Source organism: Trichococcus sp. ES5, from assembly GCF_900067165.1.
Taxonomy (GTDB): Bacteria; Bacillota; Bacilli; order Lactobacillales; family Aerococcaceae; genus Trichococcus; species Trichococcus flocculiformis.
Genome location: NZ_FJND01000012.1, coordinates 1 through 57,671, shown reverse-complemented (window position 1 = coordinate 57,671; position 57,671 = coordinate 1). Strand labels below are relative to the sequence as shown.

The window sequence follows — 57,671 nt, the reverse complement described above, 5'->3', positions numbered from 1 at the left end:
GATCAGATCGAAAAAAGTCGAATGGATCCTTTCTGAATAGCTGTGGCTCAAATGTTCGCCGAATAATCCGAAAAATTGCATCAGGTTTCACTCCTTTTAGGAAAGTGTAGATTATCGCCATCTAAATTTCAATACCCAGATTAAATTAAAAAAAAATTAAAAAACTCTTGCAATGATTAGAGCGTTTGTTATAATGATGGAAATCAGTCGTTTTCATTATGAGTTCAGCTGGTTAAATGATACACAAGAGAAGAGGTCATCCGATGGGTTCCACGCATGCTATCAATCTTTTACAAACAAACTTTTACTTTACATACTTTACATTCTGGGGCTTCTATTTTAGCGCTGGATATTTTGTTTGGAAAAAATTGCATAGAGCGAATATGAGAAACATCAGGGGATGCGGAAAATAGTTTGCAGGACGGATCGTCAGGCAACAGCATTTTTGGATAACGAAGCTTAACGCGGTGCTCATATCATATGGGCACCGCTTTTTATTTTTTTAAAGCAAAAACATACTAGGAGGAACAAGACATGATCATCATTTTGAAGAAAACGGCTAAAAAAGAGGAAATCGACGAACTGACAAAACGCTTAACAGACAAAGGGGTCATCGTGAGTCCGGTAGTCGGCGAAACAATGACGATATTGGGTTTGGTAGGGGACACTTCGAAAGTATCGATGGATACCATCCAGCAACATCATATCGTCGAACGCGTGTTGAAAGTTCAAGAGCCTTACAAAAAAGCAAACCGTAAATTCCATCCGGACGATACAGTCGTCGAAATTGACGGACAGCGTATCGGTAATGGATACTTTGGAGTGATCGCAGGGCCTTGTTCCGTTGAAGGTGAAGAACAAATCATCAGCATCGCGCAACGCGCAAAAGCGGCAGGCGCTAACTTCCTCCGCGGTGGAGCCTTCAAGCCGCGCACATCCCCATACAGCTTCCAAGGATTGGAATTGGAAGGTCTGCGTTTGTTGAAATTGGCTAAGGAAGCGACTGGCTTGCCGATCGTTACCGAATTGATGTCCACGAAATTCGTTGATGAATTCGAAGCGGATGTCGACCTTATCCAAATCGGGGCCCGCAACATGCAGAATTTCGATCTGTTGAAGGAAGTCGGCAAAACAAAGACGCCTGTCCTGTTGAAGCGCGGTCTGTCCGCAACTTACGAAGAATGGTTGATGTCTGCTGAATACATCATGTCTGAAGGGAACGAAAACGTCATCCTTTGCGAACGCGGCATCCGCACATTTGAAACGGAAACACGCAATACCTTGGATATCCAAGCCGTTCCGGTCATCCAGAAATTATCCCACTTGCCGATCGTCATCGATCCAAGCCACGCGGGCGGCTCTGCTTACCTCGTGCCATCCATGTCCAAATCGGCGGTCATGTCCGGCGCGAACGGCCTGATGGTCGAAATCCATCACGATCCTGAGAACGCATGGAGTGATGGCCAACAGTGCCTGAACCCGAATGAGTTCGATGAGTTGATGACTGTCGTAAAACAGTTGATTGCCATTGAAGGAAAGCATTTGGATGCGGTAAAATAAAGGAAACACTTTCGGCGCATTTTCAATGCGTTGGCTAGCTTCACGGGTAAGCCTGGAAAGAACCCGTTCCGTTTTTCTTTTAACCTAATCTGAATAAGGAGTGATTCAATGGCTGAATTACATGTAGGACTCGGCAAAAGCAGCTATACGATCTTGATTGAGAATGGCTTGCGTCACCGTCTTCCGCAAGAAATCAAGAAGATATACAGCGGTAAGAAGATTGCCGTCATCACGGATCACAACGTCAATGCGCATTACGGAGCACAGTTGGAAGAAGGGCTTCAAGCTGCCGGTTACGAGACGCTTGTGGTTGTCTTGCCAGCTGGTGAGCAGACGAAGGACTTTCAGATGCTGCCGCAGATTTATGACCAATTATTGGATTTTCAACTGAATCGGAGTGAACTGATTATTGCCTTGGGTGGCGGCGTCATCGGGGATCTTGCGGGATTTGCAGCTGCAAGTTTCCTGCGCGGTGTCCCATTCATCCAGATTCCGACTTCCTTATTGGCTCAAGTGGACAGCAGCATCGGAGGCAAGGTCGGCGTAGACTTGGCAAGAGGTAAGAATCTGGTCGGAGCTTTCTATCAACCGAAGAAAGTATTCATCGATCCGGAAATGCTGAACACGTTGTCGGATCACTTTTTCCGTGACGGTCTAGGCGAAGTCATCAAGTACGGCTGCATCAAGGACGCTGAATTCTTCAGTTTCTTGCAGACACTGCATACCCGTGAAGAGTTGATGGCGCACATCGAAAAAATCCTATACACGTGCTGCGACATCAAGCGCAGAGTCGTGGAAGAGGATGAAAAGGATACCGGCGAACGGATGCTGCTGAACTTTGGCCACACAATTGCCCATGCTTTGGAAACGTACACCCATTATTCGAAATACTCGCACGGAGAAGCGGTCGCGATCGGCATGGTCGCCATCACACGTCTTTCCGAGAAAAAAGGCTTCACCAAACCGGGAACGGCAGCTGCCATCAAAGCATTGGCGAAACAAGTCGGATTGCCTACGGAGCTCAACATAGGGGAATTCGACTTGGACAGCTTGTTGGCGATCATGACATTGGACAAAAAGAATTTGGACAACCATCTGAAAGTGATCCTGTTGAAGGAAATCGGAAACAGCTACGTACAGAACGAAACCATCGCCTTCTTTGATGGTCTGGAGAACATGTAGAACGAATACTATAGAAGAAACAGCAGAAATAAAATCGAAACAACAGGAGGATTACCATGGATTTGACGATACAGCCACATAAGCTATCGGGAACAGTGACTGTCCCGCCTTCAAAGAGTTTGGCGCACCGAGCTGTCATCTGTGCCGCACTTTCCGACGGCACCTGCAAAATCGACAACATCGCGCTTTCGGATGACATCATCGCAACTATAGAGGCCATGAAGGCATTCGGGGCAATCATTGAGCAGGAAGGCAGCGCCTTGACGATCACCGGCGCGGGCCAATACGTCACAGAAGCAAAAGCTGCTGAGAGCGCAACGACCGCTGAGCACCTGATCGACTGCAATGAATCCGGTTCGACGCTGCGTTTTGTTGTGCCGATTTCAACGCTTTTCCAAGGCGCGAGCCGCTTCGTCGGCAGAGGGAATCTGGGCAAACGTCCATTGACGATCTTCTACGATATTTTCGAGGAACAAGGCATCACTTACAAACCGACTGAAGGCGAACTTGATTTGGTAGTGGACGGCAACCTGAAACCGGGTCATTTCTCATTTCCTGGGAATGTCAGCTCACAATTCATCACGGGTCTCTTGTTCACCTTACCGTTGTTGGATGGAGACTCGGTCATCACAATCACGACGCCGCTTGAATCAATCGGCTATATCGATTTAACGCTGGAGGTCATGAGCGCTTTCGGTGTGACCATCGAAAACGATGGCCATCAACTCTTCCGGATTTCGGGAGGACAGTCTTACAAAGCGACGGATTACCGCGTCGAAGGGGATTATTCCCAAGCGGCCTTCTTCCTTTGCGCTGATGCATTGGGCAACGACTTGTTGGTGGACGATCTCTCGATGGATTCGCTGCAGGGCGATCGCGCTGTTGTCTCCATTCTGGAAGCGATGGGCGTCTCTTTCGAAAAGCAAAGCAATGGCCTGATCGGCACCGCGACAAATGGGCTGCACGGTACGCTGATCGATGCGTCGCAATGCCCCGACATCATTCCGGTCGTCGCGTTGACAGCATGTCTGAGCGAAGGCAAAACGGAAATCATCAATGCCGGCAGACTGCGCATCAAAGAATGTGATCGTCTGCAAGCAACGGCCAGCGAATTGAAGAAACTGGGCGCTGATATCGAAGAATTGCCTGAAGGCCTGCTGATCCACGGCGTCAAATCGCTGAAGGGCAAAGAGACGGTCTGGAGCTACAAAGACCATCGCATCGCCATGATGTTGGCGATCGCTGCGACAGTGTGCGAACAGCCGATCACGATCACGGATGCCGAATGCGTTTCAAAATCGTATCCGGATTTTTGGGAAGACTATAAAGCAATAGGAGGCAAGATACAATGAGTGGTGTATTTGGGAATAAATTAAAGGTATCCATTTTCGGAGAATCACATGGGTCCGCAATCGGTGTCACCATCGACGGTCTGCCGCCAGGCCATGAAATAGATATTGATAACGTTCTGGAGGAAATGAAACGGAGAGCGCCAGGCCAAGGAGCTTTGACGACGCCAAGGAAAGAAAAAGATCAGCCTGAAATCTTGAGCGGTTACTTCAACGACATGACGACAGGCAGCCCGCTTGCGGCGATCATCCGCAACAGCGATACGCGCTCCAAGGACTACAGCCAGATGAAGAAGTTGATGCGTCCCGGACAGGCCGACTATCCAGGATATGTCCGTTACGACGGCTTCAATGATTACCGCGGCAGCGGCCATTTCTCGGGCCGAATCACGGCACCGTTAGTATTTGCTGGTGCGATTGCGAAGCAATTGCTTGAAAAACAAGGCATCACCATCGGCGGCCACGTCAAGAGCGTTGCCAAAATACAGGACGACAGCTTCCTTAATACGGAAGTCACACCTGAAATGCTGAGGAGCTTTGCCGGTAAAGAACTGCCTTTATTGAACGAGTCGCTTGAAGAAGAGATGCGTAATCTGATCCGTGAAGCGAAAGCCAGCGGCGATTCCGTCGGCGGTACTGCGGAAATCTGCGTATTGGGCATCCCAGCCGGAGTCGGCAACCCATTCTTTGATTCCGTTGAGTCCGTTCTGGCGCACATTCTATTCTCCGTGCCTGCCATCAAAGGATTGGAGTTCGGAAGCGGCTTCGGTATCGCAGAGATGCTGGGATCGGAAGCGAATGATTCCTACTACTATGACGGCGATCAGATCAAGACCCGTACGAACCATAACGGTGGTATTTTGGGGGGCATCACGGACGGCATGCCGATCATCTACAAAGTTGCCATCAAGCCGCCAGCATCCATCACAAAGGTGCAGCAAACCATCAATATCGAAGACAAAACGGCTGCTGAATTATCGGTTGAGGGCAGACACGATCCAATCATCGTACCGCGCGCCATCCCTGTATTGGAGGCCGTGACGGCGATCGCAATCCTGGATCTGCTGTTGGATTCAAAATTCTACAAATACGACTAGGATGAACGGAGTGGAAGGCGAGTATGACGGATTTAGAAGACTATCGTAAAGAGTTGGATGCTCTTGACCGGGAGCTAGTGGCGCTGTTCGAGAAACGGATGCAGCTTTCCCAGTCTATCGGTAATTACAAGCGGGCCCACGATTTGCCCATTTTTGATGAAAGCCGGGAGCAGCGTGTAGTGGAACAGAATCTTACCCATCTGAAGAGTGAGGAGTTTGCGGTGCAGACCCATCATTTCCTGGATACGATCATGGATCTTTCGAAGGAGGTCCAGAAGGATATCCGGGCAGCCGCGAACGATTATGAGCAGATTTTTGCAATCCACGAACCAAAGCAGCAGGCTCAGATCGGTTATTTCGGGGAAACGGGATCCTTCTGCGAAGAAGCGATGCTGGCTTATTTTAAAGAAGCTCCCCGCGATCCGAAAAATTACCATACCTTTGAATCACTGTTTCTGGGTATCCAGAACGGGGAGATCGATTACGGCGTGCTGCCAGTAGAAAACTCTTCCACTGGTGCGATTTCACAAGTGCTCGATCTGTTGTACAAATACGGCCTTTCCATCGTGGGCGAGCAATACGTCAAAATCGAACAGCATCTGATCGGCCTGGAAGAGACCAGCCTTGATCAGATAGAGGAAGTCTATTCGCACCCACAAGGCTTCCAGCAATCAACCGATTATTTCAAGGACCATGAACAGTGGCGTCAGATTCCATTCCACAGCACATCCGACAGCGCCAAAATGGTGAAGGATTCCGGCGATGTGCACAAGGGTGCCATCGCCAGCAGAAGAGCCGCAGCGATCCACGGGCTCTCAATCTTGGCGGAGAGCATCCAGAATCAAAGTGAAAATACAACGCGCTTCATCATCGTCGGCAAAGATCTCGAGTCGAATCCGCGCTGCAATAAAGTCAGTGTAGTATTTTCCTTGGACAATCAGGCCGGCACGCTTTTCAAGCTGCTGCGTCATTTCGCGAGGTATCATATCAATCTGATCAAAATCGAATCCCGCCCGGTCGAAGGGGAAAAGTGGGAATACCTGCTGTACCTGGATTTTGAAGGCAACATCTCCGATGAAAACGTCCACGAAGCCCTGCGCTTCATCCATCGAAGCAGCGTCTATTTCCGTTTATTGGGCTGCTACATCGCCGCAACGGAAAATAAATAAGAAAAGCCAGCAATATCTGCCTTGTGCGGTGCATTGCTGGCTTTTTGTTTTTCGAATCTTGCAGTCCAGATCAAAAATGGGTACTATTAAGAAGAGAAAGCGTAAGGGAAGGGTGAGTTTATTGAAAGCAGCAGAGAGACGGAATGAAATCATCAAATTATTGGAAGCCAGCGATCAACCGGTGAACGCCACCCAACTGGCTGAAAGATTATCGGTCAGCCGTCAGGTCATCGTGGGGGATATCGCACTGATCCGTGCCAAAGGGATTGAAATCCTGGCAACACCGCGAGGCTATCTATCCGCGAGTGCCTTCAAAGGTGAAGGCAGCCTGTTCACGGGGAAAATTGCCTGTCAGCATTCGCAATCCGATACAGTCACTGAACTGAACATTATCGTAGACAACGGTGGCGAGGTCGTTGACGTTCAAGTCGAGCATCCTGTCTATGGCACATTGACAGGAGAACTGCATATTCGATCGCGCCATGATGTCATCGATTTTATGAAAAAAATTGCCTCAAACGAAGCGGCGATGTTGTCTTCGCTGACAGGTGGCGTGCATCTGCATACACTTGCTTGTAACGATGAAGAAACCTTCCTGCGCATCAAAATGGAACTGCAGGAAGCGGGAATCCTGTATTCCGGGTAAGCTACCTGAGAATAAGCTTGACAACTCCTGAAAAGATTATATAATATATTACAACTGTCAAGACAGTTGTAAACATCTTTGGAGGGATTGGCCGAATGAATACACGTACACAAACGAAACACATTACGATAGCTGCTCTACTGATTGCGATAGGGATCCTGATACCGATGATTTCCCCTTTGAAAATTATTCTGGAACCGGCATCCTTCACCTTGGCTAGCCATGTGGCAACGATGATTGCCATGTTCCTTTCGCCAGGCATTGCGGTTGCGGTTGCCTTCGGAACAGCTGTCGGCTTCATGTTAGGAGGCTTTCCGTTGGTCGTGGTCCTGCGTGCGGCAACGCATATGATCTTTTCTTATGTCGGCGCAAAATATATCCAAAAGCATCCGGAAATGGCCCATGACATCAAAAAATCATTGCTGTTCAGCTTCGTTCTTGGTGTACTGCACGCTGGCTGTGAGGTCATTGTCGTAAGCCTGTTCTACTTTGCAGGAAACCTTACGGAAGCGTACTATGATAAAGGTCTGATTTCTTCCGTCATGCTGTTGGTAGGCGTAGGAACCGTCATCCACAGCATGGTCGATTACTGGTTGGCCCAAGTCGTCTGGAAAACAGTCGGGAAAAAAGCCCTGCCTGTACGTTCGGTGTAGATCGGAAAATGAATGAAATAAAAAGGACGCATCCGGCTTCAAGTACCGGATGCGTCCTTTTATTATTTGGGGTGTCTGAAGAGTACAACAGCTGCCGCCCTGGCTGTCGGGCATTCTGAGCATGATTCATCGCGAATAGCCGAGAAAGCAGCCATCTGTCGACTGTTCCGTGTCCACAGCCAGCCAGATAACCGACAGCCAATCATTCAGCCAGTAAGAAAAGCTGAACGGGTTCGTTCAGCCCTGAAAGAAATTTAGGAAATCTGTCCGACTGAGCATCGAAGAGCGCAATAGGACAGATTTATCTAATTTCCGAAGGGCTAACCCGTGAAGCTAGACATCATTTTAGATGCATGACTTAACCATTCGCAAGCAAAAATTCGCATAAGTTGGGATCATAGATGAAAATTTCGCCAGTCTCTATGATATAGTGCCAACCGCTTATCTGTAGCTTGTCGGCCTCCATCCTTTCGGCGATGTAAGGATGGCTAATCAAATGTTTCAGCTGCTCCAAGACATTCCCTTGTTCCATCATCCAGGCACGCGCCTCGGGTTCGGATTCCGGAATTTCTTTTAGTACACGATCGCGGACGGGGTGAATGAGTTCCAGCCACTTGCGCGTATGCGGCAAATCATCCAGTTTACCCTCGGGATACAGGCAAGCAGCACAGCCGCCGCAGTTCGAATGGCCGCAGATGATGATATTCTCAACGCCAAGTGCGAGCACAGCATACTCGATGGCGGATGTCGTCGCCAAATATTCCGAAGAGACCCGGTAAGGCGGAGCGATGTTGGCGATGTTGCGGATGATGAACAATTCGCCTGGCAACGTTCCGGTAATCATGTTCGGATCGATGCGTGAATCGGAACAGGAAATGAAGAGGGTATGAGGTTTTTGGGAACTTTTTAATCCTTTGAACAACTCACGATGAGATTCAAAATCCCTCCTCCTGAAATTGACGATACCTTTTAATAACTTATCCAAGCTCATACCTTCTTTCTGAAATAATTATCCGAACAACACTTGTGCGAATTGCACGGTGATCGGGATGGTGAATAAGGACAATAAAGTGGTCAATACTACGAGACGCGCTCCATATTCGTAGTCGCCGCCGAACAGCCGGCCAAGAATGGCGGTATTCGTTGCAGCCGGTGCACAGGAAGCGATAGTCAGGACGATTTCAACCATATAGTCATCGATAGGCAGCAAATAAATGATGCCGATCGAGATGAGGGCGGTGACGATCAAACGGAGGAAAGTGGTCCAATACGCTTTCGGGAACGCCAATAATTCCGAAAAATTACTGTTGGCGATGTAGCTTCCAAGAATGATCATGGCCAGTGGTGTATTCAACGCTGCCAAGCTGTCGACTGACTTCCAGAGAAACTCAGGTACCGGCAGGCGACTGATGTAGATGTACAAACCGATGGCAGCCCCGATCATGCCGGGATTAAGGATGGTTTGCCGCAGCGTCATCGCTTTTTTGTCGCCGGATATCAGATATTGGCCATAAGTCCACTGGGTGACGTTGTTTGCCATGATGTAGCCGGACATGAAAAAGACGCCCTCATAGCCCACCGTCGCGAGTACCAATGGTATACCGACGAAGCCAGCATTCGGGAAAATTGTGGCATATTTATCGATGCGATCCTCTTTTTTCAGCAGCACATGGGCAATGGCTGCGCGGATGGAAATCGTCAGAAAAGCCGCTAAAGTCGCCCATAACAACAGCTTCAACCGCTTTGCGTCAAAATCGGCGTTAAACGAGGTGATCATAGTCGCAGGCATCACAAACAGGGAAAGAATGGTCGATATCTGACGCGTACCCTCGCTGTTGATGACATTTGATCGGATCAGAAGAAAACCAAAGAACATGATGCTGAACATGGTCAGCAATTGTTGAAAAACGATGCCTATCAAAGTGGTGCGGCACTCCTTTCGTCTACGAGAACTTAGGTTCAGTCTTTTTTCTTTTCTTAACATGATAACACACCACGTGATATAATTTTAAGGAAAATCTCATAAATGTCTAGTATAATGTATTGGTATGCATCGTAAAACAAACAACAGCGAGTTGAGCTGAGGAATGGAGAAATATAAATGGCTAAAGTAGAGAGTTTTGAATTGGATCACGATTTGGTGAAGGCTCCGTATGTCCGCCAAGCAGGCTATGAAGTGCACCAAACGGGAGCGATCGTCACAAAATTCGATCTGCGTTTTGTGCAACCCAACCAGGATGCTTTACCGACAGGGGCTCTGCACACCTTGGAACACCTTTTGGCGATCAATATCCGTGATTATGTGGATGGCGTCATCGATTTGTCACCGATGGGTTGCCGTACCGGGTTTTACATGATCTGTTGGGGTGAACATACTCCGGAAGAAATCGCTTCTGCTTTGGAAAAAGTGCTGCAGATTGTATTGGAAACGACAGTCGTTCCGGCAACGACCGCAAAGGAATGCGGAAATTACCGCGATCATTCCTTGTTCGGCGCACAAGAATACGCGAAGCAAGTGTTGGCAGCCGGTATCAGCCGCGACCCTTTCACGCGCACAGTCTAGATAACGAGAAAGGGGAATCTGCAATGACTAAAGAATTGATCGTAAGGACCGGACCGCAAGAATACGAATGCAGAGAGGGTGTTCTGTCGACTTTACCGAAACGTTTGGAAGAACGCTTCGTAAAAAATATTTTGATTGTGCATGGAGCCGTATCTTGGCAAAAAGCCCGCCCGTACCTTGAAGCTCTCTACAAAACTGACTTTTCGATTTCTGAAGTGGCTTTTTCGGGCGAATGCAGTTATGAAGAAGTCGATCGCATTGTCCGCTTGGCCTCACAAAACGATTGCGATGCAATCATCGGTGTCGGTGGCGGAAAAATCATGGATGCCGTGAAATACGCTGCCGCGAAAGCGGGTTGCATCCTGAGTGTGATGATTCCCACATTGGCGAGCAATTGCGCGCCTTGGACGCCGTTGAGTGTCATGTACACTGAGGAAGGCGTATTTATCCGCTATGATTTCCTGCAGCAACAAGCTTCGCTTTTGTTGTTGGAACCGCGCTTGATCATCGATTCGCCGAAGGATTTCTTTGTGGCCGGATTGGCGGATACGCTGGCCAAATGGTACGAATCGGATGAAATCCTTTCGCTGCCTGAGAATGCGCAGCAGCCGATGCTGATGATGGCGCGCCAAGCAGCTTCTATCTGCAGACAAAGCATTTTGGATCACGCTGAATTGGCGATCGCGAGCCTGGAAGCAGGCGAAGTGACGGAAGCTTTTGTGAAACTGACGGAAGTGATCACTTCCATAAGCGGAATGGTCGGGGGGATGGGTGACGCTTTTGCGCGTACGACAATCGCCCATGAAATCCACGATGCCATCACTAATTTCCCCGAATCGCATCATTTCCTGCACGGCCATAAAGTAGCCTATGGCATCATGGTGCAATTGGCTTATGAGAAGAAATGGGCGGAAATCGACAATCTTATCCCGTTCTATGAACATCTAGATATTCCGAAGAGCCTTTCTGATCTGCATTTGGACAGACTGGATGCAGAAGACATCATGGAAATCGCCCGTCTGTCGACCAAACCTGAAGCACCGGCACACGGACTACCATATGAAGTCACTGCCGAACTGATGGCGGAAGCAATCCGGGCACTCGAAGACTACATGGCGAATTTGCCGGAACTCTGATCCGAACGATTAAAGCTTGAGGAAGAGCCAGGCAACACTGATTGACAACCTTTCCGGTTTGGCAAATTCTGAAATAATCGGTATACTGTAAACACGAACATTTACCGTCAGAAAAATACCCATATATGATAAGCGAGGGAACGTCGATGAACAGTGAAGAATTAGTCTCCAGAGCAAGAGTCGCCATGCAGCATGCATACAGCCCGTATTCGCATTTTCCGGTAGGGGCGGCAGTCCTCTACAAGGACGGGGCAGTGATTGAAGGCGTAAATGTGGAAAATGTTTCCTTCGGCGCCACCAACTGCGCAGAACGGACTGCCTTATTCACAGGTGTGACACGAGGCTACCGTAAAGAGGATGTAGCTGCCATCGCCATAGCGGGCGACACAGATACATTCCTTCCACCGTGCAGTATCTGCCGACAGGTGATGGTGGAGTTGTGCGGCTATGAAACACCAGTCTATCTATCCAACAAGCACGGGAAAATCAAGGATCTGACGATCAAAGAACTGGTTCCGTATGCCTTTACAGAATTAAATATGTAAAAACAACTGCTGCCCACCAGTCCAAGGTGGGCAGCAGTTGTTTTGTTTTGGAGCGGATGCGTCGTTTTGTGATCCTACATTTTCAGAAACAGCAAGTAGGCGAACGTCATCACCAGCAGCAAATGAGCGCTGATGCCGCCGAGGCAAAGGTAAAGGGTATCCCGTTTGGTTTCATTGATTGTTTGGTACAGGCTTGCGATGAATGTCACCAGATAGCTGGATAGATGAACCAAAAACAGTAAAAGCACCGGTATCGCCATCAAAATTGGGGCAATCAGGCTAATCACAAACGCAGCGCTTAACAGCAACAAGCCAAAAGCGTTCATTCCCGCATATTGCGTCATCCAGTTGTGTAAGGAATGGCGTCTGTGCAAAAAGAATGTTTTGATCAGATACGCCAACAGGGGATAGAGATAATAGAACGCCAGGAACAGCAGGAAATTCTTCATGAACCAAACAACTGGTTCGATTTGAAAAGTGACGGACGGCAACAAGGAAATCTGCGAAAGCAGGTCATATTGTTTTGTCAATGCGACTGCAATGCGCGTCACTAATCCGGCCGAAAGCAATGCTGAAAGGACGAAGGTGAAGTAACCGTAAAGGTTGTGACTTTCTCTGCGTGATTTTCTGGTCTCCGCGGGGTCTTTCATTTTTTTCCACAGAAAACGGATGTAGCGGGTGGCTTTATGTTTGGCCTCATTAAAAGTGAAGGATTGTTTTTCAGCGCGCGAAGTCGCTTCTGAGTACGCTTCATCATCAGCCGTAACATCTAAAATATGTTCTGTAGACTCCTCGAACAAAGTGGACTGATAAAACGCATCTTGAGGGATCGCTTCCGAACCGGAAACATCCGACCCGCACATGGGACAGATTAAAGCTTCTTTCGGGATGCGATTATGGCAATAGATACATATCTTCATTGGATTTTCTCCTTCTCGCTAGTAACTAACTTCTAGAATAATTCAGTTTGTGGGATATAGCAAGGTTATTTTTCCGACAAACATTTTGTATTGGAGGCAATAATTCGGTATGATAAAGACAGTATAAATGAGAGGAATGACAGCATAATGAAAATGTTACATACTTGCATTCGCGTGCAGCACTTGGACAAATCGATTGCATTCTACAAAGAGGCTTTTGATTTCCGCGAGAAAAAGAAGCTGGATTACCCTGAGCACAAATTTTCTATCGTCTATTTAGGCTTGGAAGGCGATGATTATGAGTTGGAGCTGACCTACAATTACGATCACGAACCTTACAACATCGGTGACGGTTATGGACATATCGCAATCGGGGTGGACGAATTTGAAGCCCTTCATGACAAACAGGTGGCAGCCGGATTCAATGTGACCGACTATAAAGGTTTGCCTGATTCTTCAGTAAGATATTACTTCATCACCGATCCGGATGGCTATAAGGTCGAAGTCATCCAGAACAATTAGGAGGGCCTTATGGAGAAAACGACCAAGCGGAAATTGCTTTTCATCGGCGACAGCATCACCGACGTCGGCCGCAACCGAAACAATCCTGATTCGTTGGGAAAAGGCTATGTAGCTTTGATAGCAAAGGCTCTTGCGGACAGGGGCGATTCCGAACACTACCAGCTGATCAATCGCGGCATCAGCGGGAACCGAATCTTGGATATAGCGGAAAGATGGCACGCAGACTGTGTTTCGCTCGAACCCGATGTCGTCACTTTGTTGATTGGCATTAATGATACGTGGCACAATGTCGGCGACAAAACGGTGTTCGCGACCGAGGCGGGGGCTGAGCAGTTCGAGATGCATTACCGCCACTTGCTGGCCTCCTTGCGGAAAAAGTCGGATGCACGGCTCATTCTGATGGAGCCGTTTGTCTTCCCTTATCCGGAAGATCGCAAAACTTGGCGGGTTGATTTGGATCCGAAACAGGAAATCGTCAAACGGCTAGCCGAAGAATTCGATGCTGAATGGATTGGGTTGGATGCTTATCTGAATGCAATTGGTGCTATCGATGGCTATGAAACATTATCGAATGACGGCGTCCATCCGACCAAAAAAGGCCACCAGCTCATCGCCGATGCTTGGCTGAAGCAATTTGACCAGGGGGGCAAAAAGTAAGGGCCAGTTCGTCAGGTGTATGCAACTAAAAGAAAAGACTTGCTTTCTTGGTTTCTGCATGATAAGATGTTTTACATGCGATGAGGCGACGAGCAATCAGGTGGGTTCGCCCATTCCGCGCAAGCGGCGAAGTGATTGCAAATCAAACGGGACATACGTGCTTGCACAACCACAGGATGTGGATGTTTGATGGTGACTGCTGTGAACAGTCCCATCCATGGGTTTACCCATGCCGTATCAGAAGAAAGGGTCGGAAAGATGAACACTTAGGTGTTTGCCTTTCCGGCCCTTTCTTTTTGTGGTTTCAGTAGTGACGGCCGCCAAAGAACCGCTCCTTCTGCGAAGATCGCTTCGCCGGGAGAGGGAACGTCAAAGTCTTACCACCTCCGATAAAGGCCGCTTTACCGGAGAAGCGCTCGGTCCTTCGGTTTCTTCAGATGTTCTCCAGCCAAGCCAACTAAATCAACCACAGCCGGACCCCAAACCTGCAAGGGCTTTATTAGGCGGTGCGGCCTCATTGCGGTATAATCTAAGTAGGAAATTCAGGAAAGATTGGAGGCGCCTCAATTGAAAAAACTGAAATTATTGATACTATCGCTGCTGTCATTCTCGCTGGTGGGTTGTTCATTCATAACGACGGAAAAAACGAGTGTTTCGCAACAGGACGCTGCCGGAGTAGACAACGTGACGACCGAAATATCCAAAATGGATGGAGAAGTAGGATCGGGTTTGCTCATCGGCGAAAAGGTAGTGACCACCGTCCACCTTTCCTATGAAACGTTGAAATATGATGATTCCATCGCTTATCTGAAGGAAATTGTCGCTAAGTACGGGGCCTATGTTGAGTACTCCTACGAATCCAGCGGCGGCGACATGTTCTATACTACCTCTTCATTGAGTCAAAGCTATCGCCAAGGCAGTTACACGATAAGGATCCCGAAAGATTCCGTGACGGCCTTCTTGGATGATCTGGAGGGCGGCTTGGGCACAAAAGTCAGCGAGCAGCAGGGCAATGAGGACGTGACGCAATATTACGAGGACACAACAACGCGCATCAGCGTACTGCAAAGGAAAGAAGAGCGTTTGTTGGCGCTGCTCGATCAAGCAGAAACAGTCGAGGAGATCCTGGCTATCGAAGACAGTCTCAGTGCTGCCATATCCGAAAGGGAAGTACTTCAGGCTGAGTTGGACAACATCGATGACTTGATCGATTATACAGCTTTGTATCTGACCGTTTCCGAGCGTTCGCGCATCTCGAATAACCAAGGCGGATCGACGCCTTTCTGGGGTCGCGTCAAGGATGCGTTCACCGATTCGCTTTATTCCTTCTACTATTGGTTGCAGGATGCCGCAATCTGGTTCATCTATGCACTGCCCTTCTTTGTAGCCGTTCTGTTGTTGTTGTTGCTTTTATGGGTAATCAAAAAACTGTTCGGTAAAACGATTTGGGGCAAACAAAGAGCCGAAAAGCAGCTTCTGGAAAGAAAACGGATCGAAGCGCGCCGGAAAGAACGGTTTGACCGGACCCACCCAAGAAAACCGGGAGGAACAACGGTTGCATCCAAATCTACCGTGACCCCGCCGGCATCACCGACAAATGCCGAGCCATCCATTCCAGAAACCCCGACAGCAAAAAACGAAGCCGCAAAGGATACGGCGACTGAAGTAAGAGACAAGGAAGACCCATTGGAACCCTAATTTCAGCAAAAACTCCTTAAAAACAGAAGAAGCAGCCTTCGAATCTCAATGGATTCGGTGGCTGCTTCTTTAATTTTGGCACTACGGATGGCATCATCCGAAAAATACTATGAATTTTTCAGGACGATCCTTTCGATGACGTTTGCCGCAGCCTCAAAGGAGTCGGTGGCCCGTTCGAACCGGTCGTAAATGTTCGTCGTCGCCATTGTCGCCAGTGCGTCTTTCTGTTCGACAAACAATTTTTTGACCGAGCGAGTATACAGGGAATCTCCCCGTTTTTCAAGGCGGTTAATTGCGATGATGGCATCCTTGATGACTTTTGATTTCTTGAAATTCTTCAGGTCGTTGATGGCTTTATCGAGGCTCAACGCGCTTTTTTCGATGATTTCCATGAACGTCAGCATTTCTGGCGTGATTTCTTGGATCTGGTAAATATCGATATGGATGAGCGTATCTTCGATCGTATCAATCGTTGTATCCAATTCGCCAGCCAAGTCGATGATATCCTCGCGTTCGAGTGGAGGCAGGAAATCACTGTAAAGATAACTCATCATCTCATGTTTCTTCTGATCCGCTGCGTGTTCAATCTCATGCAGTTCCTTCAGTCGAGCTTCCAGAGTCTCGAGATTATAGTCATTCAAAATACTGGTCATCAGCTTGGCTGCGGAAACGCCCATTGCGGAAACTTCGATAAATTCTTGATAGTAACTGTATTCTTTTGTTTTTTTTCTCTTAAGCATAATTGCAATCTCCTCAGAATATATTCATGAATATGAGCGCCATCAGATAGCCGACCAGACCACAGCCCGGGAAAGTCAGTACCCAAGCCCACACCATTTCTTTAACTGTGATCCAGTTTACCGATGATAGCCTTTTGGCAGCACCAACGCCCATGATGGCAGTTGTTTTTGTATGTGTGGTACTGACCGGTAATCCCCAGATGGAAGAGAGCAAAAGACAGGCTGCCGCGCCGACGTCCGCGCTGAACCCTTGATAACCTTCCAACTTAACCATGTTCATTCCCACGGTTTTGATAATTTTATAGCCACCGATGGACGTGCCTAAGGCCATCACCAATGAACAGAGAATCATGAGCCAAAGTGGGATGATGAATTGCGTTGTATCGCTATTCCCTTGGCCAAGAAAAATTCCCAGCATGAAAATTCCCATAAATTTTTGACCATCTTGAGCGCCGTGCATAAAGGCCATCGCCGCTCCTCCTAAGACCTGGCCCTTTTGGAAAAAAGGCCCCGTTTTTTGCCGCAGCTTATTTTTGCAGATTGTGGTGGTGATCTTCGATACGGCAAATCCGAAGCCGAAGCCCAAGATGGTGGAGAGGAACAGACCGTAGATGACTTTGATCCACTCTGATCCGTTGATGGCGCCGAACCCACCTTGAAGTGCAATCGCAGCCCCTGAAATGCCTGCAATGAGCGCATGGCTTTCGCTGGTCGGAATTCCGAAATACCAGGCTGCCGTTGCCCAAAGCACGATTGCGAAAAGAGCAGCACAGAGAGCGATAATCGAAAGTTTTGGGTCGTTCCCGAAATCGACCATATTTGCGATTGTTTGGGCAACTGTCGCGTTGATGGATGTCATCACGAACACGCCCAGAAAGTTGAATACGGCAGCCATAAGAATGGCTTTTTTTGGAGCGATGGATCGGGTGGATACACACGTTGCGATTGCGTTCGGAGCATCGGTCCAACCGTTCACTAAAATCACACCCAAAGTCAATACCACTATGATCAAAAGAATAGGGTTCGTCTGGATGCTGTCGATAAAATCCGAAAATGTAATTGTCATAGATTGCACTTCCACGCTTTCTTCGTAGTGTTCTCAATTAAATGAAACCATCCGCTTTCATTTCGGAAGGCTGCAAAGTACAGCTGGATTCCTTATTGGGCAGAGGCAGCAAGCTTGGTGAGTCCGCTATCTTATTGTTAGATGATGAACAATATACATTCTACTCCTTCCTGAACAAAATTAGAATAGCTTTTTTTGAAAGAAAAGCAGTGAACAATAGACTACTGTTTTCGTTTTTGAAAGACGCTTCCGAAATGAATGCTGTCACATTCGCAAGAATACTGAAATTAAATCTTTTGCGGTATCCATGCGGGTTCTGATATATGGTAAAATAGTAGGATAGGAGGGTATATATTATGGTAAAAAGAAAACTGTATATCATTTCATTAGATGCATTTGGTGCCAGTGACTTAGAATTTGCCAAGACGCTGCCCCATTTCCAGGAAATTTTTAACAGAAGCGCACGCGTCAAAGAAGTGGAGTCGGTCTATCCATCTTTGACATACGTAGCGCATACTTCAATTGCAACAGGGATGAATCCAAACCGTCATGGAATCATCCATAATACCCATCGGCAACCGGAAAGGCAGTCACCCGACTGGTATTGGTACGCCAAAGAAATAAAGAAGGCAACGATGTTTGATGTTGCCAAGCAGGCGGGATACACAATCTGCACTTTGCTTTGGCCGGTCACGGGGAAAAGCCCTTCCATCGATTACAATCTAGCTGAAATTTTTCCGAATAGGTCTTGGCAAAACCAGGTGATGGTTTCTGCTTTTGCCTCCAGCACAAAATATGCGCTGGAGATGAATAAAAAATATGGTTCATTGCGGGACGGGATAGCCCAGCCGGAATTGGATGAATTTGTGACTGCGATAGCGGTCGATACAATCAAGACGAAGCAGCCGGATCTGCTGGCTGTCCATCTGGTGGATCTGGACAGCATGCGCCATGTGTATGGCGTTTTGAGCGATCAAGCAAAAGAAGCTGTTATCAGGATGGATCGCCGTCTCGGACAGATCATTGATGCAATGAAGGAAATGAACATCTATGAAGATACCGTGTTGACAGTGATGGGCGATCATTACCAGATCGATACGCACACAGTCATTCGCCCAAATTACTTATTTTTGGATAAAGGGTGGCAGACGATTGATCGCAAAAGGAATATCAAGGACTGGAAAGTGCTGGCAAAAGCCGCAGATGGGGCTTGCTATATTTACCGGAAAGATCTCAGTGTCACCAATAAAATGATCTTGGATGCATTGAAAGGTATCGAAGGCAGAGTCGAGACCATTTATTCGGCTGCAGAAGCCAGAAAAATGGGTGCAGATGAGAATTGTCTCTTCATTCTGGAAGCAAAGCCGGGTTATTATTTCGAAAGCGATGTGCTCTATCCTTTCATGGAAAGTACCGCCAAAAATCTTCCTGACAGAAAATTACACAGCGCAACGCACGGCTTCAGTCCAAAAAAGAAAAAATATGCTACGATGCTGATGATTTCCGGACCCGGCATCGACAAAGATGCAGTTGTGGAAAAGGGCAGACTGATAGATGAAGGACCGACCTTGTTGCATGCAATCGGATTGAAATTTCCGGAAGCTACTGATGGTAGGGTCATCAACAAAATATTCCTGTAATCAGTAGGATTCAATCCTCGCATGATTCCGATTAAATTGGGGAGGCACCGGAAGATGTGCCTTAAGTCAAAGGCCACTGTTTCAACGCTCGTTAATATCAAGTAAAAATAATCCTGAATTGTAAAAATTATGCCACAATCTTTGCAAATCAGGTTTTTCCCGCTTTGTATTTGTAAGCGGTAACAAATACAGAGGTTCGTAAGCCCCAGAATGTGAAATGTAAAACACAATTTTTCTGTATGTTTTCATGTTTCTGTTTACAAAGGGGTGACATCAGAGTGTTGCTGCAACAAGCTTTCCCACTCTATTTCTCATCATTGTCTAACTTTATGCTCATTTTTCAGGGTCGGTCGAATTCTATAAAGTGATATTTATAGCTTACATAAGTATAGCGTTTACAATGTTGTGTTTATGTAAAAAACCGATTAAGGCTGATAGATTATTACTGTTAAAATAACAAGTTGATTTTCAATATATTTATCATGAATTATGGCAAAAACATTTTTAAAATGGTATTATAGAGATACATTAATGAAAGGACTTGGCCTGATTAAATACATTATTTTTGGATCGTTTAGTTGCATCAATATAATTTCAAAGGGAGTGTCTGAATGAGTGCGGAAATGAACATACTTAAGGAATTGGAAAAAGAGATGTATTTGTTCAACATCGGGGAACATCTTGAAAGCTACCGCTTTTTAGGAAGTAAACGACGGACCGAAAATGGGATTGAAGGATGGCGTTTCACAGTTTGGGCGCCACATGCAAAAACCGTTTCCTTGGTTGGGGATTTTACTGGATGGAAACCCGTAGAAATGCAAAAAATCGGCAAAACCGGAGGGTGGTCGCATTTTACGGAGGTTGCTGCGCAAGGAGACTGTTACAAATATCATATCGAAGACAAAAACGGCAAGAAAAAATATAAAATCGATCCTTATTCTTTCGCATATGAAGTTCCTCCAAAAGACGCGTCAGTTGTGTTTGACATGCCTGAGAAAAAATGGAAAGACGGCAGATGGGCGGCAAACAAAAAAAGAAAGTCCATTTATCAAAAACCGCTTAACATCTATGAAGTGCATTTCAGTTCATGGAAAAAGCATGATGATGGCAGCTGGTATTCCTTTAAGGATCTTGCCGAAACGTTGATTCCATATGTGAAGGAAATGGGCTACACGCACATCGAATTCATGCCTTTGATGGAACATCCGCTGGAAGCTTCTTGGGGGTATCAAATCACCGGGTACTTCGCGGTGGCTGCGCGTTACGGAAATTTACTTGAGCTAAGGGATTTTGTGGAAGAAGCGCATAAAGAGGGAATCGGCGTCATCATGGATTGGGTTCCCGGTCACTTCTGCAAAAACGATTATGCATTGTCCTATTTTGACGGGACACCGACTTTTGAATATGCTGATCCAAATCGCGCCATCAACAACCGTTGGGGGACATTGAATTTTGACTTGGGAAAAGCACAAGTGCACAGCTTCTTGATTTCGAACGCCATTTTCTGGCTGCAAGAGTTCCATTTTGATGGAATCCGTGTCGATGCCGTTTCGAATATGCTTTATCTTGACTATGATGAAGGTCCATGGACACCGAATGAGGATGGCAGCAATCACAATCGCCAAGGAATCGAATTCCTCAAGAAGATGAACACAAAAGTATTCGAACGCCAGCCGGACACATACATGATCGCGGAAGAGAGTACTGCTTGGGCCAACGTCACGAAACCGATCGAGGCAGGTGGGCTTGGGTTCAACTATAAATGGAATATGGGGTGGATGAATGATACCTTGCGCTTCTTCGAAATGGATCCTTTGTTCCGAAAAGACAATTTCAACCTGATCACCTTTTCGTTTATGTATGCTTTCAACGAGAACTTTATACTGCCTATTTCTCATGATGAAGTGGTCCACGGGAAACAATCCCTTTTGGCCAAAATGCCGGGAGACCGCTATAAGCAATTTGCGGGCTTACGGACGCTGCAAGCCTATATGATGGCTCACCCAGGCAAAAAATTGAACTTCATGGGGAATGAAATCGGTCAATTCCTGGAATGGCGCTTCTACGATCAAATCGAATGGGGTGTCCTGAACAACGAGTTCAATCCGGAGTTCCAGCATTACATCAAAACCTTGAACCATCTTTACAAAGATACGAAAGCTTTGCATGAAGTCGATGATGCAAATACGGGTCTGGAGATTCTTGACGCGGATAATAGCCAGGAGTCAGTCCTTTCTTTCATAAGAACTGGTGATAAACCACGCGATTTTCTGATTGTCGTGTGCAACTTCACGCCTGTCGAGCGACGCAAATTCCAGGTAGGCGTGCCGTACGAAGGCCACTACGAAGTATTGCTGAATACTGAAATGCAGGAATTCGGCGGTACCTGGACAAAAAATCTTCCAGAGATGATCACCAGCCTGGACGGTATGAACCGTCAGCCTTTCTCGATCGAATTCACATTACCCGCATTAGGAGTTTTGTTCATCAAACCAAAACGCGTTTTTGGTGTTAATAAATAGATAGATACGATGAGAAGGAGGGGAAGGGAAGAGGCATTCTTCCTGATACTATGAAAAATCAAATGGTAGCAATGATATTAGCCGGAGGGCAAGGAACTCGGCTAGGAAAATTGACGCGCGAAACAGCCAAACCGGCTGTCCCGTTCGGCGGGAAATATCGGATAATCGATTTTGCTTTAAGCAACTGTGCGAATTCAGGCATCAATAAAGTTGGGGTAGTGACGCAGTATCAACCATTGGAATTGAATGAACACATCGGCAATGGAGAGTCGTGGGGACTGACCGGCCGAGACGGTGGCGTAACTATTCTGCAACCGTATTCGAGTGCAGATGGCGAAAAGTGGTTCAAGGGAACTGCGCATGCCATCTACCAGAATATCGCCTATATCGACAGATACAATCCGGAATACGTGCTGGTGTTGTCCGGTGACCATATCTACAAGATGGACTACTCCCACATGTTGGACTTCCATGTTGCGAACCATGCGAGCTTGACTGTCGGCGTCATCCCTGTTCCGATGGAAGAAGCACCACGCTTCGGGATCATGAATACGGATCAAACCAACCGCATCATCGAATTTGATGAAAAACCAAAAGAACCGAAAAGCAATTTGGCATCGATGGGAATCTACATCTTCAGTTGGAAGACGCTTCGTAAATACTTGGTGGAAGATCAAGCCAAACAACGCGAAATGGAAGATTTTGGCAAAAACGTCATCCCGACCTATCTTGAGAACGGCGAAAACTGTTTTGCTTATGCGTTTGATGGCTATTGGAAAGACGTTGGTACCATCGAAAGTCTTTGGGAAGCGAATATGGAATTCCTAGATCCGGATCATTCCTTGAATATCCGTGACGAAGAATGGCGCATCTATTCGAAAAATCCGGTTTCACCTCCGCAGTTCTTGACAGAGTCATCCAACGTAACGGACTCCATGATCGTCGACGGATGCTATGTTGCAGGTGAAATCACGCATTCGATCCTGTCCCAGAACGTTCGTGTCGGCAACGGATCAGTCGTACGCGATAGCCTGGTTATGGCAAATGCTACGATCGGTGAAAATGTTACAATCGAGCATGCCATCATTGGGGAAAATGCAAAAATCGCCGACAATGCAAATGTCATCGGTAAGAATGGTGAAATCGAAGTTGTTGGATATGCTGAAGTTATAGGAGGACTGAAAGATGAAGATGAATAGTGTTTGTGCCATTTTAAATTTGACCGAGGACGAGACAGCGTTGTACCCATTAACGCGTGTCCGCCCGATCGCCTCTTTACCGTTCGCTAGCCGTTATCGTTTGGTCGATTTCAATCTTTCGAGCATCAGCCATGCTGAAATCAAATCAGTGGGCATGTTCATTGCCGGAAGCGGCCGTTCGATCTATGATCACATCCGCAGCGGATCCATATGGGACCTTGAGTCCGGTTTGGCCGGCGGGATTTTCACCTATTCTCAACAGTTGCTGAAAGCTATCCAAGAACAAAATGGCGATGCTCCAGATTTTTATATGAACCACAAAGAGTTCATCACCCGTTCCAAAGGCGAATATGTCATCGTTATGGGCAGCAAAATCTTGGCCAATGTCGACATCAAAGCCATTATGCAACACCATTTGGCGAAGGAAGGCGACATCACTGTAGTCTATAAGAGCCTCCCGAAAGGCGCCTTGGAAAACAGACCGCATGAAAAAGTATTGAGAATCGATCGCGATGAGTATTTGTTGCATCTGACCGACGTGCAGGATGCGCCTTCGGATCTTGAACGCTTTGCGATGAGCATGAACATGTATTTCATGAGAGCGGACAAAATGTTGGAATTGATCCAGCGAGCTGAATTGGAAAACGTGCAACTTGATTCGGACAAACTGATTGAACACTACTTGCCGGATTACCAAGTCAATACTTACGAATATACCGGCTATATGGCGAACATCGATTCAATCGATGCCTACTTTAGTGCTAATATGGAAATGTTGGAAAAGAATAAGTTTTCAGCTTTGTTCCACGGCAGCCAACACGTTATCACGAAAGTGAAGAACGGAGCACCGACCTATTATGCTAAAGGGGCTCATGTGAAAAATGCCCAGTTCGCTACTGGTTGCGTCATTGAAGGGACAGTCGAAGACTCCTCGGTTTTCCGGAAAGTTACCATCGCTAAGGATGCCGAAGTGCGCAATTCCATCATTATGCAGGGCTCACAGATCGGTGAAGGCGCGATTCTGGAATACTGTATTCTTGACAAAAACGTGACTGTCGGACCTGGTGTCACTTTAAAAGGCACGAAAGATAATCTTGTAGTGATCGAAAAAAATAAAACACTAACAGTTTAGAAAGCGGGATGCGCACGATGAAAATTTTATTTGCCGCAAGTGAGGCTGCTCCTTTTTTCAAAACAGGTGGTCTCGGCGATGTCGCATACGCATTGCCGAAGGAGTTAGTCAAACAAGGCGTGGATATCCGGGTTGTCCTTCCTTATTATTCAACCATGCCTGCAAAATACAAAGAAGACATCAAAGAATTGTTGCATTTCCGCGTACAAGTCGGTTGGAAAAGCATGTACTGCGGTGTAAAAACATTGGAATTAGATGGCGTAACCTATTATTTCATCGATAATCAAGCCTATTTCGATCGTCCGTCCTTGTACGGCCAAATGGATGATGCCGAAAGGTTCGGCTTCTTCTCGCTGGCGATCTGCGAAATGATGGAAAAAATTGATTTCATCCCGGATGTCGTCCATGTGAATGATTGGCATACCGCCATGGTTCCTGCCCTGCTAGTGGACAAATATCATTGGATCGAAGCGTATCAAGGCATCCGCAAAGTCATCACGATCCACAACATCCGTTTCCAGGGTGTCTATGATCCGTCCGTTCTTAACAGCATTTTCGGGACCGGCATGAACATCTACCATGAAGCCGGTGTGAAATATTATGACAGCGTCAATTTCATGAAAGGTGGCATCAACTTCTCTGACGTTGTCACAACTGTCAGCCCATCCTATGCCAATGAAATCCAGACACAGGAATTCGGTGAAGGCTTGGAGGGGACTTTGGGGTACAACAGCTGGAAAATCAGAGGGATCATCAACGGAATCGATTACGATGTCAATGATCCGGAGACCGATCCGAAACTTGAATACCATTTCACAGCCGATGATTTGACCGGTAAGGCAAAAAATAAAGCAGCCCTGCAGGAACGTTTGGGTCTGGAAGTGAATCCGGATATTCCATTAATCACGAGTGTAGGACGCTTGACTGACCAAAAAGGCTATCAGCTTGTGCAGGAAAAAACCGAGGAACTGTTGAATGCGCGCGATGTGCAGATTGCCATTCTCGGGACCGGCGAAGAGCAATACGAGAACTCGTTCCGTTATTTTGCCGCAAAATATCCTGACCGCTTCGCGGCGGTCATCGATTTTGACATCTCCTTGGCGCAGCAGATGTACGCAGGAGCAGATCTGTTCCTGATGCCTTCCGCTTTCGAACCATGCGGGTTATCGCAGATGATTTCGTTGCGCTACGGAACTTTGCCGATCGTACATGAAACGGGCGGTTTGAAAGACACGGTGATCCCTTACAATTCCTACACAGGAGAAGGAACCGGATTCACCTTCATTGATTTCAGCGGGTATGCACTGCTGGGAACCATCTACCGAGCGCTGGACGTATATGAAAATCAGCCGAAAGCCTGGGCAAAAATGGTGCGCGAAGCGATGAGCCAGGATTTCAGCTGGAAAGAACCGGCCAAAGATTATCTGGATGTTTATCAGTCATTAGTAAACGAATAAGAGGAGTTGCAAACGTAAATGGCATTTGACGTTCAAGAATTCAAGAAAGAATTCCAGAAGAAATTCGAGGAATTATTCGCTTACGGTTATGAGTCGGGTTCGAAAACGGAGCAGTACATCGCTCTGGGGGATTTGGTGCGGGGCCTCTACTCTGACGACTGGATTCAAACCGTGACGGATTACAACAAGAAAAAAGAAAAACAAGTCTTTTACTTTTCCATGGAATTCCTTCCTGGAAGAATGCTGAAAAGCAATCTCCTGAACATGGGGATAATGGACTGCGTTAAACAAGGCTTGGAAGAGCTTGGGTTGGATTTGGATGAGGTGGCGCGCGCTGAAGTCGATCCGGCTTTAGGGAACGGCGGCCTCGGAAGATTGGCTTCCTGCTTCATGGATTCGATCGCATCGACCGGACTTGCCGGCAACGGGAACGGTATCCGCTACCGGTATGGACTTTTCAAGCAAAAATTCCTCAACGGTTACCAAATCGAATTGCCGGAAAACTGGCTGCGCAATCGGAACGTATGGGAAGTACGGAAAGAGAACAAAGCCGTCATCGTCCGTTTCGGCGGAGATGTCAGTTTTACGCAGGATGGGGACGGCAAGTTGCGTGTGCATCACGAAAACACCAGGGATATCCTGGCGGTTCCTTACGATACTGCTCAAATAGGCTACAACAACGGAATCATCAACAATCTGCGCCTTTGGTCAGCGGAAATTCCATACGGCGATGAGGCACGTTTTTCTACAGAAGAACAGCGCGAGGAAGTCAAACGCATCACTGAGGTACTGTATCCGGACGATTCCAATTATGAGGGCCGACTTTTGCGCGTCCAACAGGAATACTTCTTCTCTTCTGCCGGCGTCCAAAGCATTGTCCGCTATTTCAAACAATTAAAGCTGGACTGGAGCCTTTTCCCGGATAAAATCGCCATCCATATCAATGACACGCATCCGACTTTAGCGATCCCTGAATTGATGCGGATCCTGTTGGATGAGGAAGAGTTGACTTGGGATCAGGCGTGGGAAATCACGAAGAAAACTGTCAGTTATACCAACCACACGATCCTCCAGGAAGCCATGGAGCGTTGGCCGGAAACGATGATTTCAGATCTGTTGCCGCGTATCTATCAGATTATCCAGGAAATCAACCGCCGTCATATCGACAAAAAAACGCCTTTATACGGTGAAGATTTATCGCAACGCACTGCTATAATCGCCAATGGCCAGATCAAGATGGCCAACCTTGCCATCATCGGCAGCCATAGCGTCAACGGCGTCGCAAAATTGCACTCGGATATTCTGATGGCTGACACGCTGCACGATTTCTATGTGATGTATCCGCAAAAATTCAACAACAAAACGAACGGCATCACGCAAAGGCGTTGGGTTCAGATCGCAAATGAAAACCTGACCGAAATGCTTGATGAGACGATCGGTACGGAATGGAAGAGCGATCCGGAAGAAATCAAAGTTTTGAAGGCCCACCGTGATAACAAAATTGTTCTGGACAAACTGGAGCAAGTCAAACTGGCAAACAAAAAACGTTTCGCGGATTATGTGCTGAAAGAGATGCATATCGAAATCGACCCGAATGCTTTGTTCGACGTGCAGATCAAACGATTGCACGCTTATAAGCGCCAATTACTGAATGTGCTGCATATACTGGACAGATATCTGCAACTGAAGGATGATCCGAAGGCAAATCTGCAGAAGCGCGTCTTCATTTTCGGTGCTAAAGCTGCCCCAAGTTATTACTACGCAAAACAAATCATCAAACTGATCAACGCGATTGCGGATCTTGTCAACAACGACCCTGCCATCAATGACAAGATCAAGATCGTTTTCGTCGAGAACTACGGGGTATCCTTGGCGGAATTGATCATTCCGGCTGCTGATATCAGTGAACAGATTTCTCTTGCCGGCAAGGAAGCTTCCGGTACAAGCAATATGAAACTGATGTCGAACGGTGCTGTAACGATGGCTACTTTGGACGGGGCCAACGTCGAAATCCGGGACAATGTTGGTGATGAAAATATCTTCATCTTTGGCCTGAAGAGCGATGAGGTGCAAGAGTATTACCGCAATGGCGTATACAATTCAAGGGAAATCTATGAAAAGAATCCGCGTCTGAAACGGATCCTGAATCTGCTCATTGACGGGTCGATTCCTGGCGTTGAAACGGAAGGTCGCGACATCTTCGATTCGCTGGTCATGTACAATGATGAGTATTTCCTTTTGAAGGACTTCGATGGTTACCTACAAGCGCAATATGAGGCGGATGTGGCCTTTTCCGACAGAGACAGATGGAACAGGATGGCATTGATGAATATCGCAAGCTCAGGACCATTTTCATCGGATTACACAATCCTGCGTTACGCGGATGAAATTTGGAAGATCAAACCGAGATCCTGACCTAAGTAAACAAATAGCAAGCAAGGGCTGCCTCAGAAAAATGGGGCAGCTCTGCTTTTGTCATTCATTAAAAAAAACGCCCTGATCAGGGGCGTCTTCGGTATAGCGGCGATCCGCTATTTATCGGATTCGCGTTTGAAGTAAAATTCCTGCTGCTCCGCTTCATCATAGATGGTCAGGGTAGGGGATGTATCTTTTTTCAGAATCAGATAATAGCCGAAATGGTCGCGAAAGACCAGTTCGTTTGGTTTGGATTCTTCAAGGGTCGCCTTTAATTTTTTGTTGTTGAGGAGAATTTCCAGATTATCAGTAATTTCAACCTTCAAGGACTGTGCGTCGTTTTTCCAGGTGCCGATGTAAGGGGTATACGTTGTTGACGGGCTTTTACCGGCATTGCGGTTTGACTTGAACAAAGCAGAGCTGATGCTTGCGATTACGGATAATCCGACGACGATCCTCAAAGGATTATTTTTTTTCACTGATTTGAAACCTCCCACATTAAGTTAACTCATAGTATATTCCTTTTTTTGCAAATGGCCATAGTATTAACAATACAAATATGTTACAAATGATGTAAAGTTTGAAAAGGTAATTGCCATAGCCGTGATATGATGCTATTCTAAAGCATAAATGAAAATACAATTACAAAATTAAGAATTCATTAAAGAAATCAAGCGAGGAAGTGTTCGGTTTGAAGGTTATTAAATTTGGCGGGAGTTCCCTTGCGAATGGGACTCAATTGAAAAAAGTATTGCAGATTGTAAAAGATGATGCAGACAGGAGAATCGTGGTCGTTTCAGCACCAGGGAAGCGCAATGACTCGGACGAAAAAGTTACGGATCTGTTGATCAAGCTGGCTGATGAGGTGAAAAACAAAGAAGATCACCAAGAAACCTTAAAGACAATCCTGAAAAGATATCAGGATATCGTCGATGAATTGGAGATCGATCCGAGCGTTATGGACATCATTTCCAACAACTATGTGAAATTGATCCAGACGAAATTTTACAACGAATTGTATGCTCTGGATGCTTACAAAGCCAGCGGTGAAGACAATAGCGCCATCCTAGTGGCTGCATTTTTCAATCAAGAGGGTATCCCTGCCAAATACGTCAACCCGAAGGACGCAGGCCTATTGGTCACTGACAATCCAGGCAACGCGCGTGTATTGTCGGAATCCTTCAAGAATCTGTATGCTTTGCGTGACTCGAAAGAAGTCATCGTATTCCCGGGCTTCTTCGGTTACACCAAGGACGGACAATTGCTTACCTTCTCAAGAGGGGGATCAGACATCTCCGGCGCAATCGTCGCCAACGGGGTCAAAGCCAGCCTATATGAAAACTTCACGGACGTTGATGCCATTTATGTTGCAAACCCGAAAATGGTCAAACATCCGAAAAAAATCAAACAACTGACTTATCGTGAAATGCGTGAATTGTCCTACAGCGGATTTTCCGTATTCCATGACGAAGCTTTACAACCGGCCTTCAGCGCCGGAATCCCGGTTGTTGTCAAAAATACCAATAATCCATCAGCTCCAGGCACAAGCATCACGAGAACGAAGCCTGAAAACAAGCAGATTGTTTCCGGTATTGCCAGCTCGACTGGATTCATGAGCATCTACATCGGCAAATACCTGATGAACCGCGAAGTCGGATTCGGACGCAGAGTGCTGCAGATATTCGAAGATTTCAACTTGAACTTCGAACACATGCCATCCGGTATCGACGATCTGTCGATTATCCTGCGCGCCAATCAGATGACGATGCAGCAGGAACAAGAGTTGCTTTACCGCTTGAAGAACGAATTGGAAGCGGACGATGTGCACGTAAAAGGCGGCATATGCCTCCTGATGATCGTCGGCGAAGGCATGGTCAATTCCGTCGGTACTGTGGCGAAAGCGTGTACCGCACTTGCTGAAGCGGACATCAATCTGGAAATGATCAACCAAGGCTCTTCAGAAGTCAGCATCATGTTCGGGATCGACGAAAAGGACGAAGCCAGAGCAGTCAAAGTGCTTTACGATGCATTTTTCCCGCAAAAAGACTGACTGCAATGAATAAGCTGTGGCTGTTCTCGTCCACGGTGCAAGCGATAGAAAAAGGAAAGCGTTCGGGTTTATAACTCCGAACGCTTTCCTTTTTGTATTCATTTTTCGTGTGCAAGTCCTGTGTTCGAAGTCGTCCCATTCGATTTGGCAGTTCCTTGAAAGTGATGGGTGGGTATATTCGCCAACAACCTCAAACTGTTCAAGATGACCAGTATCGTGCTGCCTTCATGCCCGACCACTCCAAGCGGAAGGTTGATCAGTTGGAACAGGTTGGACAAAATCAGTATGAGGATGACGGTGATTGAGAAGATGATGTTCTGCATGGTGATTTTTTTCAGCTTCTTCGACAAACCATAACAATATTCCAATTTGTCCAATTCGCTCTTCATCAATACCACATCCGCCGTTTCCATGGCGATGTCAGTCCCTTCCCCCATAGCGATGCCGATATCGGCGTTCGCCAATGCGGGTGCATCATTCACGCCGTCTCCAACCATCCCGACCAATTTGTATTTAGCCTGAAGTTCTTTCAGAATGGTGGTTTTGTCCTCGGGAAGACAATTTGCGCGGATCTCATCCACACCCAATTGTTTGCCGATAGTCTGTCCGGTAGCTTCATTGTCGCCTGTGATCATGATCGTATGGACGCCATTGGCTTTGAAAAAGGCGATCATGTCTTTTGCCTCTGATTTGGGTGTATCCAATAGAGCATAATAGGCTACGACTTTATCATCCTGGGAAACATAGATGACGGTTTTTCCTTCGTTCTGGAGTGCGAAAGCTTCCTTTACGAACGACGGCTCGTTCAGTTCATCGGTTACGACGAAGGTCTTTTTGCCGATTTTCCATTTGCTTCCGAACGCTTCCCCGGCCAACCCGAAACCGGTAAGATCCTGGATTGAATCCATCTGGTTCTTCACATATTCCTTTGTTTCGAGATGCTGGACCAACGCGGAAGCAATCGGATGAGTAGATGAGTGCTCCAACGCATATACGACGGACATGATATGTTTTTCATCCGTGCCTGCCAGATAATTGGCTTCCGTCACTACCGGTTTGCCTTCCGTCAGCGTGCCTGTTTTGTCGAAGGCGATGCAATCCATGGCCGAAAAGTTCTCGATCGCGATGCCACCTTTGAAGAGGATACCGCGTTTGGCTGCATTGGAAATGGCGGAAAGGACAGCAGGAGTGGCCGATGCCATCAAGGCGCAAGGGGAAGCGACCGTCAACAGCACCATGCCGCGATAGAATGATTCATTCCAACCCCAATCCAGGAGGAAATAAAAAACGGCAATCATGACCGGCACAAAAACAAGGACGATCTTAACATAGGTATTTTCAATGCGGTTGATGAAGCTCGCTGTCTTCGAAGGGGTCTTTTGCGCTTCTTCCACCATGCGGATGATTTTGGCGAACAAAGTATCTTTGGATTCTTTCGAGACGGTCATGGTCAGAGCTTCACTCAAGTTGATCGTGCTGCCGAAGATATCATCGCCGACCGTCTTTTCGACAGGGACGGATTCACCGGAAATGGCGGCTTCATCGATCAGGCCTAGACCCGACGCGATCGTGCCGTCGATGGGGATGCTGGCGCCTTTAGGGACCATCAATGTATCGCCGACTTTCAGATCCTTGACTGCAACGTCTTCGATCGAGCCATCCGGGTTGATGCGTTTTGCGATTTCAGGGACAATGTTCATCAACGCTGTGATCGCTTGGGTACTTTTATCGGTCGCGTATTCCTCCAGTGAACCGGATAACGAGAAGATAAAGATGAGCAATGCGCCTTCCATCCAGTAGCCGATCAAAGAGGCGCTAACTGCTGCAAGCACCATCAATATGTCGACGTTCAGGTGTTTATTTTCAACTGTATCGATGAATCCTTCTTTTGCTTGTTTATAGCCGCCTATGATGAACGATAACACGAAAATGATGGCTGCAGCTGTATCAAAGTTTTGCCATTGCAACACAATGCCAAGAATGATGAGAATGCCACTGATCGTGGTTGCGATCATCGCTTTATTCTTGAATAAATCTTTCATGATTTGACACTCCTTCCTATATGCCTTCATGATAGCACTAAAGAAATCCAGATTATAATCATTATAATCAAATGGAAATGAATCTCATTCTCAATGTCCATATATCAGACACAATTTGAAGCGGCAGAAAATTACGCACAGCAATAAAACCAGAAGGTTAACAAAAAAATACAGATTATAATAATTGTTAATAAGGACTATAGATGTTCTGGATGACAAAATAAAAAGCCATCCCAAAAAGGATGGCGAAACTCATTTTTCAGACAAACATAAAATAGATCAGGACGATGGCACCAAGGACAATCCGATACCAACCGAATGCCTTGAAATCATTGCGTTTCAGATAACCGATCAAGAACTTGATGGCAACGATCGAAACGAGGAAAGCGGTAAGCATGCCTGATAAAAGAACGGCGAATTCAAGTCCGGTAAAGTTGAAGCCGAATTTGATGATCTTCAAAAAACTGATTCCGAACATGATCGGAATGCTCATGAAGAAGGAGAATTCTGTCGCGATGAAGCGTGAAGTACCCAATACGATGCTCCCCAGGATGGAAGAACCGGAGCGCGATGTACCCGGAATGATCGAGAGGGCTTGGAACAGACCAATCTGGAATGCCTTCATATAAGTTAATTGGCTGAAATCGGTAATGCTCGGTTCGCGATCCTTGTGCCTGTTTTCGATCACGATGAACAAGATCCCGTAGATGATCAGTGCCAAAGCTACGACCGTCGCGTTCAAGAGATTTTCATCCGCCCAATCGTTCAAAGGTAACCCGATTACGCCTGCTGGGATACAACCGATGATCACTTTTTTCCAGATATCCCAAGTCTGGTTCTTCTCTGCCTTCGTTTTGCTTGAAGAGAAGGGATTCAGTTTGTGGAAATAAATGACGACCACAGCCAAGATAGCTCCTAATTGGATCACATAGAAGAACATCTCTTTGAATGCCTGCGAGAGGTTCAACTGGATGAATTCTTCTACAAGGATCATATGACCCGTGCTGCTGATGGGCAGCCATTCGGTTATTCCCTCGACGATTCCGAGGATGATTGCTTTCAGTATTTCCATAAATTCCATATAATATCCTTTCTGTTGCCCAATATTTTGATGCTCCATCATCTAGTATAGCGAAATGAAAAAGATTAGCCAACTATTTTCAAGTATTCTGCTTAACGATGTTTATTTCTTTTTCGATGTAAGCGGTGCTCAAAAAAATTCACATTACCGAACGATTTATGTTAAAATGAAGTGTACTAATTTTAACATAAGCTCATTTAAATAAGAAAGAGGCGATAGCATGTTTGACTTTTTTAAGAAGGGTGATAAGAAGGAAACACTACCGGTTGAGAAAGAACTCTTATATTCACCAGCAAATGGTATTGTGGTTCCAGTTTCGGATGTTGCAGATCCGGTCTTTTCCCAAAAAATGATGGGTGACGGGTTTGCGGTCATTCCTACTGACGGAAACATTTATTCTCCAGCAAAAGGAAAAGTATTGAGCGTATTCCCGACAAAGCATGCGGTAGGCATCCTGTTGGACAGCGGATTGGAACTTTTGTTGCATATGGGTTTGGACACGGTTGAGTTAAACGGAAAACCATTCGAAATCTTTGTGAAAGAAGGCCAGGCTTTGACTGCCGATACACTCATTGCTAAAGTTGATCTGGCACAACTGCAAGAAGCGGGCAAAGATTCTGCGATGGTCGTTGTGATCACAAATATGGATAAAGTAAAAAGTTTCAGCCTGGATGTAACCGGAGAGGCTGCCGTAAAAGCAGAAATCGGAAGCGTCGTGCCGAAAGAATAACAGAATGAATTAAGAAAAGCTGAACGGGTTCGTTCAGCCCTGAAAGAAATTTAGGAAATCTGTCCGACTGAGCATCGAAGAGCGCAATAGGATAGATTTATCTAATTTCCGAAGGGCTAACCCGTGAAGCTGGACATTATTTTAGGTGCATGAAACATGTTGCAAACTTGTGAAACACCTACGGTGATGCACTTTTCACTCTGGAAATTTTTATAAATTCCTATGTATTTTAAAAAAAGCTTCATCCGGCTAGCCGGATGGAGCTTTTTGCTTCGCTATCGCCTCCCTATGCTTTGGCCTTGGCTAAATGGAGCGCAGCCCGTTAAGGACGTTCCAACGAAAAAATCTCTCCGAGCTTTGTGTAGTCGTTGCCGGCCAGCCTTGCGACAGGCGCCAATTTGTCGGCCCAAACGTATTGTTTCTCGTGATCGAAGACCGTTTCATCGAAAAGGAAATCTTCGACGCGCAAGATGAACAGATCCGTCAGCACTTTGCCATCAGCATCCGTCAGAGGCACATATTGATGCACCGTGGTTTCCATGCGGATTTTCGCTTCTTTGATCGCGGGTACAGTGACAGTGTGGCTGGCGGTCAACGTCAATTCCGTCAGATCGATTTCGCTCTCTGTGTCCGGTAGCTGAGCGGCCGTCCTGTTCATCTCCTCCACCAAGTCTTCGCTGACGATGTGGACGACTCCTTGTCGGGAAGCCAGCAGGTTTCTGGCGGAATCCTTGATTTTCCCGTCATTCCTCAGAATGGCCACGCTGATCAGCGGCAGCACGTTCGAAGCGACGCTGAAAAAGCTGAATGGCGCTGCATTGACGACCTGGGTTTCCGGATTCTGGGTAGTGATCCAAGCAATCGGGCGGGGAATGATGCTCCCCGTCAAAAATTTGTACATTTGTTTTGTGTTGAGTTCTTTAGTATTGAAATGCTGCATATGCTCACTTCTTTCTTTTAAGGATATTGGCTTCGATTGCCTTTCGCTTTGGTTCCAGAAAATCAGGGAGAGCGAACGTTTCCCCGAGTTTTTCCAAAGGTTCGTCAAGTGTGAAGCCTGGATAATCGGTCGCTATTTCGATGCGTAATCCGTTTGGTTCCCGTAAGTAAAGACTTTGGAAATAACCGCGGTCGATGATTTTTTCAACGGTGATCTGCCTGTGTTTTGCCTTATCCAGAATCAAATCAAGGTCTTTGCGTTCAGGCACGCTGTAGGCGATGTGGTCGATGGCGCCTTTGCCTAAACGGGAACGCCTCAGTCTAGTGGACTGGATAAGCCGACTTTCCCCATCCAATGCAGAAATCGGGCGAGCAACATGATCCAACAGGCTCATGCCGAGCACGTCACGAAAAAAAGCCTCCGTTGTTCCGAGGTCGGCCACAGTGTAATGGATGCCCAGTATACCGATGATCTGGTATTGGGCGGGCACGTCGCTGTGGCGTGTCGCCTGCTCGGGTGCTATCACTTCAGCTGCTTCAACCAGAGTGATTTTCATGTCGTCCGGGTCCAAGAAAGAACAGCTTACTTCATCGTTTGCAATCAAACGAACAGCCTTTGACGTAAGCCGTTTTTTCCAGAACGGCAGACTGCCTTGGGGGATCTTCAGCAGCACTTCATGGATGAAGCTGTCTTCTTCGTGGCGTTGGCCGACTCTGGGCAGCTCGAAAAAAGTCAAAATCGTACCAGGAGTTCCCTTGTAGTCCCCATAAAAAAAGTGAGGATCGGTCAAGTTTTCCTGATTGACCGTCTGTTTGACGAGACGCAAACCTAGGGTATCGGTGTAAAAGGTTTTGTTCTTCTCCGCATCTTTGATGATGGCGGTGAGATGGTGAAAACCGGTAATCATATAAGCTCCAACCTCCGTTCAAAAGATACATACAACGAGTATACAGGAGAGTGCCTCAGCGAGGTAACTATTTTGCTCAGCTGTGCCAATAACCAAAAACCCCCCAAGTTCATCCGAACGTGGAGGGAAATGTATGAAGTCTAGTAGAACACGCAAACGCACTCAGGCGCGTAGACGTCCTTTTGCAGCAACGTCAATTTACCTGTTTCTGCATCGCGCTCGAACAAAGTCAGGTTATCGGAATCCTGATGAGCTACAATCACGAATTGGCCGCTCGGATCCAGGTTGAAGTCACGGGGGATGTTTCCTTCGGTAGGGACATATTCCACTAACGACAATGTTTCGCCGTCTTCGGATACCGCATAGACGACCAATGAGTCATGACCACGGTTGGACGCATAAACGAATTTTCCGTCTGCGGAAATGCGGATAGCCGCGCCACCGTTGAAACCGGTATGCTCTTCAGGGATGGTCGTGATGACTTGCAATAACGAGAACGTGCCTGTTGTTGCATCATAAGCCAACACCTCAACATCGCTGCTCAACTCACCGAACATGTAAGCCACTTTACCGTTTGGATGGAAAACCAAGTGACGCGGGCCTGTCCCAGGAGTCGCTTTATAACGGGCAACTTCCGCCAGTTTGCCTTCATCAGAAACCGTGTAGGTGTAAACTTCGTCGGTACCCAAATCGCAAGCCAACAAGAATTTCTTGTCTGGAGATAGCGCGCTGTAATGCACATGCGGAATTGTTTGATTTTCATGGATGCTCGAACCCTCATGTTGTGCGCGGTCCGTCATTGTGAATGAACCATCAGCGTTCTCTTTGTAGACAGTCAAGTAACCACCGTGGTAATTGGCAGTGAAAATCAATTTTTTGTCTTCGTCGAAGTAGATATAGCAAGGCGCAGATCCTTCAGCAGAAATTTCAGCCACCTTGTCATAGCTTCCGTTTTCATTTTTCTTGAAAGAAGTGATGCCACCGCCTTCATCCGTTTTGGAAATCGCGTACAGCGTTTCTTTGTCCGCAGATAAGTCCAGATAAGTAGGGCTGTCGACTTCCGCAATCAAGCGATAATCACGTAATTCTTTTTTATCGGTGTCCAAAATGATTTGATGAACCCCTTTACTCTCTCTTTTTGTGTAAGAGCCAAGATATAAAACTTGTTCCATCCAAAGACCTCCTAAATATTATGATAATTCCATTATAACAAATGCCCTCCACAATGACAGGGAAAAAACCTTGCGAAGCAAATAAAGTTGGATTCAACGGCATAATCGATGGTTTGCCAAAAAAACTGTGATAGAATAGAAATTGTAAAAAGTGTCTGAAAAGGGGATATGTATATGCAAAGCAAAGTAATTCAAATTGGAGAAAAAGCTATAGATATAAAAGAACCGATGATCATTCTGTTCGATGACAGCGCAACGGAGCCCTTGCAGCAAATTTCCGTCATCCATCGTTTCATCGAGCCCCAGGAATGGTTCGAACTGGCGGACGGAGACCGGATTTTGTTTGATGATCAGGAATACCGCATATCCTATATCGGTAACCATGTCCTAAAAAATTTGCAGTCGATCGGTCACACCACCATGATTTTCAAAAACTGGGATGAAGAACGCTTGGAAACAAGCATCTATTTGACTCCTTATGTTTTGCCGGCAATAACGGACGGCACGATCATTTCCTATAAGAAGAAAGATTGAAGGTGAGTCCAATGGAAAGAGCTCCGCGTAGAGGAACGAAATCCGGGAATAGGTTGTCGTGGTTTGAAAGATGGTTTCTGAACAACAAATTCGTGACTGTCCTACTGATCACTTTACTCATTCTCTTGATTGTTTTGGTATTTTCAAAAATCTCTTATCTTTTAGGGCCAATCGGCAGCTTCTTCAGTGTCATCGGCTTTCCGCTGGTAATGGCGGGTATCTTTTATTATATGCTGAACCCTATTGTAACGCTGTTGGAGAAGAGGGGGATAAAACGATTCGTCGGTATTTGGATTGCCTTCGTGCTGGTGCTGCTGCTGATGATTTGGGGTTTTGCAATCCTGATTCCGATTATCCGCGATCAGACTATAGGGATACTCCGCGAATTTCCTACTTATTGGCAGGCAATCGAGAGCATGACGATCGAATTGATCAACTATGATTGGTTCACCTCGCTGCAGGAACAAATCAATCAAATCAATTCGGACATCTTCAACTCCATTTCCGCTAAATTGAATGAAGTCCTGTCCAACACTGTCAGCGGGTTGGGCAGCGTCGTCGGCCTGTTGACGAATGCGTTTGTAGGAATCGTCACGATGCCTATCATCTTGTATTATCTACTGAAGGAAGGAGATAAATTGCCACTGACTTTTCTGCAATTATTTCCTACAAACCTACGGGAGTCGATCGGGGACTTGCTGAAGAAAGTCAACACGCAGATCAGCCAGTATGTGCGCGGTCAGATTACGGTCGCGTTCTTTGTCGGGTTGATGTTCGTCATCGGTTATGCCATCATCGGAATGAAATTCGGAATCGTGCTTGGGATATTCGCCGGATTCCTGAACATCATTCCTTATATGGGTTCCTTCATTGCGATGGTGCCCGCGGTGATTGTTGCGATAGTGGATTCTCCGCTGATGCTGGCAAAAGTGCTGCTGGTTTTCTCAATCGAGCAATTCATTGAAGGACGCGTCATTTCACCGCAGATACTCGGCAGCAATCTCGAGGTCCATCCCGTCACGATCATCTTTGTATTGCTTACGGCAGGAAAATTGTTCGGTCTGACCGGTTTTATCTTGGGTATTCCCGGCTATGCAGTCCTTAAAGTCCTGTTCATGCATATTTTTGAATGGTACAAGGAAATATCCGGATTGTATCTGGATGAACCTGAAATTGTAGAAGAGCCTGACGAGGATTATCTTCAAGAATAATCGAAATGAAAAGAGGAATGCTTGATGAACAAAAAGAGATGGATTGCGGTAGCGATCGCGCTGGTTCTTTTCGTGGCATCGCTTGGTTCACAATTTCTGTCGACCCGGTTGGCTGACCAAACGGAAGACTCCCTCAGCCAGCTTACGGGCAATCTGATACCAGGAACGAGCTTGCAGGAAAATGTTTTGGAAAGTGGCGATGCCAGCAATCGGATTGCGGTTCTGCATATCGAAGGGACGATTCAATCAGGTGCGGGCAGTGTGCTGACGGACGGCTCCAGTTACGATCATGACCTTTTTTTGGAGCAGTTGAAAGCCATCGAAGAGGATGACACAATCAAAGGGATCTTCTTGATAGTCGACAGCCCGGGCGGCGGGGTCTATGAAAGTGCGGAGGCGCACGATAAATTGTACCGCATTGCTGCTGAAAAGGAACTTCCGGTCTATGCATCCATGCAAGGAACTGCTGCAAGTGGGGGCTACTACATTTCCGCTGGTGCGGATAAGATTTATGCCACTGCTGAAACGACTACCGGTTCGATCGGCGTCATCATGCAGGCGATCGAATACTCGGGGCTGCTTGAAAAGCTGGGTATCGAATACAACACAATCAAGTCGGGCAGCCTCAAGGACATCGGGTCGCCGGATCGGGATATGACAGAGGAAGAACGCGCGTTGCTTCAAGCCTACGTCGATGAGGCTTATCAGCGTTTCGTCACTGTCGTTTCAACGGGAAGGAATATGCCGGAAGAAGAGGTCCGCGCTGTTGCGAACGGCATGATTTATTCCGGCACACAGGCTCAAACGCTTGGATTGGTGGATGAGATAGCCTATACGGATGATGCATTGAAAGCGATGAAAACCGCTTATGACCTCGAGGATGCGGAAGTATTCGACTATACTTCGACACCTGGCCTGTTTTCCGATTTTTCTTGGTTGTTCGCTCAGGCGGCTGCCAAACTGACGAGCCAGGAAAATCAGACGCTTTCTGAACTGCAGCTGCTACGCGACACTTTCGGGACAACCGCCGCTCCGAGATTGCTTTATCTCTACGGAGGTGAGTGATGATGGAAGAGCAAACCACTACGCATGAAGCACGCTTGGAAGAAATCCGCAAAAAGAAAATAGCCTGGGAGGAAGCCGAACGCTATTCCGACCAGCAGGAACGCCCGTTTCACCGCTATCCGGATTACGTATTCGCCGGTTTTTGGATCAGGTTGTTTGCCTACCTCGTCGACTTGCTGATTGTGCAGGCATTGGTAGGGATTTTGATCAAGCCGATTTTCGCTTTGGGCGGCATCAGTATGCTAGGGAACAATCCCTTGACCTTATTCGGATTTCTTCAGTTGTTGATCCTTGTCGGATATTTCATGCTGACGACGAAATATACAAACGGCCAAACAGTTGGGAAAATGATTTTCGGCATCCGTGTCGTCTGCTTCAAGGAAGAAAACCTCAGTTGGCAGACCGTCTTGATCCGCGAAGGCGTTGGTCGCTACATTGGCAAAACTGTGGCAGTGATCTATCTGGTCGCTGCTTTCCAAAGCAAGAAACAACATCCGATCGATTTGCTTTGCGATACTTCGGTCGTGACGGAAAACAGTGTCCGTGCGTTGCAAGAAAGTTACTAGTAGAGAGAGCAAATGTGGAAAAATGGCATGCGACCGGTGTTTATCGGTCGCATGCCGTTTTTTGTGGTGTGTTTGGGGCCGTATAATAATGTGGAACTCCGGGGAAGACTGCCTTAACCGGAAAAGACGGCAGCACACCTATTCCGGCTTGCAAATTCCGCCATATTTGTTATACTTGTTATATAACGGACAGGAGGGGTAAATATGTTCATCGAAATTCTTCCGAACAGCGATACGCCGATCTACACGCAATTGATGTACCAGATCAAAATAGGCATCCTTAAAAGGGAATGGTCATTTGGCGATGGATTGCCGAGCGTGCGGAGTTTGGCCAGTGAATTGGGCATCAACATGCACACCGTAAATAAGGCATACAATCTGTTGGCGGACGAAGGCGTCCTGGTTAAAAATCAGAAAGGCTATTTTGTCAGTGAGCGTGCAATGATAGCTTCCAATGAGGCCACGAAAGCGGCGATGCAGGATAAGCTCAAGGAGATCTTGATCGATAAACAGATTTTTGAGGTCACTGACGAAACATTCCGTGAATGGCTGAATGAAATCGAGAAAGCGTTGAAAGGAGAGGGGAAGACACATGCTGATCTTTAGTTGGTTTATGGTGATATTATTTTTAATTATTGGGGTCGTCAACGGCATTACGCCCTATTATAGCAGGTTAGGTACACCGTTTGGAGTGACGGTTCCGACCGCGCATCAGCAAGACCCCTATGTTTTGAAGCTGAAAAAAGCCTATCTTTACCAAAATGTGATGGGGAGCATCCTGCTTGCTGCGCCAATATTTTTCTTTCTTCGCTGGGAAGATGGAGAGAAAGTGGAGATGGTCACCAGCATCTATGTGACGGTCGCGATGTTTGCCTTCATCTTCCTTTCCTTCCTGCTATACCTGCAGAAGCGGAAACAGCTCCGCGGTTGGAAAATAGCCAACGACATCAAAATTGAACCAAAGAAAGCCAAAATCGTCATCGATACCGCCTATCACAAAGATCTGAAGGTGGTCTCCCATTCGGTTTTCGTTTCGGCTCAACTGTTCATCTTGCTGGTGACGGTAGCGGTCACGCTCTATTTCTATGACCTGATACCCGAGCAATTCCCAGTTCACTGGAACAGTTCGAATGAACCGGATCGGATCGTTGATAAAACGTATGTGAATGTATTCATGCTGCCTGCGATACAATTGTTGATGATTCCGATGATTTTTTTCAGTCATTATTCCTTCATCAAATCGAAACAGAAGATTTCCCCTTATCTATCTGATCTTTCCAGCAAACAGAGTAAATTATTCCGCCAGGCTTGGTCTTATTACTTCCTGATCGTGACGGTGCTGACGCAACTTTTGTTGAGCGGCATTCATTTTTTCTCCTTGTTCTTCGCAGACAAGGGTGCCCAGTGGATCATCGGTATGACCATTCCGTTCGTGGTCATCATCGTTGGGTACAGCGTCTATTTGACCTGGAAATACGGCCAAGGAGGCGAGAAATTGTTTCTGAATGAAGCGGGCGAATTACCGGATGAAGTGACGGAGACGGACGAAGAGCGCTTCTGGAAATGGGGCGTATTGTATTACAACCCGGAAGATCCGTCGCTATTTGTCGAAAAACGTTTTGGCATTGGCAGCACATTGAATATGGCCAGATGGCAAGCCTGGTTGTTCATCGCCGGTCTGTTGGCATTCGTAGTGCTGACGATCGTGCTTTCGTTCATGATGGAATAACAGTAAGCATAGACAAAAACAGAGGCCAGGACATTTGTCCCGACCTCTGTTTTTCGATTTATTTTTCAAGCTTTTTGTTATGCTGGGCAATGGCCATATCAACGATGCGGTTAGCCAAGTGGATGTTGCGGACCAAAAGGGGACCATGGAAATAGGAGCAGAAGACATTTTTATAGCGGGCACCCTCGGTTTTATCTTCGCCATTGTTGCCCATGCCTTTTTCGACTTTTCCGAGGGGACGCATGTTTTCGCCAAGGAAGGTGCGTCCGTTATGATTTTCGAATCCTTCGTAAGTCTCGTTGAATTCTTCGCTGCGGATGGCGATGTCGCCGATGAACCGGTTATTGTCCTGGCTCAGGGTATAATGGTCCAGCGCGCTGATGCCGGGTATTTTATTGCCGGACGCATCCATGTAATAGTGTCCCAATAATTGGTAGCCACCACAGATGGCCAACAGAACACCATCGTTTTCGATGTATGCCTTGATTCCTGCTGCTTTAGCTTGAATGTCTTTGGAGACGATGAACTGTTCGTAATCCTGGCCTCCCCCGAAAAAGACGAGATCATACTTATTGGGATCGAACGGTTGGTCCAAGCTGATGATTTCGGTTTCGAAATCGACGCCTTTTTCACGGGCGCAGTACTGGAGCATCAAAAGATTGCCATTATCGCCGTATGTGTTCAGTAGGTTGCCGTACAAGTGGCAAATACGTAGTCGCATTTATTTCATCCTTTCCGCTAAATAGCCCTGGTTCGCCAGCTCTTTACGGAGTTGCAGCACAGCGGTATAAGTTGCCATCACATAGATTTTTTTCGTGGGAGCATTTTTGAAAGTTTTGATGACATCGGAGATTTCCGGAACCACTTCCAGCTTATCTTCCGGAATGCCGGCAACCTTCATCCGTAGGGTCAGCTCTTTTTGGCGGATGCCGCTGACGGTAACTTTCGGGATATCAAAATCCAAGAATTTCTCGTAATTTCCGTCCCAGATCCAGCTGACATCGGTTCCGTCTGCCGGGCGGTCATTCAGGATCGACACGACGCTGAATGGTTCCTCTTCGTAATGCAAAAGATCGATTACCTGATTCAGGCCGACCGGATTTTTGATCAGATTCAGGATGATTTCCTTGTCGTTTACGGTGATCGTTTCTTGACGTCCAAATTTTTGTTGTGCCGCCGAGAAGCCGGCCTGGATCTCTTCGGGCGTCAATCCGAAATGCTTGCCGACCGAATAAGCAGCCAAGGCATTGTAGACATTGTAGAGTCCCGCAACATTTGTCTGGAACGGATGACCATCGATCTCAAAAGAAGAGCTTTTGTGCGTCAGCTTATCGACTTTGGTGACAGCATAAGTCAATTCTGGCCGTTTGAAATCGCAATGCGGGCAGTAGTATTTCCCAAGGTTGCTGTAGGTATTGAATTTATAGCGCAAAATGTGTTGGCATTTCGGACAAAGCACGCCGTCCGTGTTGTAATGCGCCAAGGTGTCTCCATCCGGTTCATGATTGAAGCCGAAATAGATTTGTTTATTGACCAACTCTTTTGAGTTGAAGATCGGGCTGTCCCCATTCGCGAGAATGACAGCATCAGGTGCCAATGCAGCGCCATCGACCATCTTCTGGTAGATTGTATAGATTTCTCCGAATCGGTCCATCTGATCGCGGAAAACATTCGTATTGACGATGACTTTCGGCTTGATGAACTTCGTAACCTTAACGAGGCTGGCTTCGTCGACCTCAAGGACAGCAAAGGCTCTTTCCTTTTTGACTTTGCGCGAATAGCCTTCCAAGAAAGAGGAAATGATGCCTTGCTCCATGTTGGCCCCCGTTGGATTCGTCAAAATATGCGGATATTTTTGCTGTAGAACATGATAAGTCAAAGATGTCGTCAATGTTTTGCCGTTCGTGCCGGTGATGATGACAACATCAAAATTTTCGGAAAGATGTTGCAATACGTCGGGATCCAATTTGACGGCCAGTTTGCCGGGCAGACTTGTTCCGCCTTTGGTGAATGTCTGAAGACCCCACTGGGCGATCTTGCCGATATTGATTGCTAGTGAACCGCGGATAGTCAAATAAATTCGCTCCTTACTTATATTTCTCTTGCCATCATAGCATATAACAAGGCTTTTTTCGATAGCGTTAGTATAGCAGAATTTACCGGGAATGAATATTTTTAGATTACGCCTCGTGTCAGAAACGGGGCTTTCGATTGCTGAAGGACAGTCGGTAATCGTGAATTTTATTGACTTTGCAGCCATTTCCTACTATCATTATACGGGATGTTATTCAGTTTTTTCCGCTCCGGTAATCTTGATCGGAGCGGAATGATGAAGGTGAGATAATAGCGGGGTCGGAAGCAGGATGACATAAGTGCATCCTTTCTTTTTGCAAGGAATTCCGATCGATGGATGAAAAGTAGGCAAGAGGCTGTTTGAAAGGTGGACATGATGGCACAGTTATTTTTTAAATACGGGGCGATGAACAGCGGGAAATCGATCGAGATCCTGAAGGTCGCCTATAATTATGAAGAGCAGAACAAGTCGGTAATGATTTTCACAAGCGCGCTTGATGATCGTGATGGTATCGGATATGTTTCTAGTCGGATCGGATTGAAGCGCGAAGCTATCCCGATTGCAGATGATATGGATGTATTCTTGGAAGTCGCCAAAAATCCGAAAAGGCCCGCTTGTATCTTGATAGATGAATCCCAATTCCTGTCCAAGGCGCATGTCATCCAACTGGCGCGCATCGTCGACGAACTGGCGATTCCGGTGATGGCGTTCGGATTGAAGAATGATTTTCAGAACGAATTGTTTGCAGGCTCGAAATATCTGTTGCTTTACGCGGATAAGATAGAAGAGATAAAAACCATCTGCTGGTATTGTCATAAAAAAGCAATCATGAATATGCGTGTCGTGGATGGAAAACCAGTATATGCAGGTGAACAAATCCAGATTGGCGGAAATGAATCCTATCTTCCCGTCTGTCGCAATCATTACCATCATCCGCCATTGGCCTAAAACAAATAATCAGAAACAAAAAAGAGGGGTTTGAAAAAGTTATGTATGATCAATTAGATGCATTCATTATCCGTTATGAAGAACTTTCCGAATTGTTGAGCGATCCGGAAGTTCTTTCTGATACAAAACGATTCCTGGAATTAACTAAAGAAGAAGCAGGGCTGAGGGAGAAAGTTGCGACCTTCAAGCGTTACAAAGAAGTGGAAGGCGAAATAGCCGATACCGAAGAGATGTTGTCGGAAAATTTGGACGAGGATATGGCGGCTATGGCTAAAGAAGAATTGAGCGACTTGAAGAAAGAAAAAACGGAACTTGAGGAGCGCATTAAAGTCTTGTTGTTGCCTAGCGATCCGAACGATGATAAAAACATCATCATGGAAATCCGAGGGGCTGCCGGAGGGGATGAAGCTGCACTGTTCGCGGGTACGTTATTCACGATGTACAGCAAATTTGCAGAAAGCCAAGGGTGGAGAGTCGAGGTCATGGACGCGAATATCACCGGCATCGGTGGTTACAAAGAAATCATCCTGATGATCAGCGGCCAAGGAGCTTACTCCAAACTGAAATATGAGAGTGGCGCGCACCGTGTCCAACGTGTTCCGGAAACAGAATCACAAGGGCGTGTGCATACGTCAACTGCTACCGTAGTCGTCATGCCGGAAGCGGAAGATGTTGAATTGAACATCGATGATAAAGATATCCGCACAGATATCTACCATGCCAGCGGAGCCGGCGGGCAGCATGTCAACAAGACTGCATCGGCTGTCCGTTTGACCCACTTACCGACAGGCATTGCCGTTGCGATGCAGGACGAACGTTCCCAAATCAAAAACCGCGAGAAAGCGATGAAAATTTTGCGTACGCGTGTATATGACAAAATCTCTTCTGAAGCACAATCCGAATATGATGCAACGCGTAAATCCGCAGTCGGGACGGGTGATCGTTCTGAACGGATCCGTACCTACAACTTTCCGCAAAACCGCGTTACGGATCACCGGATCGGCTTGACCCTGCAAAAATTGGATACGATTTTGAGCGGAAAGCTGGACGAAGTCATCGATGCGTTGATAATGGCCGATCAGACGCAAAAATTGGAGTCCCTGAACAATGGATCAATCTAACGAGCTCAGTTACCAGCAAGCTTTGCAGAATGGTGCGCTTTTTTTGGAACAGCATGAAAAAAGTCCGTTGGCCGCTGAAAGATTACTTTTGGATCGTTTAGGCTGGACAAAGACGGATCTGTTGATGCGTTTTGCCGACCCGATCACGGATCAGGAATACAAGCAATATTTCAGTGATATCAAAGAGTATGTTTCGGGCAAACCGATACAATATATCGTAGGTGTCGAATGGTTTTACGGATACCCTTTGAAAGTCACGGAAGCTACATTGATTCCACGTCCGGAAACGGAGGAGCTTGTGCAGCGGGCTTTGAAATGCCTGGAGGGGAAAGGTCCCCAGAAGGTCCTGGACATCGGGACGGGATCCGGAGCTATCGCCATTGCGATGAAAAAGCAACGTCCGCAGGATGAAGTGACCGCCACTGATCTTTCTCAAGAAGCCCTGGTCGTTGCTGAGGAGAACGCGGATCAACTGGATGTGCAGATCCGCTTCCTGCAAGGGGATCTGCTGGAGCCGGTACAACTGGAAACGTTCGACTGCATCCTCAGCAATCCTCCCTACATCAGCGAAGATGAAATTAGCCTGATGGACAGTTCTGTTTTGGAGTACGAACCACATTCGGCGTTGTTTGCTGATCATGACGGATTGGATCTATACCAAAAGATGGCCTTCACGCTGCCGTTCCATTTGAAAACGGACGGATGCCTATTCATGGAAATCGGCTTCAACCAAGGTGAAAAATTGTTGGAACTCTACAAAAAAGCTTTCCCGGATAAAACCGTCACGATCGAAAAGGATCTGTCCGGTCTCGACCGCATGCTGATAGTAAAATAAGAAAAGCTGAACAGGTTTCTTTGTTCTTTCCGAAGGGATGAACCGTGAAGCTAGCCATCAGGTTTATTGTGTATAAGATGAAAAGAGTCGCCTGATATCCATGGGCAAAAAATGGCTGCGGGCAATTGCCCCGGCTATTTTTTTACCTGATCAGCGTCTTCGCCAGCCAAAACATTGAGAAAGGAGCATACAGTATTATGGAAACAAAAATATACGACGCCTCAACAATCGATGAGGCAGCCGAGCTGTTGAAAGCCGGAGACTTGATTGCTTTCCCGACCGAGACTGTCTACGGCCTAGGCGCCATTGCATCAAATGATGAAGCCGTAAAAAATGTATACAAAGTGAAAGGAAGACCCAGTGATAACCCCTTGATCGTTCATGTATCCGATCGCGAGATTGCGAAATATGTGGCCTTTGTTCCGCAACAGGCAGAAATTTTGATGGAGGCTTTTTGGCCAGGTCCTCTGACTTTGATTTTTCCGATGAAGGAAGGGATATTTGCACCGACCGTCACTGCAGGGCACAATACAGTCGCGCTGCGGATGCCGGACCAAGAACAGACGCTGGAATTGATCAGAAAAACCGGTTTTCCCTTGGTTGGACCGAGCGCAAATACTTCAGGCAAACCGAGTCCGACGACTGCCCAACATGTGCTGCACGATCTTTCAGGCAAAATTGCCGGCATCCTCGATGGAGGAGAGACGCAAATTGGTTTGGAATCAACCGTTTTGGATTTGACTAACGCAGTCGGACCCATCATTTTGCGTCCGGGTGCCATCACGGAAGCGCAGTTGGAGCCGGTCATCGGCAAACTGGCAGCAAATGCCGGAACAGCAAACGAGACAGAGGCTCCGAAAGCGCCAGGAATGAAGTACCAACACTATTCTCCTACTCAACCGGTCATCCTGATTGATGGAACGACTGCCGATTGGAAAGCCGCCATCGAGGAGTGTCACGATCAAGGCAAAGAAATCGGTATTTTGGCTTCCGAAGAAAAGCTGACTGCGCATAAGGAAGCAGCGCGCGCTACTTTCTCATTAGGACCGAAGGCGGATGTGACGGTGGCATCGCAACGCCTATATGCGGGGCTGAGGTATCTTGATGAGCAGCCTGTCGATGTGATTTTGGCAGAAGCCTACGATCCGAATGGCCTCGGCAAGGCATTCATGAATCGTATGGAAAAAGCGGCTTCAGCGAAATATCCGAAAAAATAGCCGGAATTATCGTCTATTATCCGTCTTTAGCTTACTTTTTGTAAAAAATATTCAATTCCAGGAGCTTATATGCTTTATTTCCTGAAAATTTATGCTATACTCAACTTACATTTTTTAATTGATTTAAATTTTGGAATAATGTGATGGAAGGGTGCAAACATGGATAAAGAATTATTTGCAGCAATTGATAAAGAACGCGAAAGACAAGAGAACGGGATCGAACTGATTGCTTCCGAAAACTTTGTATCTGAAGATGTTATGAGAGCGCAAGGCAGCATCTTGACAAATAAATATGCTGAAGGCTACCCTGGTCGTCGTTATTATGGCGGTTGCGAATTTATCGATGTCATCGAAAACTTGGCCATCGATCGCATCAAAGCAATCTTCGGTGCAGAATATGCCAATGTACAACCACATTCCGGTTCACAAGCGAACATGGCTGCTTATCGTGTTTTGGTCCAGCCCGGCGATAAGATTTTGGGGATGGACTTGAGTCACGGGGGACATTTGACTCATGGTGCGTCTGTGAATTTCAGCGGTCAGACTTATGAGTTCGTGGCTTACGGCGTAGAAAAAGAATCCGAAACGATCAACTATGACACAGTCAGAGAGATCGCTTTGAAAGAACAACCAAAATTGATTGTTGCCGGTGCCAGCGCTTATCCGCGCGCAATCGATTTCAAACGTTTTAGAGAAATCGCTGATGAAGTCGGTGCTTATCTGATGGTGGATATGGCTCATATTGCAGGACTTTGTGCAACAGGACATCACCAAAATCCGGTTGAATATGCCCACATCGTAACTACGACGACACATAAAACACTTCGCGGTCCTCGTGGAGGCGTCATCTTGGCAAAAGAAGAATTCGGCAAAAAGTTGAACAGTGCTGTCTTCCCTGGAATCCAAGGCGGACCTCTTGAGCACGTCGTCGCTGCTAAAGCGGTATCCTTCTTTGAAGCTGCAACACCAGAGTACACTGAATACATCGGGCAAGTCATCAAAAATGCCCAAGCAATGGCTGATGTTTTTAATGCATCCGACTTGCGCGTCATCAGCGGCGGAACCGATAACCACTTGTTGCTGTTGGATGTAACCAGCAGCGGTTTGAACGGAAAACAAGTAGAAAAACTGTTGGATACCGTTGAAATCACTGTCAATAAAAATACGATTCCTTTTGAAACGCTGGGCGCAAACAAAGCCAGCGGCATCCGTATCGGCACTCCTGCCATCACAACTAGAGGCCTTAAGGAAGCGGAAGCTCGTAAGATTGCTGAATTGATTGTGGAAACGATCCAAAACCACACGGATGAAGCAAAATTGGATGAAATCCGTGCGGCGGTCCATGCCATCACAAAAGCGTTCCCATTGCACAAAAAACCAGTTTCAACAGAAGCTTAAATAGATTATTAAGAGCTGTCTCCCAATGAGGCAGCTCTTTTAGGTTTTTCTCATTGTTTTATTTCTGGTATTTGTATCGGTTTTCAATTACAATAGACTGAGCAAAAAAACGAAAGTGGGGCAAAAGTATATGGGAGAATTCCATGTAATGAATCATCCGTTGATTCAACACAAATTAACAATTATCCGCGAGAAAGAGTGCGGAACAAAAGTATTTCGTGAAGTAGTAAGTGAAATCGCCATGTTGATGGCTTATGAAGTAACAAGGGACATGCCTTTGGAAGACATCGAGATCGAAACGCCATTGGTAAAAACGACTCAAAAAACATTGTCAGGTAAAAAAGTTGCCATCATTCCAATTTTGCGTGCAGGATTAGGGATGGTCGATGGTTTCTTGGCGATGTTGCCGGCAGCAAAAGTTGGTCATATCGGAATGTACCGTGACCACGAAACCTTGGAACCAGTAGAGTATTTCGTCAAATTGCCGACTGATATCCAGGAACGTCAATTATTCATCGTTGATCCAATGCTGGCTACAGGCGGATCAGCTATCGCAGCTATTGAAGCTTTGGAAAAGAGAGGCGCATCGCCATCAGCCATGAAATTCATTTGTCTTGTGGCAGCTCCTGAAGGAGTGGACGCGTTGCATGCAGCTTACCCGGATGTGGATATCTATGCAGCTTCGTTGGATGAAAGATTGGACGAAAACAGCTACATCCTTCCTGGTTTGGGAGATGCCGGTGACCGACTGTTCGGCACAAAATAATGGTTCAAAAAGACGTTCAGACAAATGTGTCCGTAAATGTCAAAACATCAATATTAGAATGATAACGTCCTTCCGATTTACATCATATTGAAAAATGAAAACAAAGAGCTGAGCCAGAAATCCAACGAGGATTTCTGGCTCATTTTTATTGTTCAAGTTAAGTTTGTTATACTTTAATTGGATAAGGCTACAGTATCGAAGGTTTTCAAACATAGCGTTAGGAGCAATAAAGTTGCTTTTATTTCCCCTGTAAAATCACTTTAGCGTTAATTGTCGGATTTTCAGAATGCTATAATTATATTTACACTTCGAGTATCTTTGGTTGTGAAGGCGGTATCTTTTCATCATTTTCATAAAAAAACCGAAAATATACTTATAATATGTAGATTTGCTTTGAATTTCGATAAACTTGGTGTTATGATTAGCGATGTTGAACAGATATGCAAAGAAACTTATGAAATAGCCACTTATTGTGACTAGAGTATGGGAGGTCCAGCTGAATTAGTTGTCTACTTTTACGAATGTCTTTTAAAATAATGTAGCGTGGACTAGGTTTGGCATAGCTGTTTTTTTTATTTGTATTGAAAAGAGGTGAAAATATTGGAAGCTGAATCTAAAGTCATCCATTTTATGGGATTGGGTTTCAGTTTGAATATCATCATAAGTGTATTGGCGACGTGCATCATTGTTTTTTTATTTTGTTTTATTGCTACCCGGAAACTGGCAGTGAGGCCAACATCCAAAAGCCAATTGGCTATTGAATATTTGGTTGACTTTATACGGAATATGATTTCCAGCTCGCTTCATTGGAAAGTTGGGCAACAATTCCACTTGTTGGGATTCACTTTATTCCTATTTGTATGGGTTGCCAATATGTTAGGTCTTGTGTTCATTTTGAACATCGATGGCCATTCCTATTGGAAGAGTCCGACAGCCAGTCCGATCGTCACATTAGGCTTAGCGTTAATGGTGATTTTGCTGACGCATTATTTCGGTATTAAAGAAAATGGGTTCAAGGAATATTTCATGAACAGTTATATTCGTCCGGTCGCACCGCTCATGCCGATCAAACTTTTGGAGGAATTCACGAATACATTGACATTGGCGTTGCGTCTTTACGGAAATATTTATGCTGGTGAAATTTTGTTGGGGTTGATTGCTTCATTAGCGAATTCATATGGCTTATTGACTTGGGTGGTTGGGATTCCTCTCCAAATGGTTTGGCAAGGATTTTCCATCTTTATCGGATCCATCCAAGCTTTCGTCTTCACTACGTTGACTATGGTTTACCTCGCCCATAAGATCGAAGCGGAATAAAACTGCTGATCCATGAGCTTAATAAGTATGTATTAATATATGAGAAAAAGGAGATTATTATTATGAACTTTATAGGAGCTGCTATTGCGGTTGCCGGCGCGGCCATCGGAGCATCATTAGGAAATGGAAAGGTTATTTCTACTACAATCGAAGCGATCGCAAGACAACCAGAATTGCAAAGCAGATTACAGACTTTGATGTTCATCGGTGTCGGTTTGATCGAAGCTGTTCCCATCATGGCGGTAGTTATAGCTTTCTTACTGATTTTCCAATAATAGGGACCAGCAAGACCGATAACTACAGGAGGGATGAGAATGACAGCCAATCTCGTATTGGGAGAGATTACCGCATTAGGTGATACGATTGTTACGCTACTGTCATTTCTGATATTGATGGCTCTTATCAAAAAATTCGCATGGCAGCCTTTGATGAAGATCTTAACGGATCGTGAAGAAATGATACATGCAAATATTGATAAAGCGGCAGCTGCGCGTGAGAATGCCGAGAAGAAACATGCGGAAGTCGATGCGCAATTGATAGAAGTCAGAACTACAGCGAGCGATATTTTGAACAGGGCTCAAGCGGAAGGCAATGAAATACAAAAGAACATCATTAAAGAAGCAAAAGAAGATGCATTACGGATCAAACAAGTGACCCAAAAAGAGCTGGAACTCGAAAGAAAACAGGCTCTTGAAGGTTTGCGTGCCGAAATCGGAGTCATATCAGTGGAAATCGCTGAAAAGATCCTCGGCAAGGAAATCAAGCAAGCAGACCAACAAACATTGATTGAAGCTTTCATTGAAGGGCTGGATGATTGATATGGTTAAGGACGGCAAAGCAACCACAACTGTAGAAGCCTATGTACAAGCCTACTATAACCGCCTGACTGACTCGAAGACTGCGGACAGACTCTATCTTGATCTTTCGCAGTTGAAAGAAGCCTTCAATCATGCAGATTCAGATGCAGGAGAGCAGCCAAATCTTGATTTGGCTGTGAAGTATCTTGCTCCTGAGACGCTTCGGTTTCTAGAGGGACTCCAAGATAATCTTGATAACGAAGGTATCTTGGCTTCCATCAAAGCGTTCAATGAGCTGTATGAAAATAAAAAAGTACTCGTGAATGTGAAGTTGACTTCTGCGGTTCCTTTAACAGCGGAACAAAAAATGCGCATCATGGACAAAATGGAAAAAAGAATCGGGGAAGCGACCTTCTTTGTGAAAGAAGTGGTCGATCCCACTGTGATTGGCGGCGTCCGGTTGGAGTCGGAAAACCATTATTTCGACAATACCATCGCTACGAAGTTGAAAGAAATGAAGAGACATATCCTAAAAGATTAATAGGGTTGAAGAGGTGAATAATATGGCTACTGAAAACGAAGATTTGAGTTCATTGATCAAAAATAGGATCAACACTTTTCAATCTGTATCAGAGTTTGAAGAAATTGGAAAAGTTACCTACATTGGTGATGGAATCGCCCGCGCGAAAGGTTTGGAGAACGTAATGTCCGGTGAATTGCTGGAATTCTCCAACGGTTCCATCGGTATGGCCCAAAACCTGGAGATGACCGATGTCGGCATCATCATTTTTGGAGCTTATGAAAATATCCATGAGGGCGATATCGTCAAACGTACAGGCAAAATCATGGAAGTACCGGTCGGTGATGCTTTGATCGGGCGCGTTGTGGATGCATTAGGTAGTCCGGTGGATGGCTTGGGCAGCATCGAAACCACCGGCACAAGACCCGTTGAAAATGCAGCACCAGGCGTTATGGATCGTCAATCCGTCAGACAACCTCTTCAGACCGGTCTAAAAGCATTGGACGCTTTGGTTCCGATCGGTCGAGGCCAACGCGAGCTGATCATCGGTGACCGCAAAACCGGGAAAACCAGTATTGCAATCGATGCAATTCTGAATCAACGCGGAAAAGATGTTATCTGTATCTATGTCGCCATCGGGCAAAAGGAATCGACAGTCCGCAATATGACGGAAACGTTGAAGAAGCATCATGCAATGGACTATACGATTGTCGTGACCGCAAGTGCTTCACAATCTGCGCCGATGCTCTATATCGCACCTTACGCCGCTACCGCAATGGCGGAAGAGTTCATGCACAACGGCAAGCACGTTCTTATCGTTTATGATGATCTTTCCAAACAGGCGGCTGCTTACCGTGAAATGTCCTTGCTTTTGCGTCGTCCGCCAGGCCGCGAGGCGTATCCAGGGGATGTCTTCTACTTGCATTCCCGTTTGTTGGAACGTTCAGCAAAATTGAACGATGAATTGGGCGGTGGCTCCATCACCTCCTTGCCGATTGTTGAAACACAAGCCGGGGATATCTCCGCTTATATTCCGACGAACGTCATCTCCATCACGGATGGTCAGATTTTCCTGGAAAGCGACCTGTTCTTCTCAGGAATCCGTCCGGCTCTATCTGCAGGTCTCTCCGTTTCCCGTGTCGGAGGATCTGCTCAAATCAAAGCCATGAAAAAAGTATCCGGTACATTACGTATCGATTTAGCCAGCTATCGCGAGCTGGAAGCATTCACCCAGTTCGGTTCGGACTTGGATGTTTCCACGCAAAAACGTCTTAGCCGCGGCCGCAGAACCGTGGAAATACTGAAGCAGGACTTGCACAAGACCTTGGATGTCGAAAAACAAGTTCTCATTCTCTATGCATTGACCCACGGATTTATTGATTCGATTCCGGTGCAGGATATCGAACGATACGAGTCTGAATTGTTCAAATTCGTCAAAATGTCTTATCCAAATCTGTTCTCCATCATCAAGGAGACAAAAGACTTACCGCCTACGGAAGACTTGGATGAAGCGCTGAAAGCATTCGCGGGAATCTTCATTCCGCACGTCGAGTAGAAGGGTCAGCATGAACAGATAATATTGAGGTGATAATATGGCAGAGTCTTTAATAGACATCCGGAAACGCATTGCTTCCACAAAGAAGACAAGTCAAATAACAAGCGCCATGCAAATGGTATCTGCCTCCAAACTGATCCGCGCCGAACAAAAGGTGCGGGGATATCAGCTTTATGCAGCAAAAATACGCGAAATCGTAACACATATTGCCAGCACGCAATTATCTTTGCTTGAAGAGCATGGTCATGTGTCGGCGAGCGATCAAGTTCTTGTCGATTTTCACGATATGCTGATCGAACGGCCGGTCCGCAAAACGGGCTATCTGATCATTTCCTCAGATAAAGGCTTAGCCGGAGGATACAACAGTTCGATCCTGAAAGCGACAAAAGATATGCTTGCGGTCGATCACGCTTCGAACGATGAGTTTGTTGTGCTGTCGGTCGGTGGAGCTGTGGCTGATGATCTCAGAAAAAGTGGGATCGAAGTCGCATTCGAAATCAGGGACCTGAATGACCAACCGAGTTTCACGGAAGTCAGCGATATCGTAGTTAAGGCAATCCAACTTTATCGTGATGGGGTTTTTGATGAATTGTACGTTTGTTACAAACATCATGTCAACGCTCTGATCTCAGAATATCGGGCTGAAAAAATGCTGCCGTTGACGGACTTGGATTCCCAAGAAGCGGTTGGTTACGAAGTCGATTATCTATTTGAACCGAACAAAGAAGAAATTTTAGAAATATTACTGCCGCAATATGCGGAAAGTTTGATTTACGGTGCCATTATCGATGCTAAATCATCCGAGCATGCTTCCCGCATGACGGCCATGAAGAGTGCTACTGATAATGCGACCAATATGATCAATGATATGACGATTCAGTACAACCGAGTGAGACAGACTGCAATCACGCAAGAAATCACCGAAATCGTCGGTGGAGCTTCTGCTCTGGAAGATTAGAAAATGGGAGGAAAAGGCATGAAAAAAGGTCATATTGTACAAGTAATCGGGCCGGTAGTCGACGTTGGCTTCCCATTGGAAGAAGGTGTGCCGGACATCCGCAACGCGCTGATTGTGCATAGGGCAGCCGCAGCTGGAAGTAATGAAGAAGGGGAAACCATCGTTTTGGAGGTTTCACTCGAATTGGGAAATGGTGTGGTTCGCGCAATCGCAATGGAATCGACCGATGGCCTGCAAAGAGGCTTGACAGTTGTCGATACCGGTGCGCCAATCAAAGTACCAGTTGGTTTAGGCACCCTTGGCCGTGTGTTCAATGTTTTGGGTGAAGCAATCGATTTGAAGGGAGCTGTTCCTGATGATTTCCGTCGTGAGTCCATTCACAGAAAAGCACCGACGTTTGATCAGTTGAGCAGTAACTTTGAAATCCTCGAAACAGGCATCAAGGTCATCGATTTACTGGCTCCTTATCTGAAAGGCGGAAAAATCGGGCTTTTCGGTGGGGCCGGTGTCGGAAAGACGGTCCTGATTCAAGAATTGATCCACAACGTAGCGGAACAGCATGGCGGCATATCTGTATTCACTGGTGTCGGCGAGCGTACGCGTGAAGGAAACGACCTTTATCACGAAATGCAAGAATCTGGAGTCGGCAAAAAGACAGCCATGGTATTCGGTCAGATGAACGAGCCACCAGGTGCACGTATGCGCGTCGCCTTGTCCGGTTTGACGATGGCAGAGCATTTCCGTGATGAAGAAAAACAGGATGTGCTGTTGTTCATCGATAACATCTACCGGTTCACTCAAGCTGGTTCAGAAGTTTCCGCACTATTGGGCCGGATGCCTTCAGCAGTAGGCTATCAGCCGACTTTAGCAACTGAGATGGGCCAACTTCAGGAGCGAATCAGTTCCACTAAAGATGGTTCAATCACTTCCATTCAAGCAATCTACGTGCCAGCGGATGACTATACCGATCCGGCTCCTGCAACAACATTCGCCCATTTGGATGCAACAACGAACTTGGAGCGTAAATTGACGGAACAAGGGATTTATCCTGCCGTTGATCCATTGGCTTCCTCTTCCAGCGCGTTATCTCCGGAAATTGTCGGAGATGAACATTACGAAGTGGCCACCAAAGTGCAACGCATCTTGCAACGTTATCGTGAACTGCAGGATATCATCGCTATCCTAGGGATGGATGAACTGTCCGATTCTGAAAAAATTACTGTTAACCGCGCAAGACGAATCCAATTCTTCTTGTCCCAAAACTTCCACGTAGCCGAAGCGTTTACCGGAGTACCGGGGTCGTACGTCCCTGTGGCGGAAACTGTCCGTGGCTTCAAAGGGATTGTTGAAGGTAAATACGACGGAGTGCCAGAAGAAGCTTTCCGCAACGTCGGTACGATAGAAGAAGTTCTGAAAAAAGCGAAAGAACTAGGCTACAAAGGAGGGGAATGAGATGGCATACCTGCAAGTGAATGTGGTGACGCCTGATGGTATCGCTTTTCAGCATCGTGCTAAGGCGGTGAGCGCAACGACAACGGATGGCGGCATTACGATCATGCCAAACCATACCCCAATCATTGTTCCTCTGGCGATTGCTGACCTGATTGTAACGCGTGTGACCGATGAATTGGCGCAGAACCATATTGCCGTCAATGGCGGCATCATGGAAGTGCGCGACAATATCGTCAACATCATTGCGAACAGTGCGGAGCGCGAAAAGGATATTGATATCGACCGTGCCGAAGTAGCGAAAGAACGCGCCGAAAAACGGATGGCAGAAGCCCGCGACATCAAAAATGAAAAAGAATTCCAACGTGCGAAGATCTCGCTTTCGAAAGCTGTCAACCGTATCGGTGTTTCGAAGAACAGATCCAACTGAGAAAAAGAGGCCAGAGATGGCCTCTTTTTTTTGGAGCCATTTATTTATTTCCTGACAATTAATTAGTGGACGCGACGATATGCACAAATTATCTGCAGAAATAGTTCACAATTTCATTCTGATGTATTGTAACATATTATTATACCTGATAAAGAATATGAATGTAAACGATTTTCTTAGTAAATTCTTAGGCGATAGTCCGACAAAAAACAGCTTGTTGGTTTTTTTTTCAAAATATTTATGTTAGTATAGTCCTGTCTTTGACACTTGTAGAAGGAAAAAAGCCGAGAAAATGCTGCTATTACAGCTTTTTTCGGCTTTTTTATTTTGTTAAAAAGTGCGTACCTTTTTCGTGGTTTTGGTCATTTTAAAAATTTTTTTCATTTTTTTT

The 57,671-nt window shown here is 46.3% G+C and carries 55 protein-coding genes (1 of these 55 running past the window's edge); 41 read left to right on the top strand and 14 right to left on the bottom strand.

Annotation, left to right across the window (positions count from 1 at the left end; all coding sequences use genetic code 11):
- Positions 1-81 carry the start of a shikimate dehydrogenase gene (aroE, locus tag TES5_RS10025; RefSeq protein WP_068561731.1) on the bottom strand. Its footprint begins 729 nt before the window's first position, so 81 of the gene's 810 nt are visible here — the first part of the coding sequence; it begins with the start codon at positions 79-81; the stop codon falls past the left edge of the window.
- Positions 82-534: 453 nt separating this feature from the next.
- Between aroE and aroF the strand changes: the two genes are divergently transcribed.
- The 7 genes from aroF to TES5_RS15220 all read left to right on the top strand — a co-directional run bounded on the left by aroF (position 535) and on the right by TES5_RS15220 (position 7,656).
- Complete coding sequence (aroF, locus tag TES5_RS10020; protein WP_068561730.1) at positions 535-1,560, top strand: 3-deoxy-7-phosphoheptulonate synthase; 1,026 nt, start codon at positions 535-537, stop codon at positions 1,558-1,560.
- Positions 1,561-1,668: 108 nt separating this feature from the next.
- A complete protein-coding gene (gene aroB / locus TES5_RS10015; RefSeq protein ID WP_068561729.1) occupies positions 1,669-2,742 on the top strand; it encodes a 3-dehydroquinate synthase in 1,074 nt (357 codons plus the stop codon).
- 56 nt (positions 2,743-2,798) lie between these two features.
- Positions 2,799-4,094, top strand: coding sequence for a 3-phosphoshikimate 1-carboxyvinyltransferase (gene aroA / locus TES5_RS10010; RefSeq protein ID WP_068561728.1), 1,296 nt, complete (start codon positions 2,799-2,801; stop codon positions 4,092-4,094).
- Entirely contained in the window at positions 4,091-5,188 is a 1,098-nt protein-coding gene (aroC, locus tag TES5_RS10005; RefSeq protein ID WP_068561727.1) for a chorismate synthase, read from the top strand. The genes aroA and aroC overlap by 4 nt, the downstream gene beginning before the upstream one ends.
- A 23-nt stretch (positions 5,189-5,211) precedes the next feature.
- Positions 5,212-6,357, top strand: coding sequence for a prephenate dehydratase (gene pheA / locus TES5_RS10000; RefSeq protein WP_068561726.1), 1,146 nt, complete (start codon positions 5,212-5,214; stop codon positions 6,355-6,357).
- Positions 6,358-6,478: 121 nt separating this feature from the next.
- Positions 6,479-7,003: a transcription repressor NadR gene (locus TES5_RS09995; RefSeq protein WP_068561725.1), complete on the top strand. Its 525-nt coding sequence runs from the start codon at positions 6,479-6,481 to the stop codon at positions 7,001-7,003.
- A 95-nt stretch (positions 7,004-7,098) separates the two neighbouring features.
- Positions 7,099-7,656, top strand: coding sequence for a hypothetical protein (locus tag TES5_RS15220; protein WP_068561724.1), 558 nt, complete (start codon positions 7,099-7,101; stop codon positions 7,654-7,656).
- A gap of 358 nt (positions 7,657-8,014) precedes the next feature.
- Here the strand turns inward: TES5_RS15220 and TES5_RS09985 are convergent, their stop codons facing one another.
- A complete protein-coding gene (locus TES5_RS09985) occupies positions 8,015-8,641 on the bottom strand; it encodes a carbonic anhydrase (protein WP_198143334.1) in 627 nt (208 codons plus the stop codon).
- 24 nt (positions 8,642-8,665) lie between these two features.
- Positions 8,666-9,640, bottom strand: a complete 975-nt coding sequence (locus tag TES5_RS09980) for an AEC family transporter (protein ID WP_072763754.1) — start codon at positions 9,638-9,640, stop codon at positions 8,666-8,668.
- A 117-nt stretch (positions 9,641-9,757) separates the two neighbouring features.
- On the opposite strand from TES5_RS09980, the gene TES5_RS09975 reads away from it, so the two are divergent.
- The 3 genes from TES5_RS09975 (at position 9,758) to TES5_RS09965 (ending at position 11,900) form a co-directional block, all read left to right on the top strand.
- Entirely contained in the window at positions 9,758-10,219 is a 462-nt protein-coding gene (locus TES5_RS09975) for an S-ribosylhomocysteine lyase (RefSeq protein ID WP_068561722.1), read from the top strand.
- Between the two features lie 23 nt (positions 10,220-10,242).
- The gene (locus tag TES5_RS09970; RefSeq protein WP_068561721.1) at positions 10,243-11,355 is read left to right on the top strand and encodes an iron-containing alcohol dehydrogenase family protein; all 1,113 of its coding nucleotides are present in this window, start codon (positions 10,243-10,245) and stop codon (positions 11,353-11,355) included.
- 146 nt (positions 11,356-11,501) lie between these two features.
- Positions 11,502-11,900 (top strand): cytidine deaminase, encoded by a 399-nt coding sequence (locus tag TES5_RS09965; protein WP_068561720.1) that lies wholly within the window; start codon positions 11,502-11,504, stop codon positions 11,898-11,900.
- A gap of 74 nt (positions 11,901-11,974) precedes the next feature.
- On the opposite strand, the gene TES5_RS09960 is transcribed toward TES5_RS09965, so the two are convergent.
- Positions 11,975-12,820, bottom strand: coding sequence for a hypothetical protein (locus TES5_RS09960; RefSeq protein ID WP_068561719.1), 846 nt, complete (start codon positions 12,818-12,820; stop codon positions 11,975-11,977).
- 147 nt (positions 12,821-12,967) lie between these two features.
- Between TES5_RS09960 and TES5_RS09955 the strand changes: the two genes are divergently transcribed.
- From TES5_RS09955 to TES5_RS09945, 3 genes are all read left to right on the top strand, one after another.
- The gene (locus TES5_RS09955; protein ID WP_068561718.1) at positions 12,968-13,342 is read left to right on the top strand and encodes a lactoylglutathione lyase; all 375 of its coding nucleotides are present in this window, start codon (positions 12,968-12,970) and stop codon (positions 13,340-13,342) included.
- Positions 13,343-13,351: 9 nt separating this feature from the next.
- On the top strand, positions 13,352-13,999 hold the full coding sequence (locus tag TES5_RS09950; protein ID WP_068561717.1) for an SGNH/GDSL hydrolase family protein: 648 nt from the start codon (positions 13,352-13,354) through the stop codon (positions 13,997-13,999).
- 567 nt (positions 14,000-14,566) lie between these two features.
- Positions 14,567-15,697 (top strand): DUF4349 domain-containing protein, encoded by a 1,131-nt coding sequence (locus TES5_RS09945; protein ID WP_068561716.1) that lies wholly within the window; start codon positions 14,567-14,569, stop codon positions 15,695-15,697.
- A 107-nt stretch (positions 15,698-15,804) separates the two neighbouring features.
- Here the strand turns inward: TES5_RS09945 and TES5_RS09940 are convergent, their stop codons facing one another.
- The gene (locus TES5_RS09940; RefSeq protein WP_068561715.1) at positions 15,805-16,437 is read right to left on the bottom strand and encodes a DUF47 domain-containing protein; all 633 of its coding nucleotides are present in this window, start codon (positions 16,435-16,437) and stop codon (positions 15,805-15,807) included.
- A 13-nt stretch (positions 16,438-16,450) separates the two neighbouring features.
- Positions 16,451-17,503, bottom strand: a complete 1,053-nt coding sequence (locus TES5_RS09935; RefSeq protein ID WP_068561714.1) for an inorganic phosphate transporter — start codon at positions 17,501-17,503, stop codon at positions 16,451-16,453.
- A 356-nt stretch (positions 17,504-17,859) separates the two neighbouring features.
- Here TES5_RS09935 and TES5_RS09925 point away from each other — a divergent pair, with 356 nt between their 5' ends.
- The 6 genes from TES5_RS09925 (at position 17,860) to TES5_RS09900 (ending at position 27,868) form a co-directional block, all read left to right on the top strand.
- A complete protein-coding gene (locus tag TES5_RS09925) occupies positions 17,860-19,143 on the top strand; it encodes an alkaline phosphatase family protein (protein WP_068561712.1) in 1,284 nt (427 codons plus the stop codon).
- 611 nt (positions 19,144-19,754) lie between these two features.
- Positions 19,755-21,665, top strand: coding sequence for a 1,4-alpha-glucan branching protein GlgB (gene glgB / locus TES5_RS09920; RefSeq protein WP_232309353.1), 1,911 nt, complete (start codon positions 19,755-19,757; stop codon positions 21,663-21,665).
- Between the two features lie 62 nt (positions 21,666-21,727).
- Positions 21,728-22,864 (top strand): glucose-1-phosphate adenylyltransferase, encoded by a 1,137-nt coding sequence (locus TES5_RS09915; RefSeq protein ID WP_369813492.1) that lies wholly within the window; start codon positions 21,728-21,730, stop codon positions 22,862-22,864.
- Positions 22,851-23,996 carry a glucose-1-phosphate adenylyltransferase subunit GlgD gene (gene glgD, locus TES5_RS09910; protein ID WP_068561710.1) on the top strand — a complete coding sequence of 382 codons (1,146 nt, stop codon included), beginning with the start codon at positions 22,851-22,853 and terminating at the stop codon, positions 23,994-23,996. The genes TES5_RS09915 and glgD overlap by 14 nt, the downstream gene beginning before the upstream one ends.
- A 17-nt stretch (positions 23,997-24,013) precedes the next feature.
- Positions 24,014-25,453: a glycogen synthase GlgA gene (gene glgA / locus TES5_RS09905; RefSeq protein WP_068561755.1), complete on the top strand. Its 1,440-nt coding sequence runs from the start codon at positions 24,014-24,016 to the stop codon at positions 25,451-25,453.
- A gap of 18 nt (positions 25,454-25,471) precedes the next feature.
- Positions 25,472-27,868, top strand: a complete 2,397-nt coding sequence (locus TES5_RS09900; RefSeq protein WP_068561709.1) for a glycogen/starch/alpha-glucan phosphorylase — start codon at positions 25,472-25,474, stop codon at positions 27,866-27,868.
- A gap of 116 nt (positions 27,869-27,984) precedes the next feature.
- Here the strand turns inward: TES5_RS09900 and TES5_RS09895 are convergent, their stop codons facing one another.
- Entirely contained in the window at positions 27,985-28,347 is a 363-nt protein-coding gene (locus TES5_RS09895; protein WP_068561708.1) for a DUF4828 domain-containing protein, read from the bottom strand.
- 212 nt (positions 28,348-28,559) lie between these two features.
- Here TES5_RS09895 and TES5_RS09890 point away from each other — a divergent pair, with 212 nt between their 5' ends.
- Positions 28,560-29,918, top strand: a complete 1,359-nt coding sequence (locus tag TES5_RS09890; RefSeq protein WP_068561707.1) for an aspartate kinase — start codon at positions 28,560-28,562, stop codon at positions 29,916-29,918.
- A gap of 98 nt (positions 29,919-30,016) precedes the next feature.
- Here the strand turns inward: TES5_RS09890 and TES5_RS09885 are convergent, their stop codons facing one another.
- The gene (locus tag TES5_RS09885; protein ID WP_068561706.1) at positions 30,017-31,960 is read right to left on the bottom strand and encodes a heavy metal translocating P-type ATPase; all 1,944 of its coding nucleotides are present in this window, start codon (positions 31,958-31,960) and stop codon (positions 30,017-30,019) included.
- A gap of 259 nt (positions 31,961-32,219) precedes the next feature.
- Positions 32,220-33,041 (bottom strand): undecaprenyl-diphosphate phosphatase, encoded by an 822-nt coding sequence (locus TES5_RS09880; protein ID WP_068561705.1) that lies wholly within the window; start codon positions 33,039-33,041, stop codon positions 32,220-32,222.
- Between the two features lie 220 nt (positions 33,042-33,261).
- Between TES5_RS09880 and TES5_RS09875 the strand changes: the two genes are divergently transcribed.
- The gene (locus TES5_RS09875; protein WP_068561704.1) at positions 33,262-33,771 is read left to right on the top strand and encodes a PTS sugar transporter subunit IIA; all 510 of its coding nucleotides are present in this window, start codon (positions 33,262-33,264) and stop codon (positions 33,769-33,771) included.
- 322 nt (positions 33,772-34,093) lie between these two features.
- On the opposite strand, the gene TES5_RS09870 is transcribed toward TES5_RS09875, so the two are convergent.
- From TES5_RS09870 to TES5_RS09860, 3 genes are all read right to left on the bottom strand, one after another.
- Positions 34,094-34,711 carry a flavin reductase family protein gene (locus TES5_RS09870; RefSeq protein WP_068561703.1) on the bottom strand — a complete coding sequence of 206 codons (618 nt, stop codon included), beginning with the start codon at positions 34,709-34,711 and terminating at the stop codon, positions 34,094-34,096.
- A 4-nt stretch (positions 34,712-34,715) separates the two neighbouring features.
- On the bottom strand, positions 34,716-35,618 hold the full coding sequence (locus tag TES5_RS09865) for a VOC family protein (RefSeq protein ID WP_068561702.1): 903 nt from the start codon (positions 35,616-35,618) through the stop codon (positions 34,716-34,718).
- Positions 35,619-35,758: 140 nt separating this feature from the next.
- Positions 35,759-36,790, bottom strand: a complete 1,032-nt coding sequence (locus TES5_RS09860) for a lactonase family protein (protein ID WP_068561701.1) — start codon at positions 36,788-36,790, stop codon at positions 35,759-35,761.
- A 174-nt stretch (positions 36,791-36,964) separates the two neighbouring features.
- Here TES5_RS09860 and TES5_RS09855 point away from each other — a divergent pair, with 174 nt between their 5' ends.
- The 6 genes from TES5_RS09855 to TES5_RS09830 all read left to right on the top strand — a co-directional run bounded on the left by TES5_RS09855 (position 36,965) and on the right by TES5_RS09830 (position 41,895).
- Entirely contained in the window at positions 36,965-37,324 is a 360-nt protein-coding gene (locus TES5_RS09855) for a PTS glucitol/sorbitol transporter subunit IIA (protein ID WP_178137827.1), read from the top strand.
- Positions 37,325-37,335: 11 nt separating this feature from the next.
- Positions 37,336-38,535 (top strand): AI-2E family transporter, encoded by a 1,200-nt coding sequence (locus TES5_RS09850; RefSeq protein WP_068561699.1) that lies wholly within the window; start codon positions 37,336-37,338, stop codon positions 38,533-38,535.
- A gap of 24 nt (positions 38,536-38,559) precedes the next feature.
- Positions 38,560-39,600, top strand: coding sequence for a signal peptide peptidase SppA (sppA, locus tag TES5_RS09845; protein ID WP_068561698.1), 1,041 nt, complete (start codon positions 38,560-38,562; stop codon positions 39,598-39,600).
- A complete protein-coding gene (locus TES5_RS09840) occupies positions 39,600-40,166 on the top strand; it encodes an RDD family protein (protein ID WP_143148223.1) in 567 nt (188 codons plus the stop codon). The genes sppA and TES5_RS09840 overlap by 1 nt, the downstream gene beginning before the upstream one ends.
- Positions 40,167-40,370: 204 nt before the next feature.
- Positions 40,371-40,772 carry a GntR family transcriptional regulator gene (locus TES5_RS09835; protein ID WP_068561697.1) on the top strand — a complete coding sequence of 134 codons (402 nt, stop codon included), beginning with the start codon at positions 40,371-40,373 and terminating at the stop codon, positions 40,770-40,772.
- A complete protein-coding gene (locus tag TES5_RS09830; protein WP_068561696.1) occupies positions 40,759-41,895 on the top strand; it encodes a DUF1648 domain-containing protein in 1,137 nt (378 codons plus the stop codon). Before TES5_RS09835 ends, TES5_RS09830 begins: the two co-directional genes overlap by 14 nt.
- A 58-nt stretch (positions 41,896-41,953) precedes the next feature.
- Here the strand turns inward: TES5_RS09830 and TES5_RS09825 are convergent, their stop codons facing one another.
- The gene (locus TES5_RS09825; protein ID WP_068561695.1) at positions 41,954-42,616 is read right to left on the bottom strand and encodes a type 1 glutamine amidotransferase; all 663 of its coding nucleotides are present in this window, start codon (positions 42,614-42,616) and stop codon (positions 41,954-41,956) included.
- Positions 42,617-43,969: a Mur ligase family protein gene (locus TES5_RS09820; RefSeq protein WP_068561694.1), complete on the bottom strand. Its 1,353-nt coding sequence runs from the start codon at positions 43,967-43,969 to the stop codon at positions 42,617-42,619.
- A gap of 375 nt (positions 43,970-44,344) precedes the next feature.
- Between TES5_RS09820 and TES5_RS09815 the strand changes: the two genes are divergently transcribed.
- The 14 genes from TES5_RS09815 (at position 44,345) to TES5_RS09750 (ending at position 57,280) form a co-directional block, all read left to right on the top strand.
- On the top strand, positions 44,345-44,917 hold the full coding sequence (locus TES5_RS09815; protein WP_068561753.1) for a thymidine kinase: 573 nt from the start codon (positions 44,345-44,347) through the stop codon (positions 44,915-44,917).
- Positions 44,918-44,958: 41 nt separating this feature from the next.
- On the top strand, positions 44,959-46,038 hold the full coding sequence (gene prfA / locus TES5_RS09810) for a peptide chain release factor 1 (RefSeq protein ID WP_068561693.1): 1,080 nt from the start codon (positions 44,959-44,961) through the stop codon (positions 46,036-46,038).
- Complete coding sequence (gene prmC, locus TES5_RS09805) at positions 46,025-46,873, top strand: peptide chain release factor N(5)-glutamine methyltransferase (RefSeq protein WP_068561692.1); 849 nt, start codon at positions 46,025-46,027, stop codon at positions 46,871-46,873. The genes prfA and prmC overlap by 14 nt, the downstream gene beginning before the upstream one ends.
- A gap of 197 nt (positions 46,874-47,070) precedes the next feature.
- A complete protein-coding gene (locus TES5_RS09800; protein WP_068561691.1) occupies positions 47,071-48,090 on the top strand; it encodes an L-threonylcarbamoyladenylate synthase in 1,020 nt (339 codons plus the stop codon).
- Between the two features lie 159 nt (positions 48,091-48,249).
- The gene (gene glyA, locus TES5_RS09795; RefSeq protein ID WP_068561690.1) at positions 48,250-49,488 is read left to right on the top strand and encodes a serine hydroxymethyltransferase; all 1,239 of its coding nucleotides are present in this window, start codon (positions 48,250-48,252) and stop codon (positions 49,486-49,488) included.
- Between the two features lie 130 nt (positions 49,489-49,618).
- Entirely contained in the window at positions 49,619-50,254 is a 636-nt protein-coding gene (upp, locus tag TES5_RS09790; RefSeq protein WP_068561689.1) for a uracil phosphoribosyltransferase, read from the top strand.
- 600 nt (positions 50,255-50,854) lie between these two features.
- Complete coding sequence (atpB, locus tag TES5_RS09785; RefSeq protein ID WP_068561688.1) at positions 50,855-51,571, top strand: F0F1 ATP synthase subunit A; 717 nt, start codon at positions 50,855-50,857, stop codon at positions 51,569-51,571.
- A 62-nt stretch (positions 51,572-51,633) separates the two neighbouring features.
- The gene (gene atpE, locus TES5_RS09780; protein ID WP_068561687.1) at positions 51,634-51,846 is read left to right on the top strand and encodes a F0F1 ATP synthase subunit C; all 213 of its coding nucleotides are present in this window, start codon (positions 51,634-51,636) and stop codon (positions 51,844-51,846) included.
- A 39-nt stretch (positions 51,847-51,885) separates the two neighbouring features.
- On the top strand, positions 51,886-52,389 hold the full coding sequence (atpF, locus tag TES5_RS09775; protein ID WP_068561686.1) for a F0F1 ATP synthase subunit B: 504 nt from the start codon (positions 51,886-51,888) through the stop codon (positions 52,387-52,389).
- The gene (locus TES5_RS09770; RefSeq protein ID WP_068561685.1) at positions 52,382-52,909 is read left to right on the top strand and encodes a F0F1 ATP synthase subunit delta; all 528 of its coding nucleotides are present in this window, start codon (positions 52,382-52,384) and stop codon (positions 52,907-52,909) included. The genes atpF and TES5_RS09770 overlap by 8 nt, the downstream gene beginning before the upstream one ends.
- A 22-nt stretch (positions 52,910-52,931) precedes the next feature.
- Positions 52,932-54,443, top strand: a complete 1,512-nt coding sequence (gene atpA, locus TES5_RS09765; RefSeq protein WP_068561684.1) for a F0F1 ATP synthase subunit alpha — start codon at positions 52,932-52,934, stop codon at positions 54,441-54,443.
- Positions 54,444-54,480: 37 nt separating this feature from the next.
- A complete protein-coding gene (locus TES5_RS09760) occupies positions 54,481-55,401 on the top strand; it encodes a F0F1 ATP synthase subunit gamma (protein ID WP_068561683.1) in 921 nt (306 codons plus the stop codon).
- A gap of 18 nt (positions 55,402-55,419) precedes the next feature.
- Complete coding sequence (gene atpD, locus TES5_RS09755; protein WP_068561752.1) at positions 55,420-56,853, top strand: F0F1 ATP synthase subunit beta; 1,434 nt, start codon at positions 55,420-55,422, stop codon at positions 56,851-56,853.
- 1 nt (position 56,854) lies between these two features.
- Positions 56,855-57,280 (top strand): F0F1 ATP synthase subunit epsilon, encoded by a 426-nt coding sequence (locus TES5_RS09750; protein WP_068561682.1) that lies wholly within the window; start codon positions 56,855-56,857, stop codon positions 57,278-57,280.
- The last annotated feature ends 391 nt before the right edge of the window (positions 57,281-57,671 follow it).

Bases quoted from the DNA above. Each gene is read 5' to 3' on its own strand.
- aroB (WP_068561729.1), top strand. From the start codon at position 1,669: ATGGCTGAATTACATGTAGGACTCGGCAAAAGCAGCTATACGATCTTG.
- TES5_RS09980 (WP_072763754.1), bottom strand. From the start codon at position 9,640: ATGTTAAGAAAAGAAAAAAGACTGAACCTAAGTTCTCGTAGACGAAAG.
- TES5_RS09970 (WP_068561721.1), top strand. From the start codon at position 10,243: ATGACTAAAGAATTGATCGTAAGGACCGGACCGCAAGAATACGAATGC.
- TES5_RS09800 (WP_068561691.1), top strand. From the start codon at position 47,071: ATGGAAACAAAAATATACGACGCCTCAACAATCGATGAGGCAGCCGAG.
- TES5_RS09875 (WP_068561704.1), top strand. From the start codon at position 33,262: ATGTTTGACTTTTTTAAGAAGGGTGATAAGAAGGAAACACTACCGGTT.
- TES5_RS09975 (WP_068561722.1), top strand. From the start codon at position 9,758: ATGGCTAAAGTAGAGAGTTTTGAATTGGATCACGATTTGGTGAAGGCT.
- TES5_RS09900 (WP_068561709.1), top strand. From the start codon at position 25,472: ATGGCATTTGACGTTCAAGAATTCAAGAAAGAATTCCAGAAGAAATTC.
- TES5_RS09935 (WP_068561714.1), bottom strand. From the start codon at position 17,503: ATGACAATTACATTTTCGGATTTTATCGACAGCATCCAGACGAACCCT.
- pheA (WP_068561726.1), top strand. From the start codon at position 5,212: ATGACGGATTTAGAAGACTATCGTAAAGAGTTGGATGCTCTTGACCGG.
- atpF (WP_068561686.1), top strand. From the start codon at position 51,886: ATGACAGCCAATCTCGTATTGGGAGAGATTACCGCATTAGGTGATACG.
- TES5_RS09925 (WP_068561712.1), top strand. From the start codon at position 17,860: ATGGTAAAAAGAAAACTGTATATCATTTCATTAGATGCATTTGGTGCC.
- glgD (WP_068561710.1), top strand. From the start codon at position 22,851: ATGAAGATGAATAGTGTTTGTGCCATTTTAAATTTGACCGAGGACGAG.
- TES5_RS09770 (WP_068561685.1), top strand. From the start codon at position 52,382: ATGATTGATATGGTTAAGGACGGCAAAGCAACCACAACTGTAGAAGCC.
- glgB (WP_232309353.1), top strand. From the start codon at position 19,755: ATGAGTGCGGAAATGAACATACTTAAGGAATTGGAAAAAGAGATGTAT.
- TES5_RS09750 (WP_068561682.1), top strand. From the start codon at position 56,855: ATGGCATACCTGCAAGTGAATGTGGTGACGCCTGATGGTATCGCTTTT.
- glgA (WP_068561755.1), top strand. From the start codon at position 24,014: ATGAAAATTTTATTTGCCGCAAGTGAGGCTGCTCCTTTTTTCAAAACA.
- TES5_RS09885 (WP_068561706.1), bottom strand. From the start codon at position 31,960: ATGAAAGATTTATTCAAGAATAAAGCGATGATCGCAACCACGATCAGT.
- TES5_RS09965 (WP_068561720.1), top strand. From the start codon at position 11,502: ATGAACAGTGAAGAATTAGTCTCCAGAGCAAGAGTCGCCATGCAGCAT.
- TES5_RS09955 (WP_068561718.1), top strand. From the start codon at position 12,968: ATGAAAATGTTACATACTTGCATTCGCGTGCAGCACTTGGACAAATCG.
- TES5_RS09865 (WP_068561702.1), bottom strand. From the start codon at position 35,618: ATGATTACCGGTTTTCACCATCTCACCGCCATCATCAAAGATGCGGAG.
- atpD (WP_068561752.1), top strand. From the start codon at position 55,420: ATGAAAAAAGGTCATATTGTACAAGTAATCGGGCCGGTAGTCGACGTT.
- prmC (WP_068561692.1), top strand. From the start codon at position 46,025: ATGGATCAATCTAACGAGCTCAGTTACCAGCAAGCTTTGCAGAATGGT.
- TES5_RS09835 (WP_068561697.1), top strand. From the start codon at position 40,371: ATGTTCATCGAAATTCTTCCGAACAGCGATACGCCGATCTACACGCAA.
- sppA (WP_068561698.1), top strand. From the start codon at position 38,560: ATGAACAAAAAGAGATGGATTGCGGTAGCGATCGCGCTGGTTCTTTTC.
- TES5_RS09960 (WP_068561719.1), bottom strand. From the start codon at position 12,820: ATGAAGATATGTATCTATTGCCATAATCGCATCCCGAAAGAAGCTTTA.
- atpA (WP_068561684.1), top strand. From the start codon at position 52,932: ATGGCTACTGAAAACGAAGATTTGAGTTCATTGATCAAAAATAGGATC.
- TES5_RS09915 (WP_369813492.1), top strand. From the start codon at position 21,728: ATGGTAGCAATGATATTAGCCGGAGGGCAAGGAACTCGGCTAGGAAAA.
- TES5_RS09880 (WP_068561705.1), bottom strand. From the start codon at position 33,041: ATGGAATTTATGGAAATACTGAAAGCAATCATCCTCGGAATCGTCGAG.
- TES5_RS15220 (WP_068561724.1), top strand. From the start codon at position 7,099: ATGAATACACGTACACAAACGAAACACATTACGATAGCTGCTCTACTG.
- TES5_RS09815 (WP_068561753.1), top strand. From the start codon at position 44,345: ATGGCACAGTTATTTTTTAAATACGGGGCGATGAACAGCGGGAAATCG.
- aroC (WP_068561727.1), top strand. From the start codon at position 4,091: ATGAGTGGTGTATTTGGGAATAAATTAAAGGTATCCATTTTCGGAGAA.
- TES5_RS09950 (WP_068561717.1), top strand. From the start codon at position 13,352: ATGGAGAAAACGACCAAGCGGAAATTGCTTTTCATCGGCGACAGCATC.
- prfA (WP_068561693.1), top strand. From the start codon at position 44,959: ATGTATGATCAATTAGATGCATTCATTATCCGTTATGAAGAACTTTCC.
- atpE (WP_068561687.1), top strand. From the start codon at position 51,634: ATGAACTTTATAGGAGCTGCTATTGCGGTTGCCGGCGCGGCCATCGGA.
- aroA (WP_068561728.1), top strand. From the start codon at position 2,799: ATGGATTTGACGATACAGCCACATAAGCTATCGGGAACAGTGACTGTC.
- TES5_RS09940 (WP_068561715.1), bottom strand. From the start codon at position 16,437: ATGCTTAAGAGAAAAAAAACAAAAGAATACAGTTACTATCAAGAATTT.
- TES5_RS09870 (WP_068561703.1), bottom strand. From the start codon at position 34,711: ATGCAGCATTTCAATACTAAAGAACTCAACACAAAACAAATGTACAAA.
- TES5_RS09860 (WP_068561701.1), bottom strand. From the start codon at position 36,790: ATGGAACAAGTTTTATATCTTGGCTCTTACACAAAAAGAGAGAGTAAA.
- TES5_RS09840 (WP_143148223.1), top strand. From the start codon at position 39,600: ATGATGGAAGAGCAAACCACTACGCATGAAGCACGCTTGGAAGAAATC.
- TES5_RS09760 (WP_068561683.1), top strand. From the start codon at position 54,481: ATGGCAGAGTCTTTAATAGACATCCGGAAACGCATTGCTTCCACAAAG.
- TES5_RS09855 (WP_178137827.1), top strand. From the start codon at position 36,965: ATGCAAAGCAAAGTAATTCAAATTGGAGAAAAAGCTATAGATATAAAA.
- glyA (WP_068561690.1), top strand. From the start codon at position 48,250: ATGGATAAAGAATTATTTGCAGCAATTGATAAAGAACGCGAAAGACAA.
- aroF (WP_068561730.1), top strand. From the start codon at position 535: ATGATCATCATTTTGAAGAAAACGGCTAAAAAAGAGGAAATCGACGAA.
- TES5_RS09830 (WP_068561696.1), top strand. From the start codon at position 40,759: ATGCTGATCTTTAGTTGGTTTATGGTGATATTATTTTTAATTATTGGG.
- TES5_RS09825 (WP_068561695.1), bottom strand. From the start codon at position 42,616: ATGCGACTACGTATTTGCCACTTGTACGGCAACCTACTGAACACATAC.
- upp (WP_068561689.1), top strand. From the start codon at position 49,619: ATGGGAGAATTCCATGTAATGAATCATCCGTTGATTCAACACAAATTA.
- TES5_RS09850 (WP_068561699.1), top strand. From the start codon at position 37,336: ATGGAAAGAGCTCCGCGTAGAGGAACGAAATCCGGGAATAGGTTGTCG.